This is a genomic window from Falsiporphyromonas endometrii, from assembly GCF_042654485.1.
Taxonomy (GTDB): domain Bacteria; phylum Bacteroidota; class Bacteroidia; order Bacteroidales; family Porphyromonadaceae; genus Porphyromonas; species Porphyromonas endometrii.
In genome coordinates this window covers 1-57,671 of sequence record NZ_JBHSGO010000004.1, presented here as the reverse complement: position 1 = coordinate 57,671, position 57,671 = coordinate 1, and the positions used below count along the sequence as shown (strand labels likewise).

Sequence of the window (57,671 nt, the reverse complement as noted above, 5' to 3'; positions counted from 1 at the left end):
TTTCAGTCGATCGTTTTCTTTTGTTATCTCTCCTGAAATTCTATTGAAGTCTTGTTTGTTTTTTAGTTCCTCTTGTTTCCCTTTAAGGATCTTTACTGTTGTCTCATATTCATTGTTGTGCAAAAGACGATCTCTTAGTTTATCCTCTTTTTCCTCTTTTGTGGGAATATGAATACTATCAAGTTGTGTAGTAATGGTTTTGAGTTTGTTGTCTTCATCACTATATCTTGCATGGATGATCTCTGATATTCGGGAATATATTTCTGTTCCGGTAATCTTTTCCAGAATAGCTGCTTTGTCGTTTTCACTTGCTTTAAGAAAGGAGGCAAAGTCTCCTTGTGCCAAGATAACAGATCTCGTAAACTCATCGAAGGTAAATCCTAAGATCTCTTTGATAGATTGATTGATATTGCTGATCTTTTGTTCTCCATAGGCTTCCCATTTACCCTCGTTATAAATTGTGAGTGCTCGTTGTGCAGCCTGTAAATTCCCTTCTGCTTTGCCGTAGGCTCTTTTGCAGTACCATTGAGCGCAATAGATATTTTTGTCGTCGGCACTGAATGTAACTTCTGCAAATCCTTCTCCGGTGACTCGTCTTAACAAAACACGTTCATTGTAGTTTTTTAGTTCTTCTGTACCACCTTTGTCATTTGTGCTTTTTAGCTTTGGTACTGCTCCATACAAGGCTAAGCATATGGAGTCGAGAATGGTGCTCTTGCCACTTCCTGTAGGACCGGTTATAGCGAAGAGATTGGTGGATTTTAAGGGTTCAGCTTCAAAGTCAATGATATGTTCTCCTTCGAGAGCCGCTATATTTTTGATCTTTATTTTTAGTATTCTCATAGGGCTTTTGCCTCCTCTATTATATCGTTAAGTGCTTGTCTCATATCTGTAGGCATCTCTTTGCTATATAATTTTTGATAGTATTCTTCTGCCATCATTTGGGGTTCGGGCAATTTTATTCCGGACCCGCAGGCTATTCCCTGTAATTCTTCTGTGCTATTTAGCCTTTCTGATTCAAATTCTTGATTAAACTTTTGTGCAAAATCAGAGTATATCCCGGTCAGTCTTATGTTGTTTTCTTTTGCTGCTTTTCTTAGGTCATTCAGCACTGAGGAGATTTTCTCAACTTCATTAATATGTATCTCAACAAGAGGAGCCAGTTCGTTGTCTTCTTGATTGCTGATCTCTTTGATTTGATCGATTACTTTTTTTGCATCGACCTCTCCTTTTTCCGGAATTCTTACCAACTTGACGGGGGAGTTGTACTCTATCTGTCTTTGATATTTTACCTCCCCATTTTCTATCGTAATAAGATCGACTCCATGCCTATATCCGGTTTCTGCAAATGAAAGTGTGATAGGAGAGCCGGAATATCTGGCCGGAAAGTTGCTTTCAATACTTTGTTGTCTATGAAGATGCCCAAGAGCAAGGTAGTCGAAGCTACAATCTCCAATCTTTACCTGGTCGAGGGTGCCTACATTCCTTAAGCTATCATCATCTTTATTGAATGTCCCTTTGCCTGCAAAAAGGTGTGCCATCCCAATAAGAGGAAGCTCCGGGTGCATCTTTTTGGCCTCTTTGGAGAGTTCGGTAAGTTTTTTCGACATCTCTTCTGAATAGTCTATGCTTTGGAAAAAGCGACCATATCCGGAATATGGCAGGGCCAAAAGGTAAGCTACCGGTTTGTTATTTCCCTTTTCGTATAGAGGAAAGAGTTCGGAACTGATATTTTCAAGATCCGGATAAGCTATGCTGTAGCAGTTGTGTGTAAGTAAAAGCTCCTTAGGTGCATCCAGCCTTGAGGTCGAATCGTGATTGCCACTAATTAGATATATGCGACATTGTGTTGCTTTGGATGAGACTTTTTTGACAAAGTCATAAAACATTTTGATTGATTCGGTAGGAGGATTTGTGATGTCGAAAACATCTCCTGCAATCAGAAGTGCATCAATTTCTTCTGTTTCGATGATATTAAGAAGCCAGTCGAGAAAAAGAGATTGCTCTTGAAGCCTTTTCTCCCCTTTGAATGATTGGCCTAAATGCCAGTCAGCGGTGTGAATAATCTTCATAATCGTAAAAATGGTTTGATTAAGTGGTCCTGTTGTCGTAGCCTTTATAAAGGTATGTTTTTTTGGAATATGTTGAAAGGTCCTTTATACATTCAAGATGCGTCATAGTTTTTTTCTTATTTATTGTAAAATAATTACGAGGATTTGTATCAATTTTTCTTTCGGCAATCATCAAATAAATTCAAATAGCTTCTTAATCTCCTTGGACTCTTTTTTTAGCTACCTTTTGTTTACCTTTGTAATACGAAAGTACTACGAGACAAAAATTAAGGGGATTGATGGATCTTTCTTTTATTATTATACTCAGGAAAATCACGAAGATGCCCATAAATTTGTATAGCGATTAATCATACATAAATAATAAAATAAATCATGATCAAAGTAGGTATTAACGGTTTCGGCCGTATCGGACGTTTGGTATTCCGAGCAGCTCAAAAGAGAAAGGATATTCAAGTAGTTGCTATTAACGACTTGCAAGATGTTGAATATTTGGCTTACATGCTAAAGTTCGATAGCGTTCACGGAAGATTTGATGGTGACGTTGAAGTTAAGGATGGTACTCTTTATGTCAATGGTAATCCTATTCGCGTAACAGCAGAAAAGGATCCTAAGAACCTTAAGTGGGGTGAAGTTGGTGCAGAATACATCGTTGAATCAACAGGTCTTTTCCTTACAAAAGAGAAGAGCCAAGGTCACCTCGATGCAGGCGCTAAATATGTAGTGATGTCTGCTCCTTCAAAGGACGATACTCCGATGTTCGTTTGTGGTGTTAACTTTGACAAGTACGAAAAGGGTACAAAGATGGTTTCTAATGCAAGCTGTACAACCAACTGTCTTGCTCCGGTAGCTAAGATCCTTCATGACAAGTGGGGTATCGTAGACGGACTTATGACTACTGTGCATGCTACAACAGCTACTCAGAAGACTGTAGACGGACCTTCTGCAAAAGACTGGAGAGGCGGACGTGCTGCAGGTGGCAATATCATTCCTTCAAGTACAGGTGCTGCTAAGGCTGTTGGTAAGGTAATCCCTTCACTTAATGGCAAGCTTACAGGTATGAGCTTCAGAGTGCCAACTTTGGACGTATCTGTAGTTGACTTGACAGTTAACTTGGCAAAGCCGGCTAAGTACGAAGAGATCTGTGCAGAGATGAAGCGTGCTTCAGAAAATGAATTTAAGGGAATCCTTGGTTATACAGAAGATGCAGTTGTTTCTTCTGATTTTATCGGTGAAGAACGTACATCTGTATTCGATGCTACAGCCGGTATCGCATTGACAGATACATTTGTTAAGATCGTATCTTGGTACGACAATGAGTGGGGTTATTCAAACAAGGTTTGTGAATTGATTCTACACATGGCAAAAGTGAATGCCTAAAAAACATCCCATAATTGATGAATGATGTCGTTGACTTGGAGTAAATAGGAGGAGTCACGTACAAGAAGTACGCTCAACCTCTATTTCTCTTGTCGCCTAATCCTTCCAGCAATTCTGAGCTGTTTTTCTCGGAATGTGTTTTGGAGTTCATCAGTTAGGTAGTTAAATATATTTGAGGCTCGATCATCTTCATTGGTGGTTGAGCCTCTTTTTATGTCCATAATTGATGAATGATGTCGTTGACTTCGATTAAATAGAGGAGTCACGTACAAGAAGTACGCTCAACCTCTATTTCTCTTGTCGCCTAATCCTTCCAGCAATTCTGAGCTGTTTTTGGTGAATTAGCTTATGAAAGTTATTGCTTGATACATAAAAAGTTACTCTTGAGAAAAGGCATATTGTGGTAGCTATAATGATATAAATATTTAAGATTACTGATTAGTTTTGAGGTTATATTACATATCTTTGCCGATGAAGATATTTGTCCGGCATCTTAATAAAAGCAATTGAACCAAATGACGACCAGTGATGATCTATCCAAGTTCTTCTCGTTATTTAGGTTGGCAGTAATCCTATTTTCTGCTTGCGGAAAAATAGAAAAGGATGAGAATAATAGTAGTCCTTTATTTTTTATGAAGATGCAGGAAATTTCTACGAGTGGTAAGAATATTGTGGTTGTTGAGTGCGAAGGTCAACCCTATGTGTTTCCTTGTATAAATGGAAATTATATCATAGGATTCCCGGAAATGGATTATTACGGATGATCTGTAATAACAATGATATGTAGGGAGAAAGGGGAGTACTATTTTGGTGTTATCAACCTTAGATATTATGAAAAGTATAATGGCGGTTCCGTAGAAATATGGATGGAAGTTTCAAAATTGCTTCTTGATAAAGGGAAGGGCAAAATCAGTTCGCCAGTTGTTGAACTACAAGGAGAAGCAGCAACTGATGTTCGGATTTTTTGATTTCAAAGGATGTCGTTGGTGGAAGATGTAATGAGATTTCTCTTTTAAATTCTTAGTACAAACACTAAAAGTACATTTTATTACCTTTGTGACTCTTTGACTTTGCATGTATCATTAGCCACTTGTTAATTTATATAATCTACTTGATAATTCGTATCTAATTTAATAATGTAACGCAATGAAAAAAACATTTTTCTTCCTGGCAGCATTTCTATTTATCGCAGCAGGATTCGCACTTAGTTCGTGTGGAAGTGACAAAAACAATGAACCACAGATTGAAATCGACAATGGTATAACCGGATCGAGGGATATTGCCGGATGGGCTGAGTTGCCTTACCTTAAGCTTCCTCAAGAGATTTCTCGTATTGAAAATCATGAGAAGGCTGTCGGAAGGGAACGCATAGAGGTTCCTATAATGAATCAGAAAATGCATCTTTTTGCCAGTGGCAAAATGAGTGTCATAATGGGAGTGGGATACGGCATTGAAAATGAAGCCGGCGACATGGATCCCGACGAGCTTATTCTTTTCGTTGACAATGCAAAATTTGAAACACTACTTACTAATCTTGGATTTCAAAAAAATCAAGAAAACGATGGTGATACATTGATAGTTAACTATACAAGTGATAAGTACAATATTGTATTTCAAACCAATATTGGTAAAGAAAACGATGAAGCTGTCAAATTCATCAAGACTGTCAAGGGATTGGGAAAGACGACAGGATTATATACTGCATATTTTCAAGAATAAATATTCTCAAGGACAATGCCAAGGATTGGCGTTAACTTGATAATAATACTAAATAATGGGGCGTGTCATATTCAGTTGGCACGCCCCATTGCTTATGAGGGAAGTTTGACTTATCCTTTATTTCTTTTGTTAATCCCTTAGGTATAAAACCTACTTCAATAGAATAATCTTTGAGCCTTATTGTTGATTTTGCTGTTTTTTTGTATCTTGTCGAAGATAATTAATTGAAAACCATGGAGATAATCGTCTTATATATCTTACTTTTCATAAGCTTTTTACTTGGCGGATTGTTCCTTCAAGAGGGTAAGATATGTCTTGGACAATTGAAACAGATTATCAGCAAAGCAACTATCAAAGGTGCTCAGTCAAAAGGGCTGTTTATGTGGGCTGTGAAGCTCGTCTTGAAAGCTCTTAATTTGTTAAATACTGTTATCTCTATTGCTACTCAAAAATCTACTCAAACAACACTCATTCAAACACAAATTCATAAGTTCGAGGGTTAGGGTTACCTGATCTCTTTGCCGACTACGCCCGTTTTATAGTACGAAACGGGCTTTATTTATGCGCTATTTTAACAAGTAAGGTCGCGCGAGAAGCAATCTATTCTCGCGCGACTTTCGATCTGTTGTCGCGCGACCTTGACATGCGAAGTCGCGCTACTTCAGGTGCTACCTCGCGCGAGTTCACTTTCAAAGTAGCGCGAGAATGGATTGCAAGTCGCGCGACCATCAAAAAAATGCAGCCTAAAGTCTGTTTTTAAGCAGACGAAAGATAAATAAAAAGCACCCTTTATATAATTTAACATATAGAGATGCTAATAAATCTCTATACCTTTTCTCTTATGTACGAAAAATCCCCTTTTTAAGTCCTAAATAATGCTCTTTTTATCCAATATAACGCTTGGTTATATTTAACATTATTTATCTAATTTGATGCGGATTAAGTGAAAATACAGGATCTATTCTCTGTCACAATATATCGTTTCTGACGGTCCAAACTTAGCTCTTAAATCTGTTTATATTCCACTCGTAATTGGTCATCTCAGTGAGTGTATTTGATTTATTCTTATCTTCGTTTTTCATTGATTTATTAAGATGACCGATGACTAATTTTGACTATAGCAATTTAGAGATAAATCCGGACGAGCTTAAAAGTTCTACTGATCTTGATTTTAGACCTTTAGAGAGTAGGTTTGTAAAAGTATTAAGGGTTGAATCGATCCTTGTCTGGTTCATTATTGCTCTGATTCCCTGGATTTTGTTCTATTTATTTGATATGAATGAAATCTCTGGGTCATCTATCTTTTTGTATTCTTTTGTCGCATGGAGTGTCGTCTCTCTTGTGTGTATGTTTGTCAATCTCTTTATCCTTAAAAAGGCTTTGACCTTCAGAGGATATTCGATCCGTGAAATGGATCTTACCTATAGGAAGGGGATTATTTTGACAAAATATACCACGCTCCCATATTCAAAGATACAGCAGGTTAATGTTAAGCAGGGATTATTTAGTCGTATTTTTGGCTTCTTTACTATTGAGCTGCAAGATGGTTCTCAACTCTCAGAAGGGGTTGTTATCCGAGGTTTGTCTATGGAGTCTGCCGAGAAGTTGCGTGATTTTATTATGACGAAAATTCATTGATATGGCACAACATCCATTTAGTGAATATCGTCGCATGGGCAAGGATGCCCTCTTCATCGAAATTATCGAGTCTTCTAAACGATTGATTAAAATCCTCTGGCCTTTTTTCTTAATTATTTTGTCCAAGTGGGGCAATCTAAATGCGGTTTTGATAATTTCATCAATTGCAGTTTTGCATTTCATTCTTCTCCCCATATTGATGGGATGTTTGAGATATTATAAGACCAAACTAAAAGTCAGTGATGGCAATATTTATCTTCGTAAAAGCATTATTGCAAAGGAAGCAATCATCATACCTGTAGACAAAGTTCATGCTCTCAGGATTAAAAGATCGCCTGCTTATAGACTTTTTGATTTGGCAAGTGTCTCGATAGATACGATTGTGGACAAACAAGAAGAACTTGCCTTGATAATGACTCGGCAAGATTTGGATGATTTTGTTGAAGCTATAGATTTTTGTAGGGATGATAGTATCTCGGTCATAGATGCCGGTCAAAGCAAGGAGGCTACGAATGAGAAGCATATGGAGGAGGGTGATTTTGCTGAGCAAAAGTCGGTGTCTGACAAAAGTGGTGACGTGATTATTAGGTATTCTGTTCTACGCCTTTTGTTGGGTGCTTCTTCACAAAATCATCTGAAAGGAATAGGTGTGGCATTTCTTCTGTTATCTTCGATGTACAGTAAGTTTGACAGCTTTATTAATAGGTATATTGATGTGATTGCTTCAAAGGTCGAAGGAGTATACAATGGACTGGCATTTACAAGTTTGGTGCTGATAGCTCTTTTGATGTATGGAGTCTTTTTGATTGCATGGAATATCAAAGTATTGGTTAGGTATTATGGACTTGACCTAAGGATAAAAGGCACATCTATAAAGATTGAGTCCGGCTTGTTTACAAGAAGGTCGACGACTATTAATAGAGATAAAATAGTAGCTGTCATATTTAAAACCAATCCGTTGGAACGAATGCTCAATCTCTCCACATTGTGGCTTGAGATGTCAAAAAATGCTTTAGGATCAAAGAGAGAAAAGAATGTATTCTATGCATGGAGAGAGAAGGATGTCATTTTTAACTGGGCAAATATCGATCAATCATTGGAGAAGGTCCACCGAATAAGGTCTGGCATGGGAGTTTTCTGGATTAAGTTTTTGCCAATCTGGATACCGATAACTTTTATAATTGGAGTGATATTCTATTTTGCTCAACTTGGTTATTGGGGGATGTTGGCTCCATTGGTATCTTTGCTAACTGGATTTGCGATCTCTCTCATGTATAAAAAGAGGAGTGCTATCAGTATTTCAAATGATACAATTTTGATATATGGTGGTGCTTTTTCAATAGAGAAGACCTTCCTTCCCATGTCTATGGTTGAGAATGTAGTCCTTAGACAATCTGTTTTTCAGCGCATAAGCAATCGTGCTACAATTTCTTTTAGGACAAAAGGAAGTACATACAGTGTTAGAAGCATAGGTTTTGAAGATGCAAAGGTGATTCAGAAGTATGTGATTTATAAGGTGGAAACATCAGACCTGAGTACGATTTTAAGTTTACATCCTAATTTGTTAAGCCCTCAATCATCAAGGTTGTCTCTATAGTCGCTTTATGTATGGTGCTATGGCTCTACCTTATAACTTTCGGATTTATATGCCATTAACAGTTTATTTTTAAAAAGGTGTAAAATTGCATTCTTCATACTTTTGGGAGAATATTATTGCTTTCTTTTATTTGAATATATGATTTTTTAATATCTTGCAACCAGATATCCATAAGGTTTGTTGAATATTGTCTTATAACTTTAATTAATTTATTGCTTGTAATACTAAAGACGTGCATTAATTAAAGTGATAATATTCAGTTGATTAATGTGCTATATTAGACTGTTTTTCAATCAATTTAAAATAATCTTCTATGTCTAATCCGATAGCTGAAATGTTGCATGGAATGTTTAAATACTATACATTTCTTTTCTTTTTGCTTGTCATAGTACAGAATGTGGAAGCACAAACAGACAGCATCAAGACCGAAAAGTTACCAGAAGTTGTGATTACTGCAGATGGTCAGATTGAAATGAGTAATAAGACTTTGCTGCTTCCAACGCAACTTGAGAAAAAGCATTCTGCCAATGGGTTTAATTTACTATCTCTTATGCAGACTCCGGGCTTGGTAGTATCTGCACGCACTCGAAGCATTACCACTTATAGTGGAGGAGATGTTGTATTGTGTATTAATGGTATGGAGGTCATGCCTGAAGATGTTGCATCCCTTAGTGCAAAGAATATTCGTACTATAGAATATATAAAAACGCCAAGTGGCAAATATGCAGGCAAAGCAGGATTGGTTAATTTTGTTACGGTAAAAATGGATTATGCCGGCAATGTGTATTTGTCTGCAAACAACGGATTAGCCTACAAAATGGGAGAATATTTGGCTTTTGCCGATTTTAATAAAAAACGATACACGTTTTCCCTAACAGCTACGGGTGACTGGCATAGGGATCATAGCTATAGAGAAGGAAATGATATGTTTGTCTTTTCCGACAAATCTGTTTTGAAACGTAATTATAGGGATGATAATCCGTTGGAAAAAAACAATGGCCAAGCTATGCGATTGCGTTTAACATCAATAGGTAACAGCTATAGATTAAATACTTATGTGGACTTTACCCGCCAAGCTACGCCGGATTGCAATACCATAGAGAATATTTCTTACACAGATCCATATGGCGCATCAAAGCGAATGGTCTCATCAAGTAGCCAATCTATAGCGCCGTCAGCATATGTTAATTACACATTGTGGATGCCCAAAGAACAGACTTTCGACATTACTGCATCAGCTTCTATCGGTCATAACAAATACCATAGTTTGTATATGGAGACTGAACAGAACCCATTAAGTTCAAAAGTGACAGAAGATAATTATGTGCTGATTGGAAATGCTCGCTATTCCAAAACTTGGGAAAATGGTTTTGCCATAACAGGAACGTTGAGCAATGATTATAAACATTATACAGATGACTATGATGGAACCGCACAGGGTAAACAACAACTAACTTCCAATGTTACATTAGGATTACTTCAGCTTAGCAAATACAGCGAGAAATACTATTATTATGTTTCCGCCGGTTTGTCTAATACTGCCGTATCCTTAAACTCTGTACACAATAATTATTGTATGCCTGTCGCATTTTACGGAGGTAATTATGCTCTCAATAGCAAACACTCTTTATCGTTGAACGGTCTTTTTACTCATAGCCTGTTTGAACCTTCAGAAAAGAATTCAATGGTTATCCCAACATCTTTTTTTGAGGCTACTTGTGGTAATCCGGATATTGCGCCGATGAAGCTATTGGGAAATACACTTTCGTACAATGGACAGGCCGGGAAAGTGCTTTTTTCTTTATCGTATGATAGCAGTATTTATTTTGACAATATAGTACATCAGTATACCGCTGATACAAATACGATTTTTGATACTCGCATCAATGGCGGAACCTTCTGCGGCAATATGTTTACTTTAAGTTGTACTTATAATTTATTAAATGAGCGTTTGCGTTTGAGTGCCACAGCAATTGAAGAATGTAATAGGTTAAAAGGTTCTGCCTATGATATGTCATACAACAGTTTTCGCATAAAAGGTGGCTTGGTCTATCTTGCCGGAGAATGGATGTTTAGTTTTGATTATCTATCGCCCTATAAATCGCTTGATATTCGACAACCTTGGCTCATTCAACATCGTCCGACCTATGAGTGGGTAGCGAATTGGACTCATAAGGCACTGACTATTGAATTATTAGTACGTAATCCGTTTTCGCGCTACGACAAACAGCATATAATGATGAATTATGGCTGTTATGACAGAAACTCGTGGAATTTTAACGAAACAAATGGACGTAGTATCAATTTAACGCTGGCTTACAGATTTAGCTATGGCAAGAAATCTGAGTGTGGAGAAATAGAGGTTAATAAGAATATTGATAGTGCTATAATGAAAATGTATTGATCAATGCCAACGCTTTGTCCTTGAGATTCTGTTTGCTTTTGTAATAAATATTAGTTGAGCCTTACAAGTCCTTGACTGTATATGCTATTTGTCTTCAACCATTCAAAGCCATTTGGCCGCTTATAATTATACATTAAAGTTGATTATTGTAGTTTGCCATTTAATGATAATTCTTGGGTAAAAACAATAAAGTCTGAGGATATGGAGTTTAACTACCGATACAAATATGATTGAGGTCATCCTTATGCGTTGGCAAGTCAATTGACTCGAATCAATTTGGAGCAAAAAAGTCATCCCGTCACGATATTTGACAATTAAGTGCGTTCAGTTGCTTACCTTTGCATTACCCTGTAGGTATTTTCAACCATACGGATTATTAAAGTTTCGGATTGATGGGTTCCGTCTGAGGCTTTGGATTATTATCTGCCTCCGGTTATGTATTTGCTATTTGTGGTTGCATAGTGATCTATATATACCACGGCTCTTTGTCGAAGAATGGATGTTTTATATTGCCCATTCAGAGACGATAGCGGTATAGAGGCGAGGTAAAGATATGGGTTAATGCCTTATAGATGAAGGTTAAAAATTAAAATATATATGGATAAATTTAAGCGAACTCTTATAACAACGGCTTTGCCGTATGCCAATGGACCAGTGCATATCGGACACCTTGCAGGGGTGTATGTGCCGGCAGATATTTATGCGCGTTATTTAAGACTCAAAGGTGAAGATGTCTTGCTTATCGGAGGTTCTGATGAGCATGGGGTGCCTATTGCTTTAAAGGCAAAAGCAGAGGGAGTCACTCCACAGGATATTGTGGATAGATATCACACCTTAATCAAAGATAGTTTTGAAAAGTTTGGTATGAGTTTTGACGTTTATGGACGTACTACCAGCAAGACTCATTGTGAAACTGCCAGCGCTTTCTTTAAGAAACTGTATGAAAAGGGTGAGTTTGTTGAACAGACTTCCGAACAATATTATGATCCGGAAGCTAAGGAGTTTTTAGCTGATAGATATATAACAGGTACTTGTCCACATTGTGGTAATGAGCGGGCTTATGGTGATCAGTGCGAGGCTTGTGGCACATCTTTGAATGCTACGGATCTCATCAATCCCAAAAGTGCTATCAGTGGAGCCAAACCGGAACTTCGTCCGACCAAGCATTGGTACCTTCCTTTGGATAAGCATGAGCCATTTTTGAGAAAATGGATCCTCGAAGAGCACAAGGAATGGAGAAGCAATGTGTATGGACAATGCAAGAGTTGGATTGATATGGGGTTGCAGCCTCGTGCAGTCAGTCGAGACTTGTCGTGGGGTATCCCCGTACCTGTTGAAGGAGCCGAAGGCAAAGTGCTATATGTCTGGTTTGATGCACCTATTGGTTACATTTCAAATACCAAAGATCTTCGTCCGAATGATTGGGAGACTTGGTGGAAAGATCCTTCTACGCGCATGCTTCACTTCATAGGTAAAGACAATATTGTTTTTCACTGTATTGTATTCCCGGCCATGCTGAAGGCTGAAGGCAGTTTCAATCTTCCTGATAATGTGCCGGCTAATGAGTTCCTCAACTTGGAGGGAGATAAGATTTCTACAAGCCGCAACTGGGCTGTATGGCTACATGAATATTTGGAAGATTTCCCCGGCAAGCAAGATGTGCTTCGCTATGTCTTGACTGCCAATGCTCCCGAAACGAAAGACAATGACTTTACATGGAAAGATTTCCAAGCGAGAAACAACAATGAACTTGTTTCTGTCTTCGGTAACTTTGTCAATAGAGCATTGGTCTTGAATCAGAAATATTATGACGGTATTGTTCCAGAATCCGGAGAATTTACCGATTATGACAAAGAATGTCTTGCTGAGATGAAGCGCTTGCGAAAAGAAATCGAGTCAAGATTGGATACGTTCCACTTTAGAGATGCCCAAAGAGAGGCTATGAATATGGCCAGAGTGGGTAATAAGTATCTTGCAGATTGTGAGCCATGGAAGGTAATAAAGACCGATCCCGAGAGAGTAAAGACGATATTGTTTGTTGCCATCCAAATTGCGGCTAATCTTCGTATTGCATTTGCTCCGTTCCTTCCATTTAGTGCAGATGCTCTTGGCAAGATGATCGGTATGCCTTCGGATTCTTTTAAGTGGGATGATTTGGGTCGTATAGACTTGATCGTGTCCGGAACAAAGCTTGAAAAGCCTTCACTTCTTTTTGAAAAGATTGAAGATGAAGTGATTGAAGCTCAACTTCAACGATTGAGAGATACCAAGGAGGCCAACAAACTCAATGCTTGGAAGCCCAAAGATATTTCCAAGGAATGTAGTTTTGATGACTTTATGAAACTTGATATTCGTGTAGGCACCGTCCTTGAATGTATCAAGGTTCCCAAGGCGGACAAACTCCTCCAGTTTAAAATAGACGATGGATTGGGAGGTCGTACGATTGTTTCCGGTATTGCCAAATACTATAAACCTGAAGATTTGGTTGGCAAGCAAGTCTGCTTTATAGCTAACTTCCCTCCTCGTAAACTTCGTGGTGTGATGTCTGAGGGTATGATTCTCTCTGCTGAACATCCGGATGGTACACTTAGAGTTATTGGTCCGACTGAAGCTATTGAGCCCGGCTGCTCTGTAGGTTGATTATTATTGCAAGATCTCTTCCTTATGTCTTTTGTATAGACGGAAGAGATCTTGGTTCTACATAAGTTTGGTGTAATCTCTTTATTGGTAGAATATCACCATACTGTCTTTATAAACACAATAGGCGAGTTGTCGATAAATTGTGTCGTAATGAATGAAAGTTGAATTGTTTCATTGCGCTCAATTATGGAATATGTTTTAAACAGTTCTTACCATGATTTATCAAGACCCACCAAACACAATCTTTTATTAATATGCTAAGCAGAATACATCAATTTGATCCCAAGCGAATCTACAACTCATACAAAGATGAGATTGATAAGGCTGTACACGATGTCTTGTCTCAGGGTTCTTATATCGGAGGTGAGTTTGTTAAATCTTTTGAAGAAGAATTGGCAAGCTATCTTTCTGAAAACAACGAATATACCGTCATCTCTTGTGCAAATGGCACAGATGCTTTGGAATTGGCTTTTCGTGCAGCTAATTTAAAGCCCGGCGATGAGATACTCATGCCTTCACATAATTATGTATCTGCAGTAGAGATGGCTGTGAATATGGGGCTTGTGCCTATCTGGGTCGATACAGCTCCCGATGCTTTTACAATAGAGTATAGAGCTTCGGAACTTGTTCGATACCTATCTTCCAAGACGAAGGCGTTGGTTGCTGTAAATATGTATGGTATGTCGGCACAATGGCAAGAATTAAGGAACTTTTGCACCCAATATGGACTAATCCTCATCGAAGATAATGCCCAAGGCTTGGGAGGACAACTTCGTGTTGATAACCAATTGCGCAAGTTGGGTACATTTGGAGATATATCGACCATGAGCTTTTTTCCTACAAAACCTTTGGGGTGTATGGGGGATGGTGGAGCCATTTGTTGTCGCAAAGATTCTCCTTATGCCGATCGTCTCAGACGATTGCATATACATGGACAAGAGGTAAAATATCAATTTGTTGAGCCGGGACGAAATAGCAGACTGGATGCCCTTCAAGCCGCTATCTTGAGAGTTAAGCTGAGGCATCTATCGGAAACTCTTGGTGAACAAGCACGTGTGGCAAAAAGTTATTCGGATGCTTTGGCCATTGTTGATTCGCGCTGTTTGACCTTACCAACGAATGGTATTGATTTGTCTAAGTCTTATCCTTCTTGGCATCTATACACAATTCGGGTTAAGAGAGATCTTCGTGACAAACTTCGAGCTTTCTTATCCGATCAAAAGATTGATGCCGGAGTTTATTATCCTGTTCCAATGCATCAGGTTGAATGCTATTCTTCGATCTCTTCTTCTCATTCTTGTGTTTGTAAGAGATCTGATGAACTGTCAGAAGAGATTCTTTCTTTGCCTTGCTATGCATTTATGGAAGAGGAAGAGGTCGCTCGCGTTGTAGCAGCAGTTATTGAATTTTTTTATAATTAATCAAATGACCAAACAACAGAATAACGCTTGTATCAAGCCGGTCAGATTTGCTATTGTCGGTTGTGGTCATATCGGCAAGAGGCATCTGGAAATGATACAAAAGGATGGTCGGGGAGTTGTGACTGCATTGTGCGATGTCAAGGACCCTTTAGATCTTTCCTTGTCTGAAGATGCTCTGTCTCTACCTTTTTATCATGATTATCGTAAGATGCTTTCGTTGCATCAAGGAGATATAGATATTGTTTCTGTTTGTGTCCCCAATGGGTTGCATGCGGATGTTGGAGAGGCTGTATTGCTTTCCGGATTTCATGCTCTAATAGAAAAGCCCGTTGTGCTTTGGGACTCCGAAGCAACACGATTGAGAGAGGCTGAGCGGAAAAGTGGAAGACGTGTTTATGGCGTTCTTCAGAATAGATATACACCCTCTTCTGTCTGGCTCAAATCACTTATTGAGAGCGGCAAGTTGGGTAAGATTTATCATGTGCGTTTGGATTGTTTGTGGAATAGGGATCAAAGATACTACCTTCCTCGCCAATGGCATGGCGATCTTCATCTTGATGGTGGTACTTTGTTTACCCAATATTCACACTTTGTAGACCTTCTTACTTGGTGGTTTGGCCCTGTTGGACAAATTGAGTATGCTCGTTATGCCAATTTTAATCATTCGGAGATGATTGATTTTGAGGATAGTGGAGATATTTGCTTTACCTTTAATTCGGAGGCTAAAGGTGTTATCCATTATTCTACAGCTGTCTTTGATCACAATATGGAGATTGCATTGACAGTTTTGGCAGAAAATGGAGCAATTAAGGTTGGTGGTCCCTTCCTTAATAGAGTAGAGCAATGTACTGTCAAGGACTATGTAATGCCCGATGTCCCGGCTTCAAGACCCGGTAATCAATATGGAGGATACAGTGGCTCTGCACAAAATCACCATTTGGTCATAGGCCATGTGATCTCTGACCTGTTGGGCGAAGAGGCTGAAATAATAACTTTGGAGGATGCTTTGTCTGTGGTCCATACGATAAGGTCGTTTTATGATTTTTCGCCGGAGATGAAGTCCCTATTGCGAAAATAACAAACATAGAGACTCTTTATCTATCTTTAGGCTTTGCTTTTGGTGTATAAATAGTCTTTAGTAACACATATCAATCAATATTAAAATGCGATTTCTTAAACTTAGATGTGTGCATGCTTTGGTATTTGCACTATCACTATTGACTTTGTTCGGATGCAAGAGTGATGAGGATACCGTTACAATTCGTATCGTTCACACTACTGATGTGCATGGAAATTACTTTTCTTACAATTTCTTAGACAATAAACCTGGTAAAGGTTCGTTGTCCAGGTTGGCAACTTATTTGGAAAAGGCGCGTAAGGAGAATCCAAATCTTTTGCTTTTGGATGGAGGGGATATCCTTCAGGGTACTCCCGCCTCTTACTATTATAATTATGTTGATACGACGTCCCCACATGTTGCGGCTCAAACTTATAATTATCTAAAGTATGATGCTGCGACGATTGGCAATCATGATATTGAGACTGGTCATGCTGTTTATGACCGTTGGTCCAAAGAATGTGATTTCCCTGTGTTAGCAGCCAATTTGATTGACACTCGTACCAATAAGCCATACTTTAAACCTTATATAGTGAAGAAAGTTAATGGTGTAAAGGTTGCTATTATTGGTTTTATTACTCCTGCTGTTCCGGAGTGGGTTCCTCAAATTTACTGGCAGGACTTGGGTTTTGAAGGTATAGTCCCTTCTGCTCAAAAGTGGATGGATATTGTTCTTAAGAGAGAGAAACCCGATGTTATTTTAGCTTTGATGCATTCCGGTCTTACCAACCTCAATCACCACTATATTGAGGATGCCGGTGAAGCTTTGCTCAAAGAGGTTTCAGGTTTTGATGCAATCTTATTGGGTCATGATCATAAGCCTTTGATGACTAAGATGAAGAATATGCATGGAGAGGAAATCTTGATGTCCAACCCCGGAGGTAATATTAGTAATGTCTCAGATATTACAATTAAGGTTAGGCGAAAGAATGGGAAGGTTGTCTCCAAAGAAATTAATGGGCAGCTGATAGATTTAAATGATTATAGCCCCAACCAGGAGTATGATGAGCATTTTGCTAAGCAGGCGGAAGCAATTCGTCAATATGTCTCTCGTCCTATTGGTACCTTGGTCGGTGATTTGAACAGTAGTAGTTGTCTTTTTGGACAAACAGCATATATGTCATTGATACAAAGGGTTGAGCGAGAATATGCAGATGCGGATATCTCTTTTGCAGCTCCATTTTCATTGAAGATTAATATCAAGAGTGGTCCGCTCTATATCAGGGATTTGTTCCGATTGTACCGTTTTGAAAATTCTCTTTATCAGATGGAGCTTACAGGTCAGCAAATCAAAGATTATTTAGAGCTTTCGTATGCAAGATGGGTAGCCGGAATGAATTCGGAAGAGGATCATTTGCTTTTGTTTCAGGACAATAATGATGGGATATTCAAACTTGCTTATCCGGTTTTCAATATGAGTTCGGCGGGAGGTGTTGATTACATTGTCGATCTTACGAAGCCTGTTGGATCAAGAGTTTCTATTCTTCAACTTTCTAATGGTCAGCCATTCTCAATGACCAAGAAATATAAGGTAGCTGTTAATTCTTATCGTGGCGGTGGCGGTGGTGATCTTATGACTGAGGGTTGCAAAATCCCGTTTGAGGATCTTCGTTCGCATATCATCAAAGAATGTAGGAGTGATATTCGTCACTACATTCATTTGTACATCGAAAAGAAAGGCAAAATCGAAGCTGTCAATGATAAGAATTGGCATTTTGTACCCGAGGCATGGGCAAGAGAAGCCGCATCTCGTGACGCAAAGTATCTATTTAAATGAGTATCTGGCTACTATTGGCAACCCTTGCGTTTGCAGTTGTATTTGGGTGGTTTGCCAAAGGAGAATCACCCAAAGATCAGTATGGCAACAAGATTTATTCCGGTTTTTTTGGCCACAAACGAAAGACAATAGTGGTGGATGTGGATTGTTGTAAGCATACCGCTTTACACATTGATCCCTCCATAGTTAATGATCGGATGCGTTGCAGTACATTGATTATAGACACAGAGACGACCGGGTTGCCGCCTGAAGAGGGTGATTTGCATTATCTTGATTTGAGAAAGGCGGTTGTTCAGTTTGCATTTATTGCACTTACAGAAAAGATGCAACCATACAGAGAGGCCTCATATCTTTTGAAGCAGGATGAAGAGATTCCACCGGAGCTGGTTGTTCTTCACAAGGTAGAGAATAGTCGTATGATGAGGTCCGGTATAGAGCCAACAACAGTCTATACGGAGTATCTTCTTCCATTGTTGAAAGATCGTCCATTGATTGTTGCTCACAATGCCGATTTTCATATCAATGCTCTTGCTCTTGATATGGCTCACTATGGTATTTCTCCCGATATTCTTTTAGAATGTCCTTCATTTTGCACCATGCAAGCCGGAGTCGATATAGCTCATATTCAAGATAGAGCAGGTACATGGAAACTTCCAAAATTGAGGGAACTTTTTGGCACCTTGTACTATGGACGTCCTGATATTAAGGTGGAATTTGAAGATAAGGCCCATTCAGATGTTAGAATGGTCAATGCTTGTTATAAGAAGATGTCTCATTTGAGATCCTAATTCTCTTTTTGTATGATCTCCTCGGTAAAAAATTTGCTGCTATCTAATGGGATTGATCCATCTTGTGATCGATTGCTTGTAGGGTTGAGTGGTGGTGCTGACTCCATAGCTTTGGCTTTGCTCCTTAAAGAGTTGGGCTTTGATATGGTGGCCGCACATTGCAATTTTCATTTAAGGGGAGAAGAGAGTGTACGAGATGAATGTTTTGTCAGAAACTTTTGTCAGCGATATAAAATTGCATTGGAGTGCATATCTTTTGATACTTATGAGTATGCAGAGATGCATGCTCTTTCGATAGAGATGGCGGCGAGAGATTTGCGATACACTTGGTTTGAGCAGCTTCGCACGAGTCATCGACTTTCGTACATTGCTGTAGCTCATCACCTGGATGACAATGTGGAAACAGTTCTCTTAAATCTTATCAGAGGTACCGGACTTAATGGCTTGTGTGCAATGCCACTTGTTAGAGAAAATTTTGTGCTGAGACCATTGATCAATGTTACAAAGCAACAGATCCTGGATTATCTTAAACTTAAAGGGCAATCATTTTGTACGGATTCTACTAATGTCGATACACAGTTTAAACGCAACAAGGTGCGTCATGAGCTTATCCCTCTTCTAAAGGAATTTAATCCCTCTGTAATAGATGGTATTAGTCGAATGATCGAAAACTTACAAGGAATTAGATTGTTGTTGGATACCTATCTTATGCCGGACAAAAAGAGGTTGGAGGAGAAGGGTGTTATAGATATCCGTGCTGTGAAGTCTTGCATGGCTCCGGTATCATATCTCTTCGAATTGCTTAACCCTTATGGTTTTTCGCGAGAGGTAATAGAAGAGATAGCGAGAGATATTGATGGGCAATCGGGAGCGGTCTATTATTCCTCCGAATATCAAGTGGTAAGGGGATCTTCTGAGCTGAGGCTTTCTGATTTGTCTTCTGAGTCGGACTCGTTTGAGCCAATGAAGCTTGATATATCTTCGGAGCGAGGAGGTATGAATATCCCATGTGGCTCCAATCCCTTCGGTGCCAATAGATTGTCTTGGAAGGTGATCGATCGCTCCGATATGGCATCCTTGAAGGTCGCTCAAGATACTTTCTTATTGCCTCTATCACAAGCTGAAAATGTATATGTGAGGTCCTTTGATTTAGGGGAGCGCATGAAGCCCTTTGGATTAAAAGGCTCTAAGAAGATTTCTCAAATATTAAAGGATCGCAAAGTTCCCTTGGAGCAAAGACCCTATCGTCTTGTCCTGTCTGTTGATGATACTATTGCATGGCTTTTGGGGGAGGTTACATCGGATAAGTTTATGGTCAAAGAGCAGGACAAAGAGATAGTTGTCTTTACATTGGAATCTATATCTTTTTGATTGCGATGGGCAGCCATCTGTTTAGGCTATCTGCAAGTGCGGTACTATTGTTTCGTACCAACCATGATTTTCTGAGTGTAACGGAGAGCGGTGTCGAACAATCGATGTTTGGCAAGAGTTTGATTAATCTCTCTTTCTGCCCTGAGGCTACAATTGTGTTTGATATCTTGCCGTCATTGACGAGTATTGAAAGTTGTTCGGGCCCATAGATCGAATCTTCTACAATCTTTATCTCTTTGCCCCATTCGTCTGCAATGTTTTGTACTATCAGCTTGGCAGGGATGCCTTGCGGAATGACAATAGAATCAATATCATCAGCTTGCCCCTTCTTTTTGACCAAGTAAAATTGGCTCATCTCGATTGGATTGAGTGCTTTGAAGTGAGCTTTGTCAAGATCGGTCGTAATAAGGGTCGGTATTGCTATGACATCCACTTCTCCTCTGGAAAGAGCCAACTCACTTTTGGGCCAGTTGTTTTCAATCTTGATGTCCACATTTACCCCCGCAAGTTTGGATAATTCTTTACTCACTTTGTAGACAAAACCTTTGACTGAGTCGCCTTCAATTTTATAATCCAGCCCATTGTAAGAAGTCAGAAGGGTTAGCTTGCCACTTTTTTTGATTTCTTTCCAGTCTCTTTGAGCATTCTTTGATGGCAATTCATAAGGATTATGAGTAGTATTCTTGTGTCTTCCCAATAGGATCATCATTAGGATGGTCATAATTAGAAGGACAATATATATGATGATTCTTTTCCGAGGAATTTCCCTTTTGTTCATAGCTTCTTATCAGATACTTCTAATCTTTAGTCATTAAAATCTACGGCAATCCCAAACTTGAATGCCATTGGATCTATTGCGTAGTGTGGCAGGCTAAAACGATCTTGATTGAATATGGCCTCTCCTATGTTGTACATCTCGACAAAGAATCTGGCTCTTTTGAGGTGTGCATTGAGATAGAGAGTCATAAGGGGAGCATTGCCACCCACATTGATTTCGTTTTGATTGTAAAACTGCATTGTTGCGGGATCATATCCGGGAGCTTTGTATTTGGTGTGAAATCTCGCATCTACCCCAATCTGGGTATGCATCACTTTTGCAATGTAAAAATCTAAGAATAGATTGCCGTACACAGAAAAGTCGGGGAGTGGAATAGCCTTTTGATCGCTGCTTTTTTGGTATGCAGCTTGCAACTGAAGCCCTAATATCCCCAGCTTCTTTGATTCTTTTATCTCAGCTGACAAAACTTGAATGGCACCACTCTTTTGCATTGGAAGACCTTGGTAATCAAAGAAGATATGATTTTTGAGTGTTGCTGTGTTGACCTTAATCTCCAGTCCCAGCCAATCGCTGTATAACTTACCTCCAAAATCTATTCTTTTGGGATCGTCGAAGGATTTGTCCCACCATCTGAGCGTGCCATGCTGATGTTTGAGAAGATATGAAGCTTTGGTATTACTCATATTGGCCCAAACATCCAGTCCCATCTTTTTCTTAAATAGTGTGACATTGGTGCTTAGTATTCCATTAAGTCTAACTGTACCAATATTTTCCCCAAGTACCGATACTTCGCCATTTGCCAAGAAGTTGAAGTGTTTCCCTTTCATGCTGTTGATCTCTCCACCAAGATACAGATCATAATCACTATCCTTGAGCCAGTTCCCTTTGATAGAGTCCATCAGATGGTAGTTTCTGTTTTCTAATCGAGCATAACCGGTGAGCCCAAATTTGACCCATGGTCTGAAGCCTTCTCTAAGCGACAGTGCCAGTGTATTGGCAATTTCTGTCATCTCTGTGGTATCATTTGGAATAGCTTTGCCATCCGTATTAAGGATGAATGTCTCCGGATAAAATTTCTTCCAGTCAATCCCCTCTTTTGCAATAAAGCGTCTATGGTTTTTGGAATATCTTAGAGAGTGCACGATACTTCCAACAGGGATAAAGACAGTAGAATCTTTGTCCTCCATAACTTTTCCATTCTCGTCTTTTACCTCTATATCTTTGTGGTATCCGAGGTTAAATCTATGGGTAAGAAAGGCATGACCTTGTCGCAAGGTATTGAAGACCTTTGAGCCCGGAAAATTTACAGGGATATCTTTTGTTCGGATATCTGTCTTTCCTTTATCAAACTCTTCCGGATGGGTAATGTATCGATCATTGGCGATACCACCGTTTTCTGTTATGTTGAAATAGTCGTTTCCAAAAGCTGCATATATCTCATACCGATCAAGTTTGTACGATCCAAATACTCTATAACAGAAGTCTTTGGTCTTTTGACTTTCGTAGTAACCGTTGGAGTATGTATAATCAAAATCACAACCCAGGTTGAATCGTTTGCCGTAATTAGAAGAGAATGTTGAATTGATGCGGCTGTTCCTATTGTCTGTATCGAAATTTCTTGTGAAGATAACCTTGGTAAAGGGAGATTTTGTATCGTAAAACCTTGCCTCTGAAGGGTCGTACATTAGTTTGTAAAGAGCATCTTTGTAGAAGAAAAAACTTCTTTCGGAAGGCAAATCAAAAAACATTTTGGATACCCAAGGTGAATTGTAATTGCCGAGATAGCCGGTTGACAAAGATCTACCATCAGCCGACTGTCTATTAAAGAACCCCCAAGTGACGGTATCCATACTCGTGCGAATGGCGTCTCCGGTGTTGGGGTTGATCCAAAAGGCTTTGGTCTTGTTGCCCCGGTATATAATTTGCTCTTCGCTGACTTGGTTCTCTTTTTTGAAATTATAAGGGTCGAAGCTTTTATCTTTTGCACTCCCCTTGACTGTATTTTGTGCAGATACACTTTGTGATAAAAAGCATATCAGCACCGCCATAAGCAGCCCGAAGGGAACCTTGTATGATGTCGTTTTGTTCTTATTCATTGCCTATTTGCTCATCTTTGTAATACCATAACAAAGGTAATATTGTGGAGACTCTCGGGGATAGGCGGGCAAAGATCATGGATGAATAGAGTTTGCGCCTCTTTCGGTAGTCCATATCTTTATAAGTGCACGTTTGAGTGTTGAATATATCATGCACTGAATAACTGTTTTGAACTATCCTTCAAAGTGTTTGAAGGAGGTTTCTTTGTAATTGATACAAATCAATATCAGCCAATAAATTCAAAACAGGTCCTAAGCCCCATAAGGATCCTATCAAGGTACAAATGTAGCGATTACAACTCATTATTATGTCATTAGTTGATGCTATGAAGGGAAAGGAAAAGGGCGTTAGAGAAGATTCTTGGTTTGATTTCCTCTTGCACTTACAATATCTTTTCAACGGGTTCTTGGAGTTGAAGTTAGTTTGTCAGGCTTTCAATAGTACATTAAATAGGTTGTGTTTTGTACTTTTGGTAACATAAGGCGAGGGGTAACTTCCTTGTTGAAGCTATCTTTTGTATTGCATAAAATATCATTATATAAATCATTATGAAAACAAATTCTTTTCACTATTTCTCTTTTGCCCTTGTTTTATCAGTTGCATTTTGTTGTATCATTGGGTTTACATCTTGCAAACATAGCGATCGTGCCGATGCTGAGCAGGCAGCTCGAGAGTTTGTTTCGAGAGCTTACAATCATGACTATGATGGCGCAGCCGAGTATGCTACGGAGAGTACCAAAGGCTTATTGAATTTTATTAAAGGCCTTGACAGCTCCAAGATAGATGAAGAGGGGATGAAGAGCTTTCAGTTTGAGGTTGTTGAGGATAGCATTGGCGAGAGTCGTGGCTGGATTGTCTACAAGGATAAGACGGGGTCAAATAATCGAATAGACCTTGTTAAACAAGATGGTAAGTGGTTGGTAGATCAGAAGCTCTGATACCAAAAGTGTTTTTGGCAATTAGGAATCAAAAAGGGGGTATGCCATTTGGTCGGCATACCCCCTTTGCTGTTTCAAAGATTAGCTTATTCTAATCTTATTATCTCACGATTAGCTTAAAAGCTTCGTCTGCCATATACTTAGCAAACTCAAGGTCTTTAGCTGCTTTCTTTGCCATTGATCTGTCAAGTTGGACAGCTGTGCGAAGATTGTTGATAACCTGAGTAGCATCGTTTGTGCGAGCACCGATGATTGCTTTTAGATAGCTTGTAGTTGCGTTAGGTCTTGCAATAGCGTTGAGAGTAGCAATAGCCTTGTTGTAGTCACGGTTAAGGATTTGTGCTACAGCTGCATTGTTGCTCTTAGTGTCACCAAACAGCTCTACAGCTTCTTGGTATTTACCTTGGTTGAGAAGAAGAAGAGCTCTGGCTTCTTTTAGCTCGGGTACTTCACCTGCAGCTCCAAAGAGTTGCATTGCTTTATCTTTGTTTCCTTCTTCAAGTGCAATAAGACCAAGGTTCATGCTTGTTTCAGGATTGCCCGGCTTCACATCATTAGCACGGTTAAACCATTGGTTAGCTGCTTGGTATTCTTGGTTGGCATAGCTTAGCATACCAAGGTTGTTGTAAGCTCTGTAATCTTTAGGGAACAATTTGATAGCTTCCTTGTAGATTCTTTCTTGTTCGCCTTGATCATTTGTCAATGTAGCTGAGTAGAGAAGTTCTTCTACATTAAGTGCTTTCGGGTTGTTTTTAGAAAGCTTTTGGATCTCTTCATCGCTCTTACCAATGATTTCTACATTAGCTGTAAGTCTTGAACGACGAAGCTGAGGTAAGATTTCTTCAGCAAGTTGCTTAAATACAACAGAGATGTTTTTGATTTCTTTTTCTCTTGTTTCCGGATCCGGATACATTTGCAAGACTCTAAGAACAAGGTCTTTGTCTTGGATATTGCTCTTTTCGACCAATTCTTTAAATCCTTCCCAGTCCTGAGCTGTATAATTAGCAGTAACATCTACACCTTTGATCTTGTTTTTTGCAAACTGATTTTTAAGGGTTGATGTAGTATTTTTCTCACGACGTTCGGAGAGCTTTTCGTTAAGTTCCAAACCACCATCCGGAGATGCGTATGCTTGTACTTCTACAGATACATTTTGGTTCTTGGCATCATTTGCATTTTTGACAATCTTGTTCCAGTCTTTGATTTCTGTTTTGCCAAGCTCTTTGCTTCTGATTTCTGCTTGTTGAATAAGGAACAGGATATTTGCGTTGTGAGCCTCTTTGATGATTCTTTGGAATGCATCGGGAGCGATAGCGGCAGAAGCATCTTTGGCAGAAGCAAGACCTTCTGTTGAGATAACGCCATTAGCTACTTTTACCTTTGGAAGGCTGTATGTTTTATTGCCACTTCTTCCTTTAAGTTCAAGATAGAGCTCAGATTGTTGCATTGCAGGTTTGTAATCAAACGAAAAGTCCATTTTGGTTACGCCACCATCTGCAAATGAGATTGTGCGTGCATTTCCTAAAACTTTTTCGCCTTGATATTGGAAAGAAGGACCAGAAACCTCTCCACCTTGATATTGTAATACCGGTGTAACAGTAAGTTCTGCTTTTTTCTTAAACCATTTGGATGGGAATGTGGCATTTACAGTCACAGGCACTTTCCCTCCAACTAATTCAAGAGGTTTTGGTTCTACTTTAACTAAGTCCGCAGAATAAGGACGTAGTTTAGAAGAACAAGACGCCAACGACAGAGCAGCTATTGAGACTACTCCTACACGAATAAGATTCTTTGTTCTCATCATTACTTAAAAAATTTTGTATTGTGATTTTAACTTATTGTCAATCATTGATTTAAGGATGTTTCCCTGCTCGCGTGCGCTCAACTACCCTAAATACATTACAAAGTTACTACAATTAAGTATAATAAAATAGTGCCTCAACCTTAGAACCCGTTTATAACGTTTTGGCATGAGCCATCTATTTAATGATATATCCGGATTGGATCCAAACTCATTGCATGCTCCAAGCCATTTTTATATGGCCGGTAGGCTCATTCCTGTTATTTTGCGATACATATCCAAGGCATATATATCAGTCATTCCTGATATGTAATCGAGTGCACATTGTATCTTGCCATACATTGATTGTTGCTTTGTATCGTATTGTGAACTTATTCTGGATAGTAAGGATTTGCTGTATAAGTATTCGGGATGGTTTAATGCTTCGAGGAGTTTATCCAGTAGAGCTGCGAATATTTGATGTCCTGCAAGGTCTACATCCAGAACATCTCTTGCGGGATATATTTTTGCATACGCCGTCTTGGAGCATTTTTTGTATGCCTCTCTTTCTCTCTTATTTATATGCGATATGAGTGCACCATTGAGCTCACCTCTTAGTATTTTGTCTTCATTGTCGATGAATGCACGGGCGCAATTTTCTGCCAGTAGGTTGATTACCTTGGATCTTAAGTATGCAATTTTCTCATTTGTGTCATCTATCTCTTGTAAGATCTCAAGGTGTTGGTCTGAGACATCGTTAGGGAAAAAGTCCGTAAGCAATTGAAGTGTCTCATCGTAGCTTAATATTTTGAGTTTATAGGCATCTTCTAAATCCATTATCTGGTAGCAAATGTCGTCGGCGGCTTCGACCAGGTAGACAAGAGGGTGTCTGCAATATCTCAGAGGGTAGTCCGATATCTTTATCATTCCCAGATGCCCTGCTATTTCTATCATGGTCTGTTCTTCGGTTTCGAAGAATCCGAATTTCCCCTGCTCTCCTACCGATAGGCTGCTGTATGGATATTTGATGATGCTGGCCAATGTACTGTAAGTTAAGGCAAATCCACCTTTTCGTCTTCCAACGAATTGATGTGTGAGAAGTCTAAAGGCATTGGCATTCCCTTCGAAGTGAGTGAAGTCGGCCCATCTTGCCCCTTCATCTTCGACTTGGTTTTTCCATTTCCTTCCATTCCCTTCACTAAAATAGGCTCCAATGACTTTTTCTCCACTGTGTCCAAAAGGAGGATTTCCAAGGTCATGAGCCAAGCATGCTGCACTTACAATACTACTGATTGTCCCATCTTGGGGAAAAAGTGTTTCGCCATGCTTTTTTCTAAGAGCCCTCGAAACGATTGTTCCTAAGGATCTTCCAACACAACTAACCTCCAAACTGTGCGTCAGTCTGTTGTGTACAAACACATTGCCCGGAAGGGGAAATACTTGTGTTTTGTTTTGAAGTCTTCTAAAGGGAGATGAAAAGACCATTCGATCATAGTCATGTTCGAAATCTGTTCGTACTCCTTTGATTATGGGGCTTCTTGAGCTATCTACTCCAAGTCTTTTGTCTGAGATTAGCTTTTCCCATTGCATTATATTGTTCATGTATTTTGTGTCCTTTAAATCTGTTTTGGAATAATTCCTTTTATAATAGCGGTGCAAATAGTCTTATACAGCTCTCCATAAACTTTTGAAATCTACTTCTTTGCTGCCACCTTTCGATTTCGATCTTTTCGGAATCATTAAGTAAATCTATAATGCAGTTTTTTAAAGCTATGACCATCTCCGGTTTGTATATCATAGCATTTAGCTCAAAGTTGTGTTCTAAACTTCTGAAATCCATATTGGTAGATCCTACAGAGGCTACTTTGTCGTCTACTACAACCATTTTGGCGTGTAAGAAGCCTCCGGTATAGAAAAAGACCTTAACTCCTGCACTTAACATATCCTGAATGTATGATAGGGATGCTACCTGTGCAAACTTAGTGTCGCTTTTCTTTGGAATCAGGAGCCTTACTTCTATTCCGGCAAGCGCAGCTGTGGTGATAGCGTTGCTGAGTGTTTCGGTTGGTAAAAAGTAGGGTGTCGTAATGAATACATACTTGGTGGCACGACTCATCAGAAATGTGATGGCTTGTTCAAGAGATCTCCATTCACCAATAGGTCCTCCCGGTATAATCTGCATCGGGATGTCTGTCTCTTTTGGGGTGGGGGTGTCCGGACCGTGGAAGCAACCTTCGATATTGATCACCTTTCTTGATACAACATACCAGTCAATCAAAAAGCTCGTTTGTAGACTTGCTACGGCAGAACCCTCTATCCTGATATGAGTATCATGCCAAAGACCAAGTTTATTGCCGTCGATATATCGCTTGGCAATGTTCATCCCTCCGAAGTATCCTATTTTCCCGTCTATGATGACAAGCTTTCTGTGATTCCTATAATTAACTCGGCTCGTAAAAAGAGGGAAGACTACCGGCATGAACGGGTAAACTTCCACCCCTCCTTTTCTGAGTTTCTCCCAGAATGATCTTTGGGTGTTCCAGCATCCTACATGGTCATAAATCAATCTGACACGCACGCCTTGTTTAGCCTTTTCGATAAGTTGATCGGCCAGTTCATTGCCATATTCGTCATTTTCTATGATGTAATATTGTATATGTATATGGTTGCGAGCCATCTTGATGTCTTCAAGTAGAGAGGATATTTTACTTTTCCCATCAGTAAATATTTGGGATTGGGTCGCGAAAAGAACCGGATTGTCGGAATTTCTTTTGAGTAGACGCATCAGTGGTGTTATTTGACTATCACTCATCTTCGAAAGCACTTCGTTGGGGATAGACAAGAACTTAGGTCTGCGCATCAGTCTTTTGTAAACCCTCCGATTCATAATGTGTCTGCGTCTCTGATCTTGTCCAAACAAAAAATAGAGCAAAATCCCTACTATTGGGATAAGTGTTATCACAAGAAGCCATGAGGTGGCTTTAAGTGGATTGCGATTTTCGCTGATGATAACCACTATTAAGCTAATAACAAGAAGAGCGTATAAAATGGATAATATTAAGTCCATATGAATCATTATTTAGCAAAGTGCTTGATTTTGTTTGATAAAGCATATATAAATGCCTATAAATATCATAAAGGTAATAAAATATGCCAATTGGTTTAGCTCTCTTGAATCTTATCGTCTCATCTATTTGTGGGAATAAAAAAAGCTGTATCGAAACAAAATTGTTTGATACAGCTTTTATTTAGTTGCGGAGGCAAGACTCGAACTTACGACCTTTGGGTTATGAGCCCAACGAGCTACCACTGCTCCACTCCGCGATCAATTGCACTGCAAAGATACGATTATTATTCATACTTCCAAAATTTTATGTGGGTTTTCTCTTTCTGTGATGGCAAGTTATTCGTTTAAATCTCTTGTTGTAAGCTGATTAAGCGTGTGTAATATTTCCTGTATTATTCTCTCGATTTCGCTTAGTTTCTCTTGGATAGCACGTAGCACAATCTGATTGATCGTTGCTAAAGTCCTTCGAATTTGGTATCTTGGCAACTATTAAATGAAAAAACCATGGAGATAATTATCATTTTTACCATACTTACAATTATGCTGCCGCTTGGAGGATTGCACCTTCAATCCGGTAAACTTTGTCTCCACAACTGCCTTTCTGAGTCAACTAAGGCAAACATCAAAAGCAGACTTACAGAGGAGTCGTTTCATTGGGCTGTGAAGTTCGTAGTGAGAGAACTCTATTTGTTAAATACTGTTGCCTTGACTTATGATCAAAAAGCTATACAAACAAACGCGATTCAATCACAAAACATCAAATTCGAGGGTTAGGGTCATCCGACCTTCTTACCGACTTTGCCCGTTTTATTAGTACGAAACGGACTTTTTTATGCGCTATTTTAACAAATAAGCTCGCGCGAGAAGCAATCTGTTCTCGCGCGACTTTCGATCCGATCTCGCGCGACCTTGACATGCAAAGTCGCGCTACTTCAGGTGCAACCTCGCGCGAGTATAGGTTCAAGGTAGCGCGAGAATGGATTGCAAGTCGCGCGACCTTCCCAAAAAGGGGGCCTGAAAGCTATTTTTAAGCCGCCTTTTTGTCCATAAAATAACGCCTATACATATATTAACATTTAGATAGGACGAAACCGTCCTATCTCTTATGGGGTTTGTGGAGAATATGCCTGTTTCAAGTTGACTAAAGAGCAGTTTTTAGGCAGTTTAAACGCTTAAATATATTTACATTACTTATCATATTTCAGTTGGATTTACGTGAATTTGCCCTTTTTACTTTGGATGTATGTTCCATATCTTAGTAAGGTTTTATCAAGTTTTGTTGCTTTTAGCTTACATACATTTTTAGAAAGTGCTTGTCCTTTTGTGATAATCTCAAAACGGCTTCTTAGCAAACTTAAAGAGCTTCTTAAGTTTCGCTTATCTTTGCAACGAAATAGAAACAAAAAAAGGAAACATAGATGTCATTACAATGTGGTATAGTAGGCTTGCCCAATGTTGGGAAAAGCACACTTTTTAATTGCCTTTCGAATGCGAAGGCTCAGTCTGCAAACTTTCCGTTTTGCACCATTGAACCTAATGTTGGTGTCATAACAGTGCCGGATGAGCGTCTTAATAAGTTGGCAGAATTGGTTCACCCCGAAAAGATTGTTCCAACAACAGTTGAGATTGTCGATATTGCCGGTTTGGTCAAAGGAGCAAGTAAGGGTGAAGGTTTGGGTAATAAGTTTTTGGCTAACATCCGTGAGACAGATGCGATTTTGCATGTTTTAAGGTGTTTTGACGATGACAATATTACTCATGTCGATGGAAGTGTCGATCCTGTTCGTGATAAGGCTATCATTGATACAGAGCTTCAGCTTAAAGATTTGGAGACAATCGAGAGTAGGTATCAGAGAATTTACAAGCAGGCACAAACGGGGGGTGACAAGCAAGCTAAGGTGATGTTGAATGTCCTTACAGCTTATAAAGAGGTCATAGAGAAGGGTGAGAATGCTCGTGTCGTGACTTTTGATTCAAAAGAAGAACTCAAGGCTGCTAAGGAACTATGTCTTTTGACTGCTAAGCCTGTATTGTACATATGTAATGTAGATGAATCAAGTGCTGTGGATGGAAATGCTTATGTTGAGCAGGTTCGTGAAGCGGTAAAGGATGAAGATGCCGAGATATTGGTCGTTGCTGCTAAGATTGAGAGTGAGATAGCTGAGTTGGAAACTTATGATGAGCGTCAGATGTTTTTGCAAGAGATTGGTCTTGAGGAGAGTGGCGTCAACCGTCTTATCAAGTCGGCTTATAAACTTCTCGACTTGGAAACCTTCCTTACAGCCGGTCCGATGGAAGTCAAAGCCTGGACTTATCACAAAGGTTCAAAGGCTCCCGTATGTGCAGGTGTCATACACTCTGATTTTGAGAAGGGTTTTATCCGTGCGGAAGTGATTAAATATGAGGATTATATAGAATATGGATCTGAGTCTGCTGTCAGAGATGCCGGTAAGATTCATATTGAGGGGAAAGAATACATTGTGCAAGATGGTGATATCATGCATTTTAGATTTAATGTCTAATCAACAACCTCTTTTCAAGTCAGTACGAAATAAATTCTAAGCAGTTTCTATGTGATATTAATTTGACTGATAGTTTCATTTAAGTACATTTGTATTTGGTACATTGTGTTGTTTGGTTTGACAATTGAGCAATATGATAGGCAGTAGCCTTTTAGCATGGTATTTAGAAGCTGTTTGGAATTATTTCGTAAACTGCCTGAAAGAATTTTTCGAGTTGGTCTTTATCTGAAGCGAGCTTCAAACGATCCGCAAAGTTTGAATTATAGACTCCTATATTTTCTTTTCGATAATGCCGAGACAGAGCTGTTAGGCTGTACCATTTTTTGATGTCACTACAGGTCTTTGAGAAATGAGGTTGTAGTCGAAGATATAATTTGTCCGGTTTCTCTTTGCTGTAGTGTCCCATATGATTAATAGACTAATTAGATATTTTATGAAACCAACATTGTTTGTATTGGCTGCCGGAATGGGTAGTAGATATGGCGGTTTGAAGCAATTAGACGGAGTGGGTCCAAATGGAGAAACTATTATGGACTATTCTATCTATGATGCTATTCAGGCCGGATTTGGCAAGATTGTTTTTGTCATCAGACATCATTTCGAAGAGGCCTTTAGAGAAAAAGTATTGGCAAAGTATGAAGCTACGGTGGAAACAGAGGTTGTTTTCCAGGAGGTGGATTCGTTGCCACAAGGTTATATCTGTCCTAAGGATCGAGAAAAACCGTGGGGTACCGGACATGCTGTTTTGATGGGTGCAGATAAGATTAAGGAGCCCTTTGCCGTTATCAATGCCGATGATTTTTATGGTAGGAACAGTTTTGAAGTTCTGGCCCAAAAATTGTCCAATATGGCGAATGAATCGGGACGGTATTGTATGGTCGGATTCGAGTTGTCCAAGACTTTAAGCGAAAGTGGTGCCGTATCGAGAGGTGTTTGCTCCGTGGACGCAAAAAACCTTCTGACCGGAGTTGTCGAACATACCGGTATCATACGCAAGGGGGATGCCATTGTGTGTCCTGATCCTTTCGATCCTTCTAAGGAAAAGGCTCTTCCCGAAGCATCTACGGTATCAATGAATATGTGGGGCTTTTTGCCGGATTTCTTTGAATATGCCGGAGCCATGTGGAGACAGTTTCTTGATGAAAGATTAAATGAGCCTAAGAGTGAATTTTATATCCCTTCTGTAGTTAATGAACTTATAGAAACAGGGAAAGCCTCTGTCGAGGTTTTGAAAACAAAATCTCATTGGTTTGGTGTGACATACCAAGAAGACAGAGCTTCTGTGCAAGCCAAGTTGAAGGAGTTGGCCGAAACAGGTGTATATCCTAACAAATTATTTAAATAAATCTTTAACACAATGAAAAAAGCTAAGTTGATCATGATCCTTTCAATGGGATCGGCTTTGCTATTATCTTCTTGCTCAGGCAAGAAAGATGGAGCTACAGCTGAGGCTAACGGTGTGCCGGCAATTGACTTGTCAGCAATGGATACTACCGTGAAACCTCAAGACGATTTCTATCGTTATTGCAATGGAAATTGGATGAAAAACAATCCGCTTCCATCGGATAAGAGCCGTTTTGGTTCTTTTGATGTTTTGAGAGATAGTTCTGAAGCTCGTATTCACAGAATTATTGAAGAATTAGCTTCTGCCAAAAATCTCAAACCGGGTACAGATGAAAGTCGTATTGCTATCTTATATAATGAAGCAATGGATAGTGTTAAGCTCAACAAAGATGGTGCAGCACCAATTATGTCAGAGCTTAAAGAAATCGAAGGAGTTAGTACGAAGGCAGATTTAATCAAGCTTCTTGCAAAGTTTGATAGCGAAGGATCTCAAACCTTCTTTAGTACTTATGTTTTTGCGGACGACAAAAACTCTACTATCAATATCATGCACCTCAATCAAGGTGGTGTAGGTATGGGTGATAGAGATTATTATTTAAAGCCGGAAAATAAGAAGATCCGTGAAGCATATATCAATTATTTGACAGAGATCTCTAAATTGGCAGGTTTTGATGAAGCCCAAGCTAAGACAATGGTTGACAATACAATGAAGGTAGAAACAGCCATTGCCAATATGCAATATTCATCTGTGGAGTTGAGAGACACTCACAAAAACTACAATATGCTCAATGTGGCAGACTTTGTGGCTTCTCACAAAGGTTTCGATTGGGCAACTTATCTTCAAGATCGCGGTCTTAAGATGGAGAAGTGGGATGTTGGACAGACAGGCTATTTCGACAAGTTTGACAAGTGGTTTGCTTCAGCTTCGCTTGAAGAACTTAAGGACTATATGATTGTAAGTACAATCAGTGGAGCTGCTCCTTATCTTAGCGATAACTTCTACAAGGCAAACTTCGATTTCTATAGCAAGGAACTTGCAGGTGTACAAGCTATGCGTCCACGTTGGAAGCGTGCTGTATCAAGTGTAGAAGGTGCTATTGGCGAAGCTTTGGGTAAGGTGTATGTAGATCGTTATTTCTCTGCCAACGACAAGGCAAGAATGGAGCAACTGATCGAAAACCTTCGTCAGGCTCTTAGTGAAAGAATCAACTCTTTGACATGGATGAGCCCCGAAACAAAGCAAAAGGCACAAGAGAAACTTTCAAGTTTCAAGGTTAAGGTTGGTTATCCCAACAAGTGGAAAGATTACAGCAAGATGGATATCAAGGGTGATAGCTATTATGCAGATATGAAGCGTGCCAACAAGTTTGAGTATGACTTCAATATGTCTGAACTTGGTAAGCCGGTTGATATGGACAGATGGTATATGTATCCTCAGACTGTAAATGCTTACTATCAACCTACAACCAATGAGATCTGTTTCCCTGCAGGTATCCTTCAGCCTCCTTTCTACAACTCAAATGCTGATGATCCTGTAAACTATGGTGCTATCGGAGTCGTGATTGGTCATGAGATGACTCACGGATTTGATGACCAAGGTCGTAACTATGACAAAGATGGTAACATGATTAATTGGTGGACAGATAAAGATGCTGAGAAGTTTAACAAGGCGACAAGAGTGCTTGTAGACCAATTCAATAAGATTGAAGTTGCACCGGGTGTTCATGCAAATGGTGAAAACACTCTTGGTGAAAACATTGCAGACCAAGGCGGTCTTCTTGTTGCACACTTGGCTATGCAAAAAGCATTGGAAGGCAAGAAGGTTGAGAAGATTGATGGTTTCACACCGGATCAACGCTTCTACATTGCTTATGCAAGAGTGTGGGGTCAGAATATGAGCCCGGCTGAGGTGAAGCGTCTAACTATTATTGACGTTCACAGCCTTGGTGAATATCGTGTCAATCAAACACTTCGCAACATTGATGATTGGTATAAGGCATTCAATGTAAAAGAAGGCGATAAGATGTATCTTGCTCCGGAGGAAAGAATTGTAATCTGGTAAAATGCAGATCATTATTAAATAAATACCAAAAGCCCTCTTGGTCCTAAGTGATCAAGAGGGCTTTTTAATTGAGGTTCGTCTTTGTCAATGATGATAGAAAAAGTAACTTTACACGTCTAAGATATGTTTGGATGTAGCTCGAGAGAAGTTGCCTCTAAACGCTACTAAAGTATAATCAGTTATGAAGAAATTCTTTTTGTCACTTGTAGGAGCTCTTGCAATCTCTTCAAGTATGTATGCAAATGAAAGTCCGCTTTGGCTGAGGCATCAATCTATCAGCCCGGATGGTTCGCAAATTGCATTTTGTTACGGTGGAGATATTTATACCGTACCGGTTCATGGCGGTGTAGCCAAGAGGATTACAGCCAATCCGGCTTATGATGGCAATCCCAAATGGAGTCCCGACGGGAAGCAGATTGCCTTTGAAAGTAATCGAGAAGGTAGTTTTGATATCTATGTTGTTGGAAGTGAAGGAGGTAATCCTCTTCGTTTGACATATAATAGTGGGTCAGAGCATATCAATACCTTCTTAAATGATAGCACGATCTTGTACAACTCATTTGTTATGCCTGATCATGTTTTTAGTATGTTCCCTTCCAACCTTTTCCCACAGGTTTATTCTGTCTCGGTTAGAGGAGGACGCTCACATCGCTTGAGCTCTTATCCTATGGAGATGATCTCGGTTCGTCCCGACGGAGCTTTTATTTATACAGATGTCAAAGGTTATGAGGATCCTTTTAGGAAACATGAGAAAGCCTCTGTTTGTCGCGATATTTGGATGCGATCAGAAGATGGCAAATCTTTTAAGCAATTGACCCATTTTAAGGGTGAAGATCGTAATGCTGTATGGGATATCAGCGGCAAAGGTTTCTATTATCTTTCTGAGAAAGATGGTAATTCCAATGTCTATTATCGTCCGGATGCTTCCAACGAAAAAGAGGAGCTACAGATTACACACTTCACTAAAAATCCGGTTCGCTTTTTGTCCATAGCCAAGGATGGTACATTGTCTTTTGGTTATGATGGTGAAATGTATATTCTTCCGACCAATGCCAAAGATCCCTGTAAAGTAGATGTGAAGATTTATGCAGATACAGAGACCGAATCGATCAAATATCAAACACTTACGAGTGGTTGCCAATCTTTTTCTTTGTCACCGAATCAAAAAGAAGTTGCTTTTGTAGTGCATGGTGATGTATTTGTCGCTAATGTCGAATATGGTACAACAAAGCGAATAACCAATACGCCGGAGCAAGAGCGAGATGTGCAGTTTTCTCCTGATGGTAGAATGCTTATGTATTCATCCGAACGCGATGGATGCTGGAATATCTATGCAACAAAACTGACAGATAAGTCTGACAAGCTTTTCTGCTATGCTCAAAACATCAAAGAAGAGCCTTTGACTACAAGCAAAGATCTTCCGTGTTTCCAATCTTTGTTTAGTCCCGATGGCAAAAAAATTGCTTATTTGAGGAACCGAACCGAGATTGTTGGTAAGGACCTTGTATCGGGCAAAGAATGGGTTATTATGCCCGGCAAATATCAGTATTCTTATGTCGATGGTGACCAAAATTTCAGATGGTCTCCGGATGGCAAGTGGATCTTGACTGACTTTATTGGTATAGGAGGATGGAACAATAAGGATATTGCCATCTTTGCCGCTGATGGTAGTGGTAAGTTTACCAATCTTACAGAAAGCGGTTATAGTGAAGGTGGTGGTAAATGGGTATTTGGAGGAAAAGCTATTCTTTTCTCGTCTGATAGAGCCGGTATGAGAAGCCACGGCAGTTGGGGAGCTGAAGATGATTATTATCTGATGTTTCTCGATGCTGATGCTTATATGAAATTTAAGCGATCCAAGGAAGAACGAGAACTTTATGCTTCTGCAGATTCAGTATCATCAACGGATTCAAAGGCCAAGAAAACAAAAAAGGATAAGTCAAAAGTTGAAGATTCTGTCAAACCGGTTAAGTTTGATTTGTCCAATAGAGCAGATCGTACCGTAAGATTGACAATGGCTTCCGGCGGTCTCTATGATGCTGTGCTCAATAAGGAGGGTACAAAACTCTATTATTTGGCTGCTTATGGAACGAACATTGGTCTGTGGGAATTGGATTTGGATGATGGCTCTACAAAGATGCTTGTAAACGGCATACAGGGTGGAAACCTCGAATTATCTAAAGATGGCACATCTATTTTCTGTGGTAATAGTCAGCGTATTCAGAAAATATCTTTGGACGGAAGTGCTAAGCCGGTAGAGTTTAGGGCAAACTTCGAACTTCAGCCTTATGCCCAAAGGGAATATATCTTTGAGCATGCCTGGAAGCAGGTCAAAGACAAATTTTATGATCCAAAGTTGCATGGAGTTGATTGGGACTATTATCGCAAAGCTTATAAAAAGTTCTTGCCATATATCAATAACGATGTTGATTTTGCCGAGTTGCTTAGCGAAATGCTTGGTGAGCTCAACGCTTCACATACGGGAGCAAGATACTTCCCTGAAAATAATGCGCCTGCTACTGCTGCCTTGGGAGCCTTCTTTGACGAATCATACAAAGGTGATGGACTGAAAATTATTGAAGTGCTCAGTGGTAGTCCATTGGATAGAGCAGACAGCCTATTTACTTCCGGTAGTGTCATTACATCAATCGATGGTAAGCCTATTAAAGCCAACGAACCAATCGAATTGCTATTGAATGGTAAAGTAGGCAAGAGGGTCCAACTTCAAGTGATGAATGGAAAGAAATCTTCGGATGTGATTGTCAAGCCTATCAGTCAATCAGATCAATCAGAATTGCTCTATCGTCGTTGGCTCAAAAGAAGGGAAGATCTTGTGCAAAAATGGGGTGGCAATCAAGTAGCTTATGTATATGTGAGAGCCATGGACAGTAAGAGTTTCCGAGAGGTGTTTAAGAACTTGCTCGGTAAATATAGAAATGCTTTGACTGCTGTTATTGATACTCGTTATAATGGTGGTGGATGGCTGCATGATGACCTTGTAATTTTACTTGGAGGTCAGTTGTCGATAAGGTATACCCCCAGAGGACAATATATTGGTCCGGACCCATTTATGCAGTGGTGCAGACCTTCTTGTGTGCTTCAAAGTGAAGGAAACTATAGCAATGGTCACGGCTTCCCATGGTTTTATAAGACATTGAAGATGGGCAAACTAATTGGAACTCCCGTTCCCGGTACTATGACTGCTGTGTGGTGGGAAACACAAATCAACCCGCGAATTGTTTTCGGTATTCCGCAGGTGACAAGTTTGGATATGCAGGGACAAGCTTTGGAAAATCAAGAGCTCGAACCGGATATCTTGATTTATAATACTCCGGAAGATTATATTGCAGGAAGAGATGTTCAGCTGAAAAGAGCGGTTGACGAAATGATCAAAGAAACAAGTTCGCCCAGAGCTCAAGATTTTAACATCAAATGAGAATGCAATAGTCTCCAAATGATGTTTTGACTTAGCTTAGATGCTGATTAAACTAACTACTTAAGAGCCATGTCCTATCAGAGATGGGATATGGCTCTTCTTTTTGCCCAAATCTGTACTTGAAGCAGCTCTAATGATATTTGGGATGTTTTTATAAAGATTCGTTTCTTTGGTGTATCTCAAAAGTATTACCTTTATCTCAAATATATCGTTATACTAAGAACATAATTTTGTGTGTCTTCACACAAATTCATTAATACAATAAACAATGGCAAAGAAGATAGCAGAGACTCCTCTAATGAAGCAATATTTCAAGATCAAAGGTCAACATCCCGACGCAATACTGTTGTTTCGTGTTGGTGACTTTTATGAAACTTTTTCGGAGGATGCCATTGTTACATCCGAGATTTTGGGCATTACATTGACGCGTCGAGCAAATGGTTCGGCGAGCCATGTTGAACTTGCCGGATTTCCTCATCATGCTTTGGATACCTATTTGCCCAAATTGGTAAGGGCCGGCAAACGAGTGGCTATCTGTGATCAGCTGGAGGATCCAAAGACTGCTAAGAGTATTGTCAAAAGAGGTATTACCGAGCTGGTCACTCCCGGAGTGGTAATGAGTGACAATGTCTTGACCAATAAGGAGAACAACTATGTTGCTTCTTTATATCAAGTATCGAAAGATTTGTACGGACTCTCCTTTTTGGATATCTCTACCGGAGAGTTTTTGGCAGGTGAGGGAGACCGATCTTATATAGACAAGTTGCTTGTTGATTATGCTCCCAAGGAAATTCTTATAGAACGGAATCAAAAATCTCAGCTTTGTTTGACCTTCAAGATCTCTACCTATACCTATGAGTTGGAAGACTGGCTTTTCTCTTATGCCAATAATTATCAGCGTGTATGTCGTCACTTCGAAGTCAAAAACCTTAAGGGATTTGGCATTGAAGAAGACAAGACAGTCGTGATTGTTTCCGGTGCCATTCTTAATTATTTAGACTTGACCAACCATACCCAACTTGAGCACATATCGAGTTTAAGGATGCTCAATGAGCAGTCCTATGTCAGATTGGACCGATTTACAATTAGAAGCCTCGAACTCCTTCAGGCAAACAATCCGGGCGGAAAGAGCCTACTTGATATTGTCGATCAAACTTTATCTCCAATGGGTGGACGACTTTTACGCAAATGGCTCCTCTCACCTCTTAAGGATTTGCAAGAGATCGAAAAGAGACAATGTGTTGTTTCTTATATGCTCGGTAGCCAAGATGTAAGAGCCAGATTGAGAATGAGGTTTTGTGAGATTGGAGACTTGGAACGACTTGTTGCTAAAACAGCCGTTGGTCGGATTACTCCTCGTGAGATGGTGCAACTGGGAGTCTCTATCTCCATTATGAAGCCTGTCAAAGATATGCTGTTTTCGACTGATGATAAGGTGTGTATGTCAATGGCGGAAGAGATCGATCCCTTGGAGAGTTTGTTAGAAAAGATTACCACAACATTGGTGGCAGATGCTCCTATTGCTGTGGGTAGGGGAAAGGTCATTGCCGATGGTGTTAACCAAGAGTTGGATGATTTGAGGGATTTATCGCATTCAGGTAAAAAGTATCTTGACAATATGCTCCTAAAGCAACAGGAGGCTACCGGTATACCTTCTCTTAAGATTGGTTTTAACAGTGTCTTTGGCTACTATATCGAGGTTCGTAATACTCATAAAGAGAAGGTGCCGGAATCTTGGATCAGAAAGCAAACCTTGGTTAGTGCAGAACGTTATATTACTGAGGAACTTAAGCTTTATGAAGAGAAGATATTGGGAGCAGAAGAACGAATAGAAATCTTAGAAACTCAAATCTTTACTCAGCTCATTGATTTGGTAAAGAGATATATCTCGCAACTCCAGAAAGACAGCTCCATGATTGCAAAGTTGGATGTATTGACTTCGTTTAGTGAGGTCGCTGCTCTTTACCAATACAATAGACCCCAATTGGACAATAGCTTTGAGTTGTATATTGAGCAAGGAAGACACCCCGTGATCGAACGGACTTTGCCTTCAACAGATCCATATATTCCCAATGATATAACCTTGGATAATAACAAACAACAAATAGTTATTATCACCGGACCGAATATGAGCGGTAAATCGGCTTTGCTAAGACAGACTGCACTTATTACATTGTTAGCTCAAGTGGGAAGTTATGTTCCGGCCAAGTCTGCACATATTGGACTGGTAGACAGTATCTTTACTCGTGTTGGAGCCTCGGACAATATCTCTATGGGTGAGTCAACTTTCATGGTGGAGATGCAGGAGGCAGCCGGGATCCTTAATAATATTACTGACAGAAGTTTAGTCTTATTTGATGAATTGGGTAGAGGAACAAGTACCTATGATGGGATTTCTATAGCTTGGGCTATCGTAGAATATCTGCATAATGCCTCTTGTGGCAAGGCTAAAACTCTGTTTGCTACCCATTATCACGAGTTGGGGGACTTGGCTGACAAACTTGATAGAGTCTACAATTACAATGTATCAGCCAAAGAGGTAGATGGAAAGATGCTTTTCTTGCGTACTCTCATACCGGGATGTGCTGAACATAGCTTTGGTATCCAGGTAGCTAAATTGGCAGGGATGCCGAGAGACATTACACGAAGAGCCGAGCAAATACTAAATTTTCTTGAAGGAGATAAGTCTGACAAAGAGAATGCTGTATCGGGAGCTAAACTGGTAGGGAAACAAAAAAAGAGAGGAAAGCAACAAGAGGAAGCCTATCAACTGTCCTTCTTCCAATTGGATGATCCTTTGTTGGAAGATATCAGAAGAGAACTTCTTAACCTTGATATCAATAGTCTGACACCTATAGAGGCACTCAACAAACTGGATGCAGTGCAGAGATTATTAAGGGGCCATTAAAAAAATAACTCCCATAACTTGCGTTAGGGAGTTCAAAAAGGGATTATCTTTTATTGTATTGATTAGAAGTTTACTTGATGATCTTAGCTATTGTATTCTCTATGTCTTGTTCCGGCAAATCACCCATTGTCTGAATTGGAGTTCCCTTGGCCGGGACAAATAGCACCATAGGTATGCTTTGTACACCAAATACTTGTGCCAACTCAGGCTCATCGTCCACATTGATTTTGTATACGGTAAGCTGTCCGTCATATTTCTCAGCTACTTTTTCGAGCTTCGGACCAAGTCTTTTACATGGACCACACCAGTCAGCATAGAAATCTATGATTGCCGGTTTGTCTCCTTTGTAGACCCATTTGTTGGGATTGGCTTTATAGTCATAGATCTTTTCAATCATTTGAGCTGCTGTAAGATGTACTATTTTACTAGCCTTCTTTGGACCGTTTTGCGTTGTTACTTCTGTATTGATTGTTCCTTCTGTTACAGTCTTGGTATTTTTACATGAAGCAAACATCATTGATGTGGACATCAAAAGAGTCGCCACTAATAATACAGCTTTGTTCCTTTTCATAGATTCTCTATATTAATTTCCTTGTTAAACATATTCTTATCTGCAATAAAGATATGTTTTTTATTCTTGTATCTAATGATGAAGCCTTTATATCAATATTGATAAAAGCTATCAATCAAATCTTCCTAATGATGCTCAACCCATCTCTCAAAGGTAGGATGACCTCCTCCACACGATGATCTTGTCGTATCTTTTTATTAAACTGATCGATTGCTATTGTCTGACTATCATGTGGCATGGGGTCAAGAGCAACCTTACCGTCCCAAAGGGTGTTGTCAGCAAGTATAATAGCTCCTTTGGGAAGGTGGTCTATGATGATGTCGAAGTATTCTGAATATTCTCTTTTGTTGGCATCCATATATACCAATTCAAATGATTCTTGTTTGACAAGACCCGGAAGTATGTCCAGAGCATTACCCATGTGTAGGATAATCTTATCTCTATAAGGTGACTGATCAACAAATCGATGGATAAATGACTCCATCTCATCGTCGCATTCCAGTGTGTGAATAAATGCATCTTCTCCCAATGCTTCTGCCAAGCACAATGCGGCATATCCGGTGTAGGTGCCAATTTCGAGAACTCTTTTGGGCTCTTTTATACTACATAAGATCTTGAGTAGTCGACCTTGCACATGACCCGATATCATTCGGGGACGCATGAGTTCTATATGTGCTCTCCTCTCAAGATCTTTGAGTAGCTGACCTTGATCAGATGTATGTTGTTCGATATAGTCGTCAATACTCATAATGGGTTTGCAATATGAAATGTTTTGAATCGATTGATGATGATTATAAAGGTTGGGCAAATTCAATCCAAATCTGTCTTTTAATAAGACATAAAGATGTTTGGAGATGATTGTAGCTTTGCCTAAAAGTTTGGCCGTACATATATATAGCAAGAGACCAAAAGAGGACGAAAGGCATCTCTTAAAAGCTTCACTTCCGATAATCTCGCTCCAAAGATGCTAAAAGGATATTCACAACTCAGTTGGACATAGTCGAGATCTTTATTGCAATTCTCTTTTAAATGACTATAAATTGCTTATAATCATCTTCTTACTTGTTGCTTTTGCTTGATTTGGAAGGTTGTTTTTGTTCTAAGTTGCTAAAACCTTGCCACCCTTGAGCTTTAAGTTCGATCTCATTCTGATCTCTTGTAACTAAATAATTGCCCAATGACGCCTCTGTAATATGGCCAATCAAATGTATGTCGGGAAGACTTTGTATTTGATCACTCAGACTAAGAGGTACGGTAAACAAGAGTTCGTGATCATCACCTCCATTAAGGGCACAGGTCACCACATTCATATTCATCTCTTCTGCCATCAATGCTGTTTGATAGTCAATAGGAATGCGATCTTCGTAGATTCGTATCCCAACATTTGAGTGATGTGCAATCTGCATAAGATCTGAGGCAAGGCCATCAGTAACATCTATCATGGAGGTTGGAAGAATCCCTTTGTTCTTCAAAAGGCGGATGACATCTATTCTTGCTTCCGGTTTCAGTTGTCGTTCAATGATATATTCTTTGCCTTCAAAAGCGGGTACAAAGTCTTTATCCTCATTCATCCCTTCGAATACATTCTTCTCTCTTGCAAGTAGTCTAAGCCCCATGTAGGCAGCGCCCAAATTGCCGGTTACGCAGATTAGGTCTGTAGGTTTAGCTGTGCTTCTCTTGACTATTTCTTCAGGGACAGCCTCGCCTATGGCTGTTACCGAAATGGTTAGCCCCGTCATAGAAGAGGTGGTATCACCTCCGATAAGGTCAAGGTTGTAAAATTTGCATGCAAGTTTGATTCCTGCAAAAAGCTCTTCAGTCATCTCTACTGTGTAAATAGCAGATAATCCAACAGATACTAAGATTTGTTTAGGAATAGCATTCATAGCCAAAACATCGGATATGGCATTTATAACTGATTTATATCCGAGATGTTGAAGCGGAGTATAGGTTAGGTCAAAGTGAACACCCTCGAGCATCAAATCGGTCGTTACCAATATTTGATGATCTTTTGATGACTTGATGATGGCACAATCGTCTCCTATACCCATTTGAGTCGTTTCGTGATTCGTCTTGATGTCTTTAGTCAATCTTTGGATAAGACCAAATTGACCTATCGTAGAAATGTCAGTCATTGAGATGAAGTCTATTTATTTGTTCTGGAAATGTGCGATATGCTTGAGTATCTCATTGTCAAACTTCTCCTGTCCATTCTCTTTGAATTTTATATGGATGGGAAGGAAAAATAATCTTTCTTTTAGTGTAGATGAGAGGCACTTCCTGATATCGTGAAGTCGCTGAGCATCTTTTTCGGTGCATATGGCTATCGGAAATTCTTCTTTTTGTCGTGTAGCCAGATATTCATCAAAGCCGGAGTTGAGCATCTCAGCGTCCTTAACCGTAAATTTATGATGGTCGGGGAAGGTTATTGTCTTGACATCCCCAATCTTGTTTCTAAGTTCTTCAAAAAACTTTGTTGGGTCTGCAATACCGCTAATTGCATAGCAAGACTTACTTCTTACCGTTAACTTTATCGGACTGTTAGGGGCAGGGAACACCTTAATGGGTGTGGAATATCCAATAGTGGTGAAATTTAAATGTTGATAAGGAAAGAGATTAAGATCACGTTCGAATATGCGGTAGTGAAGCTGAGGCATATTGTTGGGACATCTTGTGACTATGACCATATCTGCTCGATCCTTTGCATCCACCTTCTCTCTTAGCCTTCCCAATGGAAGAAGGTCATCGTCAAAGATGGGATTGTTGTAATCTGTCAGAAGAATACTAAGGGAAGGTTTTACATATCGATGCTGGAAGCCGTCGTCCAATAAGATCACGTTGGGACGGTTTTCTTCAGGCAAATCGAGTAAAAACTTAATTGCTCTTCTGCGATTGGCATCAACGGCTACGGTCGTTTGTGGAAACTTACGCTTGATCTGCCTTGGCTCGTCTCCAACCTCTTCCGCTCCGGATTTGATAGAAGCTATCTTTAAGCCTTTGGTAGATCTTTTGTAACCCCGACTTACAACAGCCGGTTTGAAGCCATTCTGCAAAAGAAGTCTTAGCAGATACTCTATCATCGGAGTCTTACCTGTGCCACCAACTCGTATATTCCCTACACAAATGACAGGTACCGGAAAGACTTTTTCTTTGAATATACCACTATTGAACATCAGATTGCGCAACTTCACTCCGGCCCCGTAAATTGAGGCCAGAGGCTTTAGTAAGAGTTGCTTAAGTATCGAATGTTCTGCCATATCTTTTATTGATTATCTCCGGATGTCTTTGAAGGTTAGTAGGGTTTGAAACCTATTGGAAGAGCTGCTTGATAACCTTGTGTCGTGGATAATGTACGCAAGTCGTTGTAGATACGAAGCTCTTCCGGAGTCATTGTTTTACTTAGAATATATGTCTTAAGATTGGCTGAGCTGTTTCTGAAGAATCGATCAAAGAAACTTACATTTTGTATTCCGTTGACAACGGTGTAGTCAGAGAGGTCAGCCAGGCTTGCTGCCTTTTTGATGGCCTCGTTGATCCCTCCAAGAGCATCGACCAAACCAAGCTTTATAGCTTTTTGTCCCAGCCAAACACGCCCTTGTCCAATGCTGTCAACTTGCTCTATAGTCATATGACGACCGTCGGCGACGCGCTTTTTGAATAGTTCGTATCCACGATTTACAGTTGCTTGTATAAGTGCTTTCTCATCATCGGTCATCTGCTCAAACATCATACCCATAGAAGCATATTTGGAAGTCTTCACAACATCGGTGGTTATGCCAACCTTGTTTGCAACCCCGCTGAAATTGGGGAACATTCCAAAGATGCCGATGGATCCGGTGAGGGTCATGGGGTCTGCATAGATATACGAAGCAGCACATGAAATGTAATAACCGCCTGAAGCAGCATAGTCACCCATAGAGACAACGATGGGCTTTTTGGCTTTTAGGTTAACAACTTGTTTCCATATCTGTTCTGATATATAAGCACTTCCACCAGGAGAATTGACTCTTAGTACGACTGCTTTTACGTCATCATCTTTTTGAGCCTCCTCGAGCTGCTTTGCCAAGCTGAGGGTAATGGTGGAGGCTGTGGTACCGGGTTGATCTTGGATCTCTCCATTTGCATAGATGACCTTTATTTCATTGTCCGAACTTTTCTTCGGAACTTGACTTAGACCGGCTACATCAGAAAGTGATACGAATTTTAATTCTTCGTCATCCTCTCTGTTGGTGAGTTCTTTTAAGCGCTCGTTGACTTGATATTCATATGCGAGCTTATCAATAAATTTCTTTTTGACAGCCATCGAAGCATCACTAAATGTATAGCCATTGTCAGCATACTCTTGTACATCTGCATCAGTGAGTTTTCTGGAAGAAGCAATGGTCTCTTTGATATTTCCCCAAAGTCCATCGATGTATTCTTGTATTTGGAGTCTGTTGGCATCACTGAGCTTGTTGAGCATAAAAGGCTCTACGGCTCCTTTGTATGTACCTACTTTGAAGATGTTCATTTGCACACCCAACTTGTTGAGAGCTTCCTTGTAGAACATGGTTTGTGAGCCAATACCATTAATCTCCAACACCCCTGAGGGATTGAGGTATATTTCAGGAGCAACTGATGACAGGTAATATCCTTTTTGACTGTAGATATCACCATAAGAGATAACGAACTTGCCGCTTTTTTTGAATTCTTCAATGGCTGACCTGAATGCACGAATAGTGGGAAGACCGTTCGGAATATCAGCGTTACATAGATATATGCCATCAATATTATCGTTGTCTTTTGCTTCATTGATTGCCCGTATCGCTTCACTCAAAGTAATATCATTGCTTTTGTCTCCTTGCAAATATGACATAAAGTTGTCTTGAATAGCTACTTCCGGAAGGGATGTGGCACTAATCTTAAGAATGGAGTGTGGCTCGATGCTCGTTATGTCTGACGAAGCAAATTGAGAACTTATGCCTACAACAAGTCCAACTATCAAGAACATTGATAGACATAGCAAAATCACACCTCCAACAACTACCGCTAAAAGAGAGGCTAAAAACGTTTTTAAAAAGCTTTTCATATAACTGTTTAGTCTATATTTTTACTTACGATACAAATATACCTAAAACATATGCACGAACATATATATTTGGATAATGTTAAGATGATATTGTGCCTAAAACACCCATTGTCAAATGATATTGAACTTTGACATCTATTCAGTGCCGTTTGGTGTCAAGGTCTTTATGATTTTGTTGTGTCAAGATTCGTAATACATAGTGGGTTTCATTATACTATTAATATGTCTTTAAATCTTGATGTAAATAGTATAAAATGTTTTTTGTGGGTGATTTAAATCTTAATCTCATAACCTTATTTGTTTTGATGTATAAAAAATATATCTAAATGTTGTTGTGCCATTAAATCAAATGATTACTTTTGTCGCCGTAACTGAAAGAAAAAACCTTTTGACTTTATACTTTATCTCTTTCAAGTTTGAAAACGAATTGGCCTGTTTTGTTTTGATCAAACATCGGGCAATCTTATGACAATATACTTTATCTATAATCTATAAATTCAAGAGTAATGAAAAGAATTACATTTTTAGTTCTGACGGCTCTTTTTGCGCTCGTTTTGAATGCAAAGGCTCAGACTGTAAAAGATGGGGTCTTGATAAGCTGGCCTATGGCGACCGGTGATATCAAAATCCCTGATGACGTAGTGGAAATCGCAGCTAATTGTTTTTTTGCTGATGATTCCGATTGGGGAGGTGAAGATGGCTGGGAAGGCTATTCTGCAAAGCGCAACACGCTCCGTAGTGCCAATACTGAAATCACATCTGTGGACTTCAATAATGTTAGGAAGATTGGTAAAGAAGCATTTAAAGAATGTAGGGGAATTAAATCCGTAAAGATGCCCCATGTGGAAGAAATTGGGGAATCTGCATTTGAATCTTGTGACAATCATCTTTTGACAAGTTTGGACCTCCCTGCTATAAAGAAGATTGAAAAGAATGCATTTGCTTCTTGTGATGCTCTGACAACTGTTTTTCTTGGAGGAGCGTTGGAAGCACTGGGTAAAAATCCGTTCTATAATTGTACCAACATCACAAAGTTTGAGATTGGCAAGAATGCAGCTTTTAAAGTTTCCAATGGTTTGGTGCTAAGCTCAGACGAGACCAAATTAGCTATAGTACTCCCGAGCGTTGTGGATGCAGTACTCCCCGAATCTGTTACATCTGTTTTGGATGGGGCTGTACAAAGCCAAAAAGCAGTGAAAACCTTCAAAGGAATAAATGTTACTACAGTAGGAGAGTATGCCTTCTCAAGTGCATATTCTTTGGAATCAGTGGAGTTGCCAAAGCTTCAAACAGTCGGATTCCTTGCTTTTGAAGGTATAGGCGGTTTAAGAGTAATGGATATACACGAAAGCCAAGACTTTAAGGAATTTGGTAATTATAATAATGGAGGACCTGCCGACAATGAAACCTTGACTATATATGTTGCCAATGAAACAGTCAAGACAGCTCTCAAAGAACATTATAAGTCAGCAAAAATAGAGGTAGGTGAAGCTTCGGGCGAGCTTAAAAAGTTTAAGGTCAATTTTGTTGCAGATCCTGCAGATGCAGCTTTCTTTGAAGCTTGGATCAACGGTCCAATCGATGTGGAGAGTGGTAATGAAGTTTCAGAAGGTGCTACACTATCTGTGGAGTGTAGATATAAGTTTATGTCCTATGAATTTGTCAATTGGACTGTTAATGGAGAGGTTGTTGCGACTACAGAAGACAATCCGACACTTCTTGTGATTCCTTCTGTTGATAAGGAATTAAATATTGTTGCTCATTTGAATAAACTTCCTGAAGGAAATCGTGTTTATCTTAAGTCAACTGATCCCAACAATGGGACTGTGACAGCTTTTGTTGACGGCAAAGAGTTTAAGTCCGGTGGTATTGTGCCTACCGGTAAGTCTGTCAAGATTGTAGCTACGCCTACTAAGGGATTTGAAGTTACAGATTGGCTATTTGAAAACTCGGAAGGAAAGTATATTCCTAAACCTGAGCTACAAGGCAAAAAAGAATGGACAACGACACCGGACAAAGACCTTTTGCTATATGTTCGTTTCGAAAGGACTCAAGGAAGTGTTGTCATCAATTATTCGGAACACAGCGGCAATGGTAAGCTAAGTTGCAAGATGTCTGATGATACTCCTGTTTTGAATAATGAAGCTATTCCAAGTGGAAAGACTTTGAAATTTATTGCTGAACCAAACCCGGGATTTAAGGTTGGTACATGGATTGTTGGTGAGGAAGAACGTGTGGAAAAAGATGATGTACTTATCATTGAAAATGTTACGACAGATCTTAAAGTTGATTTGATATGCTATAAAGAAGATCATGTGGATCCTAATAACGAGCCTGTAATCGAAGGCGATGTGCTCAAGGAATGGAAGGCGGTCGGCAATGTCCGTGTCCCTGACAATGTCAAACATATTGCTGATTTCGCATTCATGAGTGCTAATTTAACCGGTCTTACGATTAGTTCTGATGTTGAGTCAATTGGAGAACTTCCATTTATGTACTGTGGATCTCTCAAAACTTTGATTGTTGAGGATGGTAACAAGCATTATAAGTCTGAAAATAATGCTATATACACAAAAGATGGCAAGGAGCTTGTTCAGGTTGCCACAGCTTATCAAGATCAAACATTTACATTGCCCGCATCTGTAGAGAAGGTTCGTCCGGGAGCTTTCACGTTTGCGATGAAGATCAAAACAATCAGTGTAGACAGCAACAATAAGTTTTTTGAAAGCATTGACGGTATGTTGATCCGCAAACAAGACAATGCCTTGATTCACTATCCTTCTTTCATCGTTCCAAACGAAAATCCGAAAGAAATCATTCTTCCTGAGTCAATTAAGAAGATTGAGAGATATGCTTGTGCATTCAACTTTAAGTTAAATAAGCTTACTCTTCCTGATGCAATTGAAGAGTTGGGTGATTATGCATTTACCGGATCTCCTAACTTACAAGATATCTCATTCGAAAACTGTACAAATCTTAACCGTGTTGGAGACTACTGTTTTAAGGCTTGTTTTAGACTTCCGCAGTTCAATGTTCCTGCAAGTGGATTGAAATATATTGGTGAACAGGCACTGCAAGGTACAGCTATCGTTCTTTTGAATGTGCCTGATGGCGTTCAGATTGGTGCAAATGCGTTCCGTGGATGTCAGTCAATAGCTGTTGTGAATTCTTTTAGTGCAAATCCTCCGGTAATTGATGATTTGGCATTTTCTGACATTGCAGAAATTGATGCAGCTAAGTTAAATGTATCTAAGGGTGCGAAGAGTGCCTATGAAAAAGCAACCGGATGGAATATATTTAAGAATATTATTGAGGTTGCCAACCTTTCAGCTGAGTCTGTTCTTGAGTCAAATATCGTATTTGCTGCTATTGATGGTGCCGTAAGTGTTTCCGGTCTCAATAATGCAATAGTGGATGTTTATAGTGTTTCTGGTGAAATGCTACATAGTGTTCGTGGCAGTGGTAATATTCAGTTGCCTTTAGGTCATGGTACTTTTGTTGTAGTTGTAACAGAGGGTGCTGAGAGATTGATCAAAAAGATTATTCTTTGATTTGTAATCGGTAATCAATAGATCAGTTACATAAAAATGGCGGCTTCTTTTAGGAGAGGCCGCCATTAGTTTTTGCTGTTATTGCTGTCAATTCAATGCAAGTCAGTTGTTTTATAGTAGGTCTGAAGCTAATTCGGAAAGTTCGCTTCGTTCACCTTTTATCAGATTGACATGTGCAAAGATTTGTTGTCCTTTCATTTTGTCTATCATGTATGCGAGTCCATTGGATTGTGCATCAAGATAGGGTGAGTCGATCTGCTGTATATCTCCTGTGAACACCATTTTGGTTCCTTCTCCTGCTCTTGTGATAATGGTTTTGATTTCTTGAGGAGTTAAGTTTTGGGCTTCATCAATGATGCAGAAAGCAGAAGACAGACTTCTTCCTCTGATAAATGCCAATGCTTCAATAATCAGTCTCTCCTCTTTTTGCAGGTCGTCTATTCTTTTCAGTGAGGTTGCATTGTTGTTGAGTTGAAACTTAATCACATTGAGGTTGTCAAATAGCGGTTGCATATAAGGAGCCACTTTTGCCTTCTCGTCTCCCGGCAAGAATCCCAGATCTTTGTTTGCCAATGATACAATGGGTCTGGCAAGAAGTATTTGCTTATAGCTTTCGGATTCTTCGAGTGCTGCCGCAAGAGCCAATAGCGTTTTTCCGGTACCGGCTTTTCCTGATAATGCTACCAGTTTAATGTCCGGGTCTTTCAATACCTCAAAAGCAAATGTTTGCTCTGCATTTCGTGGTTGTATGCCCATCATGGTCTCTTTGTTTACTTTGGTGATTTTATTGGTAAACGGATTGAAACGTACCATGATGCTATTTCTTTCCGACTGCATTATAAAGCATTGATTGGGCAATAAATCTTTTGATTGGTCCCATTCTTCCAAATCTATGCCACCATGCGTTTCATAGATCTTGTCTATGAGGTCAGCATTGACTCCTTCGTAAGTTTTATGTGCTTCATCAAAGATGTCAATATTCTCAACTTTGTCATTGATAAAGTCCTCTGAGTGCATGCCCAGAGCTTTTGCCTTCATCCTCAGATTGATGTCTTTTGTTACTAAGATTGTTGGAATATTGGGGTTTGCCTCTTTGATGGTAAGGGCTACAGATAAGATGCGATGGTCAGGTATGTTTTGACCAAAAGCCTCCTTTATAAGAGGATGTTCGCTTCCTCCGACATAAACGAAAAGTCTTCCCCTTCCTTCGCCCAAAGATGCACCTTTTGAGAAAAGATCTTCGTTGACAAGTTCATCTAACTTTCGTACAAAGAGTCTTGCGTTATAATTAATCTGTTCGGATCCCTTTTTGAACTTATCCAACTCTTCTAAGACTGTTATTGGAATATAAATGTCATTTTCTTCAAACTTGTCAATTGAATTGGCGTCATGTAAGATTACATTCGTATCCAATACAAAATTCTTTTTGCTGCCCTGCTTAAAGGCACTGCTTGCTTTTCTTTTTGCTGTCATAATGTTTTCTTGTTAATGTGTGGCTACACATAAAGGTAGCAGTTTTATGTGAATGTTATCTCTTTGATCCAAAAAGAGTGCTTCTATAATTAGATTGTTTTTTCTTGTTCTTCTTCTCTATTGGGACTTTATTGCATTGCAAATTGTATCAAATAGGAGCTATAAAAAGAATAATTAGTTTGTGTGTTTTTACTTAAACTGCATCCAAATATGTAATTAATGTTAAACTTATCGTGCCATTTTTTAGCTTATAAACTGCCCTTTTTTGATCTAAAAACAGCTTCATTCTTCACAAAACGGAAGGGTGATAGGACGAAACCGTCCTATCTGAATGTTAATATATGTATAGGCTACTTTTTATAGCCAAATAGGCGGCTTAAAAATCGACTTTAGGCTGCCTTTTTTGGAAGGTCGCGCGACTTGCAATCCGTTCTCGCGCTACTTTGAACCTATCCTCGCGCGAGGTTGCACCCGAAGTAGCGCGACTTTGCATGTCAAGGTCGCGCGACAACGGATCGAAAGTCGCGCGAGAATAGATTGCTCCTTGCGCGAGCTTATTTGTTAAAATAGCGCATAAAAAAGCCCGTTTCGTACTAATAAACGGGCAAAGTTGGCAAGAAGGTCAAGTAACCCTAACCCTCTAATTTGTGATTTTGTAGTTGAATAGGTGTTGTTTGATTAGTTTTTTGAGTGTTAGTATGGGTAACAATATTTAACAAACAAAGTCCTTTCAAGACGAACTTCACAGCTCCTGGAGAAAGGGTATTCGGAAGATTGTATTTGACTGTTACTGAGTCATTGATTTGTTCCTTTTCAATAAGACATACCTTGCCGGCTTGGAAGATGTTTCTGCCAAGTAAAATGCCAATTAAAAGTAAGGTAAGTAATATGCTTATCTCCATGGATCTTATTATTTATGAGTGACTAAGGTACTAAAAAGGATTCTTTTTTGCAATGATCCTTCACTTAGGTTGATTCTAAAAAACAGTGCTAAGACAATCTCTGAAATCAATTTCATTCTTTTTTGTTCTCCCCTCGATTATCCTTCTCGCACAGTGTTTCTACCAATTTGTTTTGCTTAAAATATTATCTTTATCCTCCTGATTGCAACCTCAATGCTGTTTGATTGCAATTATGGTCGTATAACTTTCATACCTTTGCGATAATTCTGTTGCTATGACAGATATAAATCTATAACGGAATATAGTTTTGAAACAGTTTATACAATTAATTAAACGTTTTGCTCCTCCTTACAAGTGGTATGTTGTATGGAGTGTGATTTCTAATATTTTTGCGGCTATTTTGAGCCTTATGTCTTTCTATTTGATTATGCCAATCCTGAAGATCTTGTTTCAAATAGATAAGGCTGTGACGGATTATTGGCCAATAGAGGGTTTTTCTTTTTTCTCTATCTCCGCTTGGAAGCATCTGATAGAGACCCTTAATCATAATTTTGGCTACTATGTTAGTGATATTATTGCTACACAAGGACCATCCGTAGCGTTGGTGTGGCTGGCGGTATTTTTGGTTGTTATGACCGGCTTTAAGGTTGGTGTGACCTATATGGGTTTGTTTGCCATTATCCCTCTTCGTACGGGTGTGGTAAGGGATATTCGTAACCAGATTAATGATAAAATTACCACGCTTGACTTGTCTTTTTTCTCGGAAGAGCGCAAAGGAGATATTTTAGCTCGAATATCTGGTGATGTCGGAGAGATAGAGTCGTCTGTTATTAGTTCTATAGATGTGCTTCTAAAGAATCCGGTTATGATTGTCATATATCTTGGAGCCATGCTTTTCATCAGTTGGCAACTCACTGCTTTTGTCTTTTTGCTTTTGCCTTTTGCCGGTTTTGTAATGGGGCGTGTGGGAAAAACGCTCAAACGCAAGAGCTATGAGTCGCAGGTTCGCTGGGGTGGCCTTATGAGTATGGTAGAGGAGACTTTGAGCGGGCTTCGTATTATTAAGGCTTTTAATGCGGAGAATATCATTCGCAAGCGTTTTTCGCAAGCCAACAACGCTTATAGAAAGCTTCTTATGAGGGTTTATGGCCGTCAGCAGTTGGCCCATCCTATGAGTGAGTTTTTGGGTACAGCTACCATTGCCATTGTTTTGTGGTATGGTGGCTCGTTGATTTTATCTGCTCAATCATCTATTGATGCCTCTACCTTTATATATTATTTGGTCATCTTCTATAGTCTGATCAACCCGATCAAGGAGGTTAGTAAAGCTGCATATGCAGTACAAAAAGGGATGGCATCTTTGACACGTATCGACAAGATTCTTTTGGCCGAAAATCAGATCAAAAACCCCGAGCATCCTGTTGCTACAGCCTTTGATCATGAGATTACATTTAAGGATGTTTGGTTTAGATATTCAGAAGATACACCTTGGGTCCTTAAGGGAATTAACCTTGTTGTTCCTAAGGGTAAAACGGTGGCTCTTGTCGGGCAGAGCGGTTCCGGCAAAAGTACTATGGTAGATCTATTACCTCGTTTTTATGACGTAAGTAAAGGCGCTATATTAGTCGATGGGGTAGATATTCGGGATATGGATATTCATGCTCTTAGAGGATTGATGGGCAATGTCAATCAAGAGGCTATTTTGTTTAATGATACCGTAAGATCTAATATTGCTTTTGGTCACCCGACTGCTACTGACCAACAGGTCAAAGATGCAGCCATGATTGCCAATGCAGATGAGTTTGTTTGTCAAATGCCAGAAGGATATGAAACCAATATTGGTGATAGAGGCTCAAAGTTGTCAGGTGGTCAACGCCAAAGACTAAGTATTGCTCGTGCAGTCTTGAAGAATCCACCGATTTTGATATTGGATGAAGCGACTTCTGCTTTAGACACCACTTCTGAACAACTTGTGCAACTTTCACTCGAAAAGCTTATGGAGGGACGAACTTCCATCGTTGTTGCACACAGATTGTCTACTATACGACGCGCAGATGTCATTTGTACAATCCATGAAGGTAAGATTGTTGAGCAGGGTAAGCATGAAGAATTGATAGCTCTTAATGGACATTATGCCAAACTATATTCTATGCAGTTTGGAAAAGATGGTGGAGAAAAATAGCTATGGATACTCCTCAAATCATAGAAGGTGTTACACAAAAGAGGCGCTCTTGGATAAATGCTCTTAAGGGCTTTTGGAAAGCCTTTTTCTCTTCCGGAGCGATAGAGATGGCTGTACTATCGTATGTCATCTTGACATCTTTTTTGATTTTGATCTTTTACAATAGGATACCATCTGCAAAGTTTATGCTGATTATAAGAGGTGAGGTCGTGTTTGGGACCTTGGTTCTCTTTTTGCTTTACTTTAGGACAAGAAGCAAGATTGCATGGATATTGAGAGTTGCCTTCCAGATAACCTTGTTGTCATATTGGTATGGCGAAACCTATGAGTTTAATTGTCTTTTCCCGAACTTGGATCATCTGTTTGCCACTATTGAAGAGATGTGTTTCTTTACACAGCCGGCACTGTTTTTTCATGAGATGATGCCGCAGTGGTGGTTTAGTGAGATTCTTCATTTTGCCTATTTTATTTACTTCGCATTGTTTGTAGGGACAATGGTCTACTATTATGCTGTAGATTATTCTTCGGCTGATAGGGTGGTCTTTATTATTTTAGCCTCTTTCTTCTTGTACTATGTCATATACATATTTGTGCCGGTAGCAGGACCACAGTTCTATTATCCGGCAATAGGCCTTGATGATGTTATTGCCGGGGTTTTTCCCAGTTTGGGAGATTATTTTGCTCATCACAAAGATTTGATGCCTGGACCGGGCTATCCTCAAGGAATTTTCTATAGGTTGGTTTCTATGACACAGGCTGTTGGCGAAAGGCCTACTGCCGCTTTTCCCTCTTCGCATGTTGGTATCACTACCATTGTCCTTGTCCTTGTCTCTAAAGCGAAAGGTGGCAAGCTGATCTTCCCATTTTTATTGGTTGTCTATGTCTGTCTATGTCTTGCCACGGTCTATATTCAAGCTCATTATTTGATAGATGTCTTTGCCGGGATAGCTTCGGGTTGCTTTTTTTGGTGGCTGACTAACTATCTCTACACTTTTTTCTTTTCCGATAATAGACTACATAAATATAAAATAACATGAACAGCAATCATTAGTTTGTTCACAATAAATACTTGACAATGAAGCATGTTGCAAATCATTCTTACGTCTTAGGTATGGATGTGGGAGGAACGAATACATTATTTGGAGTTGTAGATACGGAGGGTAATATTCTTGCACGGGACTCTGTTCATACCAAGGAGTATGCCGATATAAACAATTATGTTTCTGAAATTGCATCCAGTATAAAGCGTATGATGCAAGATTTTGGAGGCGTAAGTTGTTTTAATGGAATGGGAATTGGCGCACCCAATGGCAATGTTTTTACGGGATATCTTGATTATGCCCCCAACCTGCCTTGGGGAAAAGCTGTACCATTGGTCAAACTTTTTCATGAAGCATTGGATGGGTTGCTTGTAAAAATTGACAATGATGCAAATGCTGCAACAATAGGTGAAATGACTTATGGAGCGGCCAGAGATATGAAAAACTTTATCATGCTGACTCTCGGCACAGGGGTGGGCAGCGGTATTGTCATAGATGGCAACCTGGTGTACGGCAGTCATGGCAAAGCGGGAGAGCTTGGGCATGTCATTGTTAGACCAAATGGTAGACCTTGTGGATGTGGACGTAATGGATGTCTGGAAACTTATGTGTCTGCTACGGGTGTAGCTCGAACTGCAAAAGAATGCCTTTCAAGAGGAGTGGCTGTAGATAGTTTGTTGTCCAAAATAGATAGCGATAATATTACCTCTAAGGATGTTTATGATGCTGCTCTGCAGGGAGACCCTATTGCAAAAGATATTTTTGATAGGACTGGTCAGGTCTTAGGGGAGGCCATAGCTTCTTTTGTAAACTTCTCCGATCCTGAAGCCATTATCCTTTTTGGTGGACTTACCTCGGCAGGAGAGTTGCTGATGAAGCCTATCAAAGAGAGTTTGCAAAAGAATATCTTGTTTGTCTACGAGGGGGGAGTGAAGATTATATTCTCACATCTCAAAGGTTCCGACGCTGCAATCCTTGGTGCTGCATCATTAGGTTGGTTGCTCTGAATAGGTGTTGCTCGCAATTGTCCGAATCTTACTTTGTCGATAAAATCTATCAATCTGTTGTATATCCAAAAGCTTTCGTACCTTTGTGATGTATACCTTGTGCTGAGTTTTGCTTTTTGCTAACTCAATATATGGTAGTGGTAATTTATTTTTAATCAATCAATCATTAGTAATAGAATTTTATCAAATGAATAAAACCTATGCAAATGTAATCCCAAACACTTTCTTCGTGACGAAGGGAAGTGGTGAGTCAGATTTGGAACTTCATGCAGGTTCGTATCACATGGCATTGTACGATGCCGGTATATCAGACTTTAATATTATGGTATATTCATCAGTGCTCCCTGCTACAGCTCATTTGGCTACGATGGACGAGATTGATTTGCCTCCATTTGGTTCAGAGATGAAGACAATCATGTCTGTTTCTCATGGATTTCAAGATGAGTTCGTTTCTGCGGGTATCGTATATGCGTGGATGTATAAGGATGAGAATTTTGATGAAAAAGTAGGAGGATTGGTATGTGAGGTAAGTGGTCGCTATCGCATAGAGGAGTTGGAAAGTCGACTTATTCGCGTGATTAATGACCTGCATCGTAAGACTTATTCTCAGTACTATTTGGGCGAATTAAACTTTGTTACAGAGGGAATTACTATCGAAAAGAGATATGGAACGGCTTTGGCCAGTCTTTGTTTTGTTGACTTTAAGATGCCGGAAGCGCCGGAAAAGACGGGTGAATAATTTTATATCACTTTGATTGTTGCTGTCTTGTCTTGGTAGGATAAAGCGGTAGTGACGATCCGGCTCTTGCGGGGGATGTGACAAACATGGCGTTGTCACATCCCCTTTTTGTTTTTTAGTTATGATGTTTTTAATAAAGACCGGCAGAATTGTTGCTGATAGGTAGTATCCCAAAAAGTGTGTAAAGGAGGTTTATCTTTGAGTCAAAATTAATCATTTCATTTCATTGTTTTGTTCATCCGTCAGGCGGACATGAAAAACACCGGGGGGATTGGCGTCCGCCCG

General features: G+C 39.6%; 39 protein-coding genes and 1 tRNA gene (1 of these 40 running past the window's edge). 25 read left to right on the top strand and 15 right to left on the bottom strand.

What is annotated here, in order from left to right; translation table 11 throughout:
* Both ACFO3G_RS00290 and ACFO3G_RS00285 read right to left on the bottom strand, forming a co-directional pair.
* Nucleotides 1-843: the beginning of an AAA family ATPase gene (locus ACFO3G_RS00290; protein ID WP_380076875.1), read on the bottom strand. The gene continues 2,250 nt to the left of window position 1, outside the view; the window shows 843 of its 3,093 coding nt (coding positions 1-843); it begins with the start codon at nucleotides 841-843; the stop codon falls past the left edge of the window.
* The gene (locus ACFO3G_RS00285) at nucleotides 840-2,072 is read right to left on the bottom strand and encodes a metallophosphoesterase family protein (protein WP_380076873.1); all 1,233 of its coding nucleotides are present in this window, start codon (nucleotides 2,070-2,072) and stop codon (nucleotides 840-842) included. Before ACFO3G_RS00285 ends, ACFO3G_RS00290 begins: the two co-directional genes overlap by 4 nt.
* 372 nt (nucleotides 2,073-2,444) lie before the next feature.
* Between ACFO3G_RS00285 and gap the strand changes: the two genes are divergently transcribed.
* The 13 genes from gap to tilS all read left to right on the top strand — a co-directional run bounded on the left by gap (nucleotide 2,445) and on the right by tilS (nucleotide 19,921).
* Complete coding sequence (gap, locus tag ACFO3G_RS00280) at nucleotides 2,445-3,449, top strand: type I glyceraldehyde-3-phosphate dehydrogenase (RefSeq protein ID WP_380076871.1); 1,005 nt, start codon at nucleotides 2,445-2,447, stop codon at nucleotides 3,447-3,449.
* 515 nt (nucleotides 3,450-3,964) lie between these two features.
* The gene (locus tag ACFO3G_RS00275) at nucleotides 3,965-4,213 is read left to right on the top strand and encodes a hypothetical protein (protein ID WP_380076869.1); all 249 of its coding nucleotides are present in this window, start codon (nucleotides 3,965-3,967) and stop codon (nucleotides 4,211-4,213) included.
* Nucleotides 4,214-4,595: 382 nt separating this feature from the next.
* Complete coding sequence (locus ACFO3G_RS00270; protein ID WP_380076867.1) at nucleotides 4,596-5,168, top strand: hypothetical protein; 573 nt, start codon at nucleotides 4,596-4,598, stop codon at nucleotides 5,166-5,168.
* 233 nt (nucleotides 5,169-5,401) lie between these two features.
* Nucleotides 5,402-5,671 carry a hypothetical protein gene (locus ACFO3G_RS00265; protein WP_380076865.1) on the top strand — a complete coding sequence of 90 codons (270 nt, stop codon included), beginning with the start codon at nucleotides 5,402-5,404 and terminating at the stop codon, nucleotides 5,669-5,671.
* A gap of 772 nt (nucleotides 5,672-6,443) precedes the next feature.
* Nucleotides 6,444-6,806 (top strand): PH domain-containing protein, encoded by a 363-nt coding sequence (locus tag ACFO3G_RS00260; RefSeq protein WP_380076863.1) that lies wholly within the window; start codon nucleotides 6,444-6,446, stop codon nucleotides 6,804-6,806.
* 1 nt (nucleotide 6,807) lies between these two features.
* Nucleotides 6,808-8,403, top strand: coding sequence for a PH domain-containing protein (locus tag ACFO3G_RS00255; RefSeq protein WP_380076861.1), 1,596 nt, complete (start codon nucleotides 6,808-6,810; stop codon nucleotides 8,401-8,403).
* A gap of 313 nt (nucleotides 8,404-8,716) precedes the next feature.
* The gene (locus tag ACFO3G_RS00250; protein ID WP_380076859.1) at nucleotides 8,717-10,807 is read left to right on the top strand and encodes a TonB-dependent receptor; all 2,091 of its coding nucleotides are present in this window, start codon (nucleotides 8,717-8,719) and stop codon (nucleotides 10,805-10,807) included.
* 597 nt (nucleotides 10,808-11,404) lie between these two features.
* Complete coding sequence (gene metG / locus ACFO3G_RS00245; protein ID WP_380076857.1) at nucleotides 11,405-13,447, top strand: methionine--tRNA ligase; 2,043 nt, start codon at nucleotides 11,405-11,407, stop codon at nucleotides 13,445-13,447.
* Nucleotides 13,448-13,701: 254 nt separating this feature from the next.
* Nucleotides 13,702-14,868: a DegT/DnrJ/EryC1/StrS family aminotransferase gene (locus ACFO3G_RS00240; RefSeq protein ID WP_380076855.1), complete on the top strand. Its 1,167-nt coding sequence runs from the start codon at nucleotides 13,702-13,704 to the stop codon at nucleotides 14,866-14,868.
* Nucleotides 14,869-14,872: 4 nt separating this feature from the next.
* Nucleotides 14,873-15,946 (top strand): Gfo/Idh/MocA family protein, encoded by a 1,074-nt coding sequence (locus ACFO3G_RS00235; RefSeq protein WP_380076853.1) that lies wholly within the window; start codon nucleotides 14,873-14,875, stop codon nucleotides 15,944-15,946.
* A gap of 85 nt (nucleotides 15,947-16,031) precedes the next feature.
* The gene (locus ACFO3G_RS00230) at nucleotides 16,032-17,762 is read left to right on the top strand and encodes a bifunctional metallophosphatase/5'-nucleotidase (protein WP_380076851.1); all 1,731 of its coding nucleotides are present in this window, start codon (nucleotides 16,032-16,034) and stop codon (nucleotides 17,760-17,762) included.
* Entirely contained in the window at nucleotides 17,759-18,550 is a 792-nt protein-coding gene (locus ACFO3G_RS00225; protein ID WP_380076849.1) for a 3'-5' exonuclease, read from the top strand. The genes ACFO3G_RS00230 and ACFO3G_RS00225 overlap by 4 nt, the downstream gene beginning before the upstream one ends.
* Nucleotides 18,551-18,562: 12 nt before the next feature.
* Nucleotides 18,563-19,921 carry a tRNA lysidine(34) synthetase TilS gene (gene tilS, locus ACFO3G_RS00220; RefSeq protein WP_380076847.1) on the top strand — a complete coding sequence of 453 codons (1,359 nt, stop codon included), beginning with the start codon at nucleotides 18,563-18,565 and terminating at the stop codon, nucleotides 19,919-19,921.
* Here the strand turns inward: tilS and ACFO3G_RS00215 are convergent.
* Complete coding sequence (locus ACFO3G_RS00215; RefSeq protein WP_380076845.1) at nucleotides 19,908-20,699, bottom strand: transporter substrate-binding domain-containing protein; 792 nt, start codon at nucleotides 20,697-20,699, stop codon at nucleotides 19,908-19,910. The two genes, tilS and ACFO3G_RS00215, sit on opposite strands and share 14 nt — an antisense overlap.
* Nucleotides 20,700-20,725: 26 nt before the next feature.
* The gene (locus tag ACFO3G_RS00210) at nucleotides 20,726-22,795 is read right to left on the bottom strand and encodes a putative porin (RefSeq protein ID WP_380076843.1); all 2,070 of its coding nucleotides are present in this window, start codon (nucleotides 22,793-22,795) and stop codon (nucleotides 20,726-20,728) included.
* A gap of 549 nt (nucleotides 22,796-23,344) precedes the next feature.
* Here ACFO3G_RS00210 and ACFO3G_RS00205 point away from each other — a divergent pair.
* Nucleotides 23,345-23,734 (top strand): nuclear transport factor 2 family protein, encoded by a 390-nt coding sequence (locus ACFO3G_RS00205; RefSeq protein WP_380076841.1) that lies wholly within the window; start codon nucleotides 23,345-23,347, stop codon nucleotides 23,732-23,734.
* Nucleotides 23,735-23,834: 100 nt separating this feature from the next.
* Here the strand turns inward: ACFO3G_RS00205 and ACFO3G_RS00200 are convergent, their stop codons facing one another.
* From ACFO3G_RS00200 to ACFO3G_RS00185, 4 genes are all read right to left on the bottom strand, one after another.
* Nucleotides 23,835-25,535, bottom strand: coding sequence for a tetratricopeptide repeat protein (locus ACFO3G_RS00200; RefSeq protein ID WP_380076881.1), 1,701 nt, complete (start codon nucleotides 25,533-25,535; stop codon nucleotides 23,835-23,837).
* 234 nt (nucleotides 25,536-25,769) lie between these two features.
* Nucleotides 25,770-27,104 (bottom strand): deoxyguanosinetriphosphate triphosphohydrolase, encoded by a 1,335-nt coding sequence (locus ACFO3G_RS00195; protein ID WP_380076879.1) that lies wholly within the window; start codon nucleotides 27,102-27,104, stop codon nucleotides 25,770-25,772.
* 52 nt (nucleotides 27,105-27,156) lie between these two features.
* Nucleotides 27,157-28,581, bottom strand: a complete 1,425-nt coding sequence (gene cls, locus ACFO3G_RS00190; RefSeq protein WP_380076839.1) for a cardiolipin synthase — start codon at nucleotides 28,579-28,581, stop codon at nucleotides 27,157-27,159.
* Nucleotides 28,582-28,766: 185 nt separating this feature from the next.
* Nucleotides 28,767-28,838: transfer RNA gene (locus ACFO3G_RS00185), tRNA-Met, on the bottom strand.
* A 247-nt stretch (nucleotides 28,839-29,085) separates the two neighbouring features.
* Between ACFO3G_RS00185 and ACFO3G_RS00180 the strand changes: the two genes are divergently transcribed.
* The 6 genes from ACFO3G_RS00180 to mutS all read left to right on the top strand — a co-directional run bounded on the left by ACFO3G_RS00180 (nucleotide 29,086) and on the right by mutS (nucleotide 40,853).
* On the top strand, nucleotides 29,086-29,355 hold the full coding sequence (locus tag ACFO3G_RS00180) for a hypothetical protein (RefSeq protein WP_380076837.1): 270 nt from the start codon (nucleotides 29,086-29,088) through the stop codon (nucleotides 29,353-29,355).
* A 644-nt stretch (nucleotides 29,356-29,999) separates the two neighbouring features.
* Complete coding sequence (gene ychF / locus ACFO3G_RS00175) at nucleotides 30,000-31,103, top strand: redox-regulated ATPase YchF (protein ID WP_380076835.1); 1,104 nt, start codon at nucleotides 30,000-30,002, stop codon at nucleotides 31,101-31,103.
* A 433-nt stretch (nucleotides 31,104-31,536) separates the two neighbouring features.
* Nucleotides 31,537-32,448, top strand: coding sequence for a nucleotidyltransferase family protein (locus tag ACFO3G_RS00170; protein WP_380076833.1), 912 nt, complete (start codon nucleotides 31,537-31,539; stop codon nucleotides 32,446-32,448).
* Nucleotides 32,449-32,460: 12 nt separating this feature from the next.
* Complete coding sequence (locus tag ACFO3G_RS00165) at nucleotides 32,461-34,509, top strand: M13 family metallopeptidase (RefSeq protein ID WP_380076831.1); 2,049 nt, start codon at nucleotides 32,461-32,463, stop codon at nucleotides 34,507-34,509.
* A gap of 181 nt (nucleotides 34,510-34,690) precedes the next feature.
* Nucleotides 34,691-37,945: a S41 family peptidase gene (locus tag ACFO3G_RS00160; protein WP_380076829.1), complete on the top strand. Its 3,255-nt coding sequence runs from the start codon at nucleotides 34,691-34,693 to the stop codon at nucleotides 37,943-37,945.
* 268 nt (nucleotides 37,946-38,213) lie between these two features.
* On the top strand, nucleotides 38,214-40,853 hold the full coding sequence (mutS, locus tag ACFO3G_RS00155; protein WP_380076827.1) for a DNA mismatch repair protein MutS: 2,640 nt from the start codon (nucleotides 38,214-38,216) through the stop codon (nucleotides 40,851-40,853).
* A 70-nt stretch (nucleotides 40,854-40,923) separates the two neighbouring features.
* Here mutS and ACFO3G_RS00150 read toward each other — a convergent pair whose 3' ends face one another.
* The 5 genes from ACFO3G_RS00150 to sppA form a co-directional block, all read right to left on the bottom strand.
* Nucleotides 40,924-41,424 (bottom strand): thioredoxin family protein, encoded by a 501-nt coding sequence (locus ACFO3G_RS00150; RefSeq protein WP_380076825.1) that lies wholly within the window; start codon nucleotides 41,422-41,424, stop codon nucleotides 40,924-40,926.
* Between the two features lie 115 nt (nucleotides 41,425-41,539).
* Entirely contained in the window at nucleotides 41,540-42,172 is a 633-nt protein-coding gene (locus tag ACFO3G_RS00145) for an O-methyltransferase (protein ID WP_380076823.1), read from the bottom strand.
* A gap of 310 nt (nucleotides 42,173-42,482) precedes the next feature.
* Nucleotides 42,483-43,559, bottom strand: coding sequence for a thiamine-phosphate kinase (gene thiL, locus ACFO3G_RS00140; protein WP_380076821.1), 1,077 nt, complete (start codon nucleotides 43,557-43,559; stop codon nucleotides 42,483-42,485).
* Nucleotides 43,560-43,574: 15 nt separating this feature from the next.
* Nucleotides 43,575-44,681 carry a tetraacyldisaccharide 4'-kinase gene (gene lpxK, locus ACFO3G_RS00135; RefSeq protein ID WP_380076819.1) on the bottom strand — a complete coding sequence of 369 codons (1,107 nt, stop codon included), beginning with the start codon at nucleotides 44,679-44,681 and terminating at the stop codon, nucleotides 43,575-43,577.
* Between the two features lie 35 nt (nucleotides 44,682-44,716).
* On the bottom strand, nucleotides 44,717-46,492 hold the full coding sequence (sppA, locus tag ACFO3G_RS00130) for a signal peptide peptidase SppA (protein ID WP_380076817.1): 1,776 nt from the start codon (nucleotides 46,490-46,492) through the stop codon (nucleotides 44,717-44,719).
* Nucleotides 46,493-46,998: 506 nt separating this feature from the next.
* On the opposite strand from sppA, the gene ACFO3G_RS00125 reads away from it, so the two are divergent.
* Nucleotides 46,999-50,043: a leucine-rich repeat domain-containing protein gene (locus ACFO3G_RS00125; RefSeq protein WP_380076815.1), complete on the top strand. Its 3,045-nt coding sequence runs from the start codon at nucleotides 46,999-47,001 to the stop codon at nucleotides 50,041-50,043.
* A gap of 111 nt (nucleotides 50,044-50,154) precedes the next feature.
* Here the strand turns inward: ACFO3G_RS00125 and ACFO3G_RS00120 are convergent, their stop codons facing one another.
* Nucleotides 50,155-51,516, bottom strand: a complete 1,362-nt coding sequence (locus tag ACFO3G_RS00120; protein WP_380076813.1) for a PhoH family protein — start codon at nucleotides 51,514-51,516, stop codon at nucleotides 50,155-50,157.
* A gap of 632 nt (nucleotides 51,517-52,148) precedes the next feature.
* Nucleotides 52,149-52,418 (bottom strand): hypothetical protein, encoded by a 270-nt coding sequence (locus tag ACFO3G_RS00115; protein ID WP_380076811.1) that lies wholly within the window; start codon nucleotides 52,416-52,418, stop codon nucleotides 52,149-52,151.
* A 307-nt stretch (nucleotides 52,419-52,725) separates the two neighbouring features.
* Here ACFO3G_RS00115 and ACFO3G_RS00110 point away from each other — a divergent pair, with 307 nt between their 5' ends.
* The 4 genes from ACFO3G_RS00110 (at nucleotide 52,726) to ACFO3G_RS00095 (ending at nucleotide 57,386) form a co-directional block, all read left to right on the top strand.
* Nucleotides 52,726-54,600 (top strand): ABC transporter ATP-binding protein, encoded by a 1,875-nt coding sequence (locus ACFO3G_RS00110; protein WP_380076809.1) that lies wholly within the window; start codon nucleotides 52,726-52,728, stop codon nucleotides 54,598-54,600.
* Nucleotides 54,601-54,602: 2 nt separating this feature from the next.
* Nucleotides 54,603-55,637, top strand: a complete 1,035-nt coding sequence (locus ACFO3G_RS00105; protein ID WP_380076807.1) for a phosphatase PAP2 family protein — start codon at nucleotides 54,603-54,605, stop codon at nucleotides 55,635-55,637.
* A 38-nt stretch (nucleotides 55,638-55,675) separates the two neighbouring features.
* The gene (locus ACFO3G_RS00100) at nucleotides 55,676-56,647 is read left to right on the top strand and encodes an ROK family protein (protein WP_380076805.1); all 972 of its coding nucleotides are present in this window, start codon (nucleotides 55,676-55,678) and stop codon (nucleotides 56,645-56,647) included.
* A 187-nt stretch (nucleotides 56,648-56,834) separates the two neighbouring features.
* Nucleotides 56,835-57,386 carry a pyruvoyl-dependent arginine decarboxylase gene (locus ACFO3G_RS00095; RefSeq protein ID WP_380076803.1) on the top strand — a complete coding sequence of 184 codons (552 nt, stop codon included), beginning with the start codon at nucleotides 56,835-56,837 and terminating at the stop codon, nucleotides 57,384-57,386.
* The last annotated feature ends 285 nt before the right edge of the window (nucleotides 57,387-57,671 follow it).

Coding starts and splice junctions, on each gene's coding strand:
- ACFO3G_RS00160 (WP_380076829.1), top strand. CDS start 34,691: ATGAAGAAATTCTTTTTGTCACTTGTAGGAGCTCTTGCAATCTCTTCA.
- ACFO3G_RS00255 (WP_380076861.1), top strand. CDS start 6,808: ATGGCACAACATCCATTTAGTGAATATCGTCGCATGGGCAAGGATGCC.
- lpxK (WP_380076819.1), bottom strand. CDS start 44,681: ATGGCAGAACATTCGATACTTAAGCAACTCTTACTAAAGCCTCTGGCC.
- ACFO3G_RS00235 (WP_380076853.1), top strand. CDS start 14,873: ATGACCAAACAACAGAATAACGCTTGTATCAAGCCGGTCAGATTTGCT.
- ACFO3G_RS00095 (WP_380076803.1), top strand. CDS start 56,835: ATGAATAAAACCTATGCAAATGTAATCCCAAACACTTTCTTCGTGACG.
- tilS (WP_380076847.1), top strand. CDS start 18,563: ATGATCTCCTCGGTAAAAAATTTGCTGCTATCTAATGGGATTGATCCA.
- ACFO3G_RS00240 (WP_380076855.1), top strand. CDS start 13,702: ATGCTAAGCAGAATACATCAATTTGATCCCAAGCGAATCTACAACTCA.
- sppA (WP_380076817.1), bottom strand. CDS start 46,492: ATGAAAAGCTTTTTAAAAACGTTTTTAGCCTCTCTTTTAGCGGTAGTT.
- ACFO3G_RS00125 (WP_380076815.1), top strand. CDS start 46,999: ATGAAAAGAATTACATTTTTAGTTCTGACGGCTCTTTTTGCGCTCGTT.
- thiL (WP_380076821.1), bottom strand. CDS start 43,559: ATGACTGACATTTCTACGATAGGTCAATTTGGTCTTATCCAAAGATTG.
- ACFO3G_RS00210 (WP_380076843.1), bottom strand. CDS start 22,795: ATGAATAAGAACAAAACGACATCATACAAGGTTCCCTTCGGGCTGCTT.
- ACFO3G_RS00100 (WP_380076805.1), top strand. CDS start 55,676: ATGAAGCATGTTGCAAATCATTCTTACGTCTTAGGTATGGATGTGGGA.
- ACFO3G_RS00285 (WP_380076873.1), bottom strand. CDS start 2,072: ATGAAGATTATTCACACCGCTGACTGGCATTTAGGCCAATCATTCAAA.
- ACFO3G_RS00150 (WP_380076825.1), bottom strand. CDS start 41,424: ATGAAAAGGAACAAAGCTGTATTATTAGTGGCGACTCTTTTGATGTCC.
- ACFO3G_RS00165 (WP_380076831.1), top strand. CDS start 32,461: ATGAAAAAAGCTAAGTTGATCATGATCCTTTCAATGGGATCGGCTTTG.
- ACFO3G_RS00105 (WP_380076807.1), top strand. CDS start 54,603: ATGGATACTCCTCAAATCATAGAAGGTGTTACACAAAAGAGGCGCTCT.
- cls (WP_380076839.1), bottom strand. CDS start 28,581: ATGGACTTAATATTATCCATTTTATACGCTCTTCTTGTTATTAGCTTA.
- ychF (WP_380076835.1), top strand. CDS start 30,000: ATGTCATTACAATGTGGTATAGTAGGCTTGCCCAATGTTGGGAAAAGC.
- ACFO3G_RS00205 (WP_380076841.1), top strand. CDS start 23,345: ATGAAAACAAATTCTTTTCACTATTTCTCTTTTGCCCTTGTTTTATCA.
- ACFO3G_RS00250 (WP_380076859.1), top strand. CDS start 8,717: ATGTCTAATCCGATAGCTGAAATGTTGCATGGAATGTTTAAATACTAT.
- mutS (WP_380076827.1), top strand. CDS start 38,214: ATGGCAAAGAAGATAGCAGAGACTCCTCTAATGAAGCAATATTTCAAG.
- ACFO3G_RS00195 (WP_380076879.1), bottom strand. CDS start 27,104: ATGCAATGGGAAAAGCTAATCTCAGACAAAAGACTTGGAGTAGATAGC.
- ACFO3G_RS00145 (WP_380076823.1), bottom strand. CDS start 42,172: ATGAGTATTGACGACTATATCGAACAACATACATCTGATCAAGGTCAG.
- ACFO3G_RS00200 (WP_380076881.1), bottom strand. CDS start 25,535: ATGAGAACAAAGAATCTTATTCGTGTAGGAGTAGTCTCAATAGCTGCT.
- ACFO3G_RS00120 (WP_380076813.1), bottom strand. CDS start 51,516: ATGACAGCAAAAAGAAAAGCAAGCAGTGCCTTTAAGCAGGGCAGCAAA.
- ACFO3G_RS00270 (WP_380076867.1), top strand. CDS start 4,596: ATGAAAAAAACATTTTTCTTCCTGGCAGCATTTCTATTTATCGCAGCA.
- ACFO3G_RS00260 (WP_380076863.1), top strand. CDS start 6,444: ATGAATGAAATCTCTGGGTCATCTATCTTTTTGTATTCTTTTGTCGCA.
- ACFO3G_RS00230 (WP_380076851.1), top strand. CDS start 16,032: ATGCGATTTCTTAAACTTAGATGTGTGCATGCTTTGGTATTTGCACTA.
- ACFO3G_RS00115 (WP_380076811.1), bottom strand. CDS start 52,418: ATGGAGATAAGCATATTACTTACCTTACTTTTAATTGGCATTTTACTT.
- ACFO3G_RS00275 (WP_380076869.1), top strand. CDS start 3,965: ATGACGACCAGTGATGATCTATCCAAGTTCTTCTCGTTATTTAGGTTG.
- ACFO3G_RS00180 (WP_380076837.1), top strand. CDS start 29,086: ATGGAGATAATTATCATTTTTACCATACTTACAATTATGCTGCCGCTT.
- ACFO3G_RS00170 (WP_380076833.1), top strand. CDS start 31,537: ATGAAACCAACATTGTTTGTATTGGCTGCCGGAATGGGTAGTAGATAT.
- metG (WP_380076857.1), top strand. CDS start 11,405: ATGGATAAATTTAAGCGAACTCTTATAACAACGGCTTTGCCGTATGCC.
- ACFO3G_RS00225 (WP_380076849.1), top strand. CDS start 17,759: ATGAGTATCTGGCTACTATTGGCAACCCTTGCGTTTGCAGTTGTATTT.
- ACFO3G_RS00215 (WP_380076845.1), bottom strand. CDS start 20,699: ATGAACAAAAGGGAAATTCCTCGGAAAAGAATCATCATATATATTGTC.
- gap (WP_380076871.1), top strand. CDS start 2,445: ATGATCAAAGTAGGTATTAACGGTTTCGGCCGTATCGGACGTTTGGTA.
- ACFO3G_RS00265 (WP_380076865.1), top strand. CDS start 5,402: ATGGAGATAATCGTCTTATATATCTTACTTTTCATAAGCTTTTTACTT.